This window comes from Halocynthiibacter sp. SDUM655004, from assembly GCF_026015885.1.
GTDB lineage: Bacteria > Pseudomonadota > Alphaproteobacteria > Rhodobacterales > Rhodobacteraceae > Falsihalocynthiibacter > Falsihalocynthiibacter halioticoli.
The window spans coordinates 1,068,802-1,126,472 of sequence record NZ_JAPDUG010000001.1; the positions used below are offsets into that span (position 1 = coordinate 1,068,802).

Consider the following 57,671-nt stretch of genomic DNA (forward strand, 5'->3'; position numbering starts at 1 on the left):
AACCATGCACCACCAAAAGAGTTCACGACAGTTGTGATGAACGCCATGTTGTCACCCCAACCTGGCTTGCCGCGCAAACATGCGCCGTAAACACCTTCGTCCGGGTTGTGAATGGCTGCGGCTGCGGCCTTTACGTTTTCCCAGCTGTCGTTGTCAGCAATGGTAACGCCGGCTGCGTCGGTGAGGTCTTTGCGGTACATCACCATCGAGCTTTCGCCATAGAATGGTGCAGCGTAAAGCTGACCGTCGTGGCTCAGGCCAGCACGAATTGCAGGGAGAATGTCTTCGACATCGTATTCATCGCCGAAGTTCAGAGGCTCAATCCAGCCTGCAGCGCCCCAGATTGGTGCTTCCTGCATGCCGATATTGATAACGTCATACTGACCGCCACCAGTGGCAGTATCCGAGGTCACTTGCTCCCGAAGAACACCTTCCTCCAGCGACACCCAATTCAGCTCAACGCCTGTCTCGGCTGTGTAAGCCTCGGCGACTTTCTGCATGTTAATCATGTGACCGTTGTTAACGATCGCGATAGTGAGGCTGGTTTCGGCACTTGCCACACCGGCCATCAAAGTTAAGGCACTGACTGTACCAAGCGCGTTTCTATAGGACATCCGATCCTCCCTGTGTCTAGAAGTTGCACCAAAAGCGTAACCTCAGAAGTCCCGTTGCGTCAAATATTATTTTTACGCGCGTAAAGTTTTATATTTGCGCATGCAAGATCAATAACTTAGGCAGACCCCCGCATGATGAGTCGGCCTTCAAATAACGTGACGTCTCTTTCTTTCGCGCGGGTTTCTGATTCGATTAGGGCAAGAAGCGTCTCAACGCTGCGCGCGCCAATTGAGTCGTAATCCTGAGAAACGGTCGTGAGGGAAGGGCAGGTGTATTGAGAGAAGGGGTGATTATCATGTCCGGCAACACGAAGCGCGCTTCCTGCGCCCAAGCCCACTCTCAGGCCGTTTTCATAAGCAGCGGACAGAAAGCCGATCGCCAGTCGATCGTTTGAGCAAAGTACCGTGTTTGTCGGCAGTAGACGATTTTCGATCAACCTTGTTCCGCCTTTGAACCCAATCTCTTCAAAGTCCCATCCTTCGCCATCTGTTTGTATCAAGTGGGGTTCTTGATCTAACCGCTCCATCGCCGCGACATATGCGGTCCGACGTTTATAGGCGTTCGGGTTAATCGGGTTCTTCATTTCAAAAAAGGCGGGGGGCTCGCCGGTTCGGCATAGGTATTCAACAATCAATTCAATGCTTTGATCATTGTCAGAGCCGAAAAATGCCTCGCCAACGCCTTCAAGATTGGCGTCAAATAGAACGGTCGGGACTTCTTCTGCAAACTCTGCGACCCGTTCATGATCGGAAGCTCGGCCCAGAGGAGCCAACAACACACCGGCAGGTTTGATTGCGCGCAAGCTCTCCAGATTGGCTAACTCCTGTTCCGGTCCGGCGTGCGAACTTAGCAGAAGCGGGTTAAAGCCAGCCTCTACGATCATGCCTTCAATTGTACGTGCGATGCCGGCAAAAAATGGGTCGGTCAGGTTGGGCACCACAAGGCCGATGTTTTTGGTCTGTCTGCGGTTTTGGTTGATCGCATAGATGTTCGGCCTGTAATCGTGCTTCTCAAGAGCGGCTTCAATCCGCGCTCGGGTTGATTTCCGCACGCTGTCCGGATCGTTGAAGTATTTGGATATTGTCGGCCTGGAGATCCCGCTAACGGCTGCGAAGTCTTCCATGTTCTTTATTTTTGACTCACTCATCGCCCATCCTTTGCGGGCCCGCTGGGCCTCTCTTTGTCTGTGTTAGAAGGATAAGCCAAAATTTCAATTTTGCCACAAAAAACTTTACGCCCGTAAAGATTTTGCGTGATTTTGCTGACAAGTTTCGCTTGCTGAGCGCGTCTGATTATTTTCGCGGCGCTTGGAGCCTGAGTTGGCCTTGTGTGATGACATGTTCCATTATTTCTTTGGCTTCTTGAGCCGCCCCGGTGGAGATCGCTTCGGCCACGCGTCTGTGGTTTTGGGCAATTTCTTCGCGGAGGCTTAGGAACGTTTCATCCTTCTCGATCATGAACAGCGAGTAGAGTGCGGTTTGCACGATATCGCCCAGAGATTGCAAAAACCGGTTGCCGGAGAGGCCAAGCACGCGTTTGTGGAATTCACAGTCGGCAATTGCGAATTCGGCACGGGTTTCGGCATTGGCGAGGGCATCGCAGAGTTCAAACAGTTTGTCACAGTCGATATTGTTCGCGCTTCGCGCGGCTTTTGCGGCGGCGGCGGGTTCAAAGAACAGGCGGATTTCAAACAGCTCATCGTGGAATTGCACCGGATTCTTCAGAGCCGTGTGCCATCGCAGCACATCGTGATCGAACATATTCCATTCGCTCGGCGGGCGCACATGGGTGCCGACCTTGGCTTTGGATTGAATGAGACCTTTTGCAATGAGCGTTTTCTTGGCTTCGCGGATCACGGTGCGCGACACGTTGAACATCTCGCACAGGTCCGGATCGAGCGGGATCATCGTTTTGGCCGGATACTCCCCAGCAATGATGGCCTTCCCGAGGGCATCCACAACGAAATCTGTGTGGTTTGAAGCGCGCGCATCACGTGCGCCAGGAGACACAACAGTCACGAGGGCGTTGCCAAGCCAGTCGATTGTCTTTTGCCGGTTCTCGTTGCCCAAGTCAGCCCTTTCTGAAGCAGGATGAACGCGAAAAGTAGACCACCTATCACAATCTTTGTCCACCAACTCGACAGGGAGCCGTCAAACACAATGTAGGTCTGTATCAACCCCATTATCAGGATGCCGAAGAAGGTACCAGCAACGAAACCGTAACCGCCGGTGAGGAGTGTTCCGCCGATAACAACTGCGGCGATTGCATCAAGTTCAACGCCAACTGTTGCCAGTGAATATCCCGCCGAGGTGTAGAGCGAAAAGACAATACCTGATAACCCGGCAAGGCCACCGGAAATGGCGTAAATACGGATGGTTGTGGATGCCAGCGGTACCCCCATGAGGCGGGCCGTGGCCGCGCCGCCGCCCATGGCAAAAACGTTTTGGCCGAACTTTGTGCGGTGCGCGACGATTGCACCGATGATGAACGTCAGCAGCATCACTCCACCGATCAGGCGAAAACGTCCGCCGGAGGGGGCTTTCCAGTAAATATCCTGAAGCGTGCTGAAGAACTCATGGGTGATCGGCACACTGTCAGTTGAGAGGACATAGGCCGCGCCGCGCGCCAGAAACATCCCCGCAAGTGTGACAATAAACGCGGGCATCTCGAGGTAGTGAATGACCGCACCCATCGCCGCGCCAAACGCAGTTGTGATCACCAAAACCAGCGCAAAAGCGGCGAGGGGGTGAATGTTTGTGTCCCTAAGGATCACGGCAAGGAATACGCCGGTGAACGCAATAACCGAGCCGATCGACAGATCGATGCCTCCAGACAAGATCACGAAGGTCATGCCAACGGCCGCGATGCCGAGAAAGGCGTTGTCCGTTAGCAGGTTCGCGGCAACGCGGGTTGAGAAGATCGCCGGATATTGCCAAGCACAGAGCGCAAAGGCGATGACAAAGGTTCCAAGCGTAACCAGAAGCGGAAGATGCGTGGTGCGGATCATGGTTATTTGTCCTTGTTTGGAACGAGGGGCGAGGCTGCCGGTCGCGTAGGAGAGGCGATGTTGCGTCCGCCAGAAGCCGCGCGGAACATATAGACAAGGTGTCCGATTTTCGGAGACTGGATCACAAGAATAGCAAGGATCAGAAGTGCCTTGATAACGAGGTTGAACTCCGGTGGCATGCCAGACAGTAGAATGACGGAGTTGACCGACTGTATGATCAAAGCCCCTAGCAATGAGGCAACGATTGAGAACCGCCCGCCAAGCAATGAGTTTCCGCCGATCACAACTGCAAGAATTGCGTCAAGCTCAAGCCAGAGGCCGGCGTTGTTTGCATCGGCCCCTTTGATGTCTGCGGCAACGATAACGCCTGCCAATGCCGCGCAAAGCCCAGACATAACGTAAACACAGATCAGAATGACGCGGGAGTTGATGCCCGTTAGCCGCGAAGATGTTTCATTCACTCCGATAGCTTCGATCAGCAGGCCAAGCGCTGTGCGCCTGATGACGAATGTTGCAAGCGCGCCAAGAGCAACCCAAATCACAATGGGCGTCGGTATGCCGGCAACTGTCCCTGCACCCAGGCGGACGAGGCCTTCATTGTTGAATGTAAGGATCGTGCCTTCGGTAATAAGCTGTGCAATGCCGCGGCCCGCGACCATCAAAACAAGCGTAGCAACAATCGGCTGGATGCGAATGACCGCAACAAGAACCCCATTCCACAGCCCGCAAAGGCCGCCAACGGCGAGCGCGCCAAGCAGCGCGGTAAACCAGCCGTGCCCTTCAACCACAAGAGATGCCGCCGTTGCCCCCGCTATCGCCATCACAGCACCGACGGAAAGGTCGATCCCCTTCGTCGCGATAACCAGCGTCATGCCGACACATAAGAGAGCGGTTGGCGCTCCGCGGTTGAGTACGTCAATCAAGCTGCCGAAGAGGCGCCCGTTCTTGAACTCGATCCGAAAGAAATCGGGAAATACAATAAAGTTAAGGAGAAGCACCACGCCCAGAATAACAAGCTGGGGCAGAATGCGCTTGAGAACAGAGCTGTTAGGTCCGGGCATTTGAAGGTCTTTCGAGTGTTTCGTCGGTAATTGCATGCACGATATTCGCGGTTGTGATGTCATCACCGGTCAGTTCGCAGGCTTGCTCGCGATCTTTCAGCACAATGACGCGTGTCGAGTAGGCGACAAGCTCCTCCATTTCAGAGGAGGCAACCAAGAGCGCCATGCCCTTGTCGCGCAGGTCTTCGATAAGCGAGATAATCTCGGAGTGCGCGCCCACATCAATGCCGCGCGTCGGCTCATCAAGGATCAAGAAGTCTGGATCCGTCGCCAGCCAGCGCGCCAGAAGCGCTTTTTGCTGATTGCCGCCCGAAAGCAGACGGATCGGCATATCAAGCGAAGCGAGGCGAATATCCAATGCCTCGACATAATGCTCTGCGATCTCATTGATCTTTGAGCGAGACAGCGGGCGGCTCCAGCCCTGTCGGGCTTGAAGGGCGAGGATAATATTGTCACGGACCGATAGCTCCCCGACGATCCCTTCGGTTTTTCGATCCTCGGGGCAGAGCGCAAACCCGTGAGAGATTGCATCACGCGGGTTACTTAGGCGGATTTTCTTGCCCTTAACTTTTACGTCGCCGTGGTCTGACTGAACCGCGCCAAAGAGGAGATTGGCGGTTTCGGTCCGGCCAGATCCAAGGAGCCCCGCAAGGCCCACGACTTCGCTCTTGTGAATATCAAGCGAGAACGGCTCAATCATCCCGCGCTTACTGAGGGTATCAGCGCTCACGAGAAGCTCTCCGGCGGTGCCGCCGCTTCGCACGTGAATTCGCTCTTCCAATTGGCGCCCAAGCATCAATGTCACGATGTCTTTTTGTGTGACTTCGGCCAAGCGGCGCATTCCGACGTTCTGGCCGTTGCGCAAGACGGTTGCCCGATCAGAGATTTCAAACACCTGATCAAGGAAATGGGTAATGAAAATAATGGCCAACCCGCGATCACGGAGCTTGCGGATAACCGAAAACAGGAGTTGAACCTCTTCTCGATCAAGCGAGGCGGTGGGCTCATCAAGGATCAGGACCTTGCCCGACATTTCGGCAGCGCGCGCGATGGCCACGACCTGTCGCACGGCAACAGAATAGGATGTCAGCGGTTCGGCGGGGTCAATGTCGAGCCCGAACTCGGCCAGTGTCTTGCGGGCAAGGTTTACCATTTTCTTGCGCGAGAGCATGCCAAAGCGGGTCGGTTGTCGCCCCAAAAACAGGTTTTCCGCAACCGTTAGGTTCGGCAGCAGATTTACTTCTTGATAGACCGTGCCAATCCCAAGAGACAGGCTTTCGGCCGTAGAAGCAGGCGAAACGGGTTCGCCTTCGAGTGTGATTGTGCCCTCATCGCGCCGATAAGCGCCGGTCAGGCATTTGATAAGTGTTGATTTCCCCGCGCCGTTCTCGCCAAGCAGGGCGTGAACTTCTCCGCCAAACAGGTCGATATCGACATCGTCCAACGCGATCGTGCCCGGAAAGTATTTCGTGACGCCACGGGCTTGCAACATTGGGGTCGGCTGGTCTGGCATGGAGCTATCTCGTTTGTTTGGCTATAGGGTGTGCCCCCACATCATGAGACACGGGGGCACTTAATCAAGAACAGAGAGAGTGTCTTGATTAGGAAACTTTAGTAACCAAGCTGTTTTTTCTCTTCGTAGATGGCGTTATTGTCGTCCGAAGCGGTGAACAGACGGGATTCTGTCTGGATCCATTTCGGCGGCATTGTGCCATCTGCGAGGTACTTTTCGAGCGCATCATACGCAGGGCCAGCCATATTAGGCGTCAGCTCAATCGTTGCGTTCATTTCGCCATTGGCAATGGCAAGGTGCGCATCCGGCACAGCGTCAATCGCGACAACGAGGATGTCTTCGCCCGGTTTCAGGCCAGCTTCCTTGATCGCTTGGATCGCACCAACGGCCATGTCGTCGTTGTGAGCATAAAGCGCACAGATGTTTTCGCCGCCCTCAGCCTTGAGGAAGCTTTCCATCACAACTTTACCTTGGCTTCGTGTGAAATCGCCCGTTTGCGAACGCACGATTTTTAGGTTGTCGCTGCCTGCAATGCCCTGTTCAAAACCATTCTTACGGTCAATCGCGGGCGAGGAGCCTGTCGTGCCCTGAAGCTCAACGATGTTACACTCCGCGCCGCCAACTGCTTCGGCCAGCCACTCACCGGCAACTTTCCCTTCATAGACGGTGTCGGATGTGACCGAGGTCAGATAGAGATCGTCTGATGCGTCAACCTTACGGTCAAGCAGCAGTACAGGAATGTCGGCGTCTTTTGCTTCTTCGAGCACTTCATCCCAACCTGTTGCAACAACAGGTGCGATAAAGATGCCGTCAACGCCCTGTGCGATGAATGAGCGGATCGCTTTGATCTGGTTCTCTTGCTTCTGCTGAGCATCAGCAAACTTGAGCGTGATGCCGCGTTTCTCGGCCTCCAGTTTTGCAACCGATGTTTCCGCAGCGCGCCAACCGGATTCAGACCCGATCTGCGAGAAACCCACAGTCAAATCCGCCGCAAAAACCGCCGCTGGCATCAGAGCAACAGCGCTCGCCAATAGTAAAGTTCTTCGTTTCATTTCGTCCTCCCTAGTGAATAACAATCTATTCGGGAATCATTAAGTAATACTTTAACACTTATGTCAAATTTTTTTCGGAAACGGACGTGCTGTTTGATATATTATATTGATTTTTAACGTAAATATCCGACTTCGCGGTTGGCTTCGCAATCAAGAGCAGTGCCCTGCAGCTGTCACTTGCGCGCGGAATTCCAGATATTTTCTACTTAAGGAGAACAGGGTGGACCGTCCTCGGATACGAGGACGAGGCGGGAGATGTCGTCGCTAAGGCTTGCTCCGAGCTGTCAGTTGCTCGGAGTCGCGGGGCGCTCAGAATGTCGGTGATGTGGGGTGGTCTGTGCAGAGGTATTTTGGACCGTTAGAACCTCAAACGCTTTCGGCCGGATCTTCTTCCGCACAGAACCTGAGATAGAGGATTTCAATTACGCTCAAGACTGTCGGGTCGGAGATTGAATAGAAGATTTGACGCCCTTCGCGGCGCGCCTGCACGATGCCTTCGTCCTTGAGTTTACCAAGATGTTGCGAAATCGCCGATTGGCTTGCGCCGACCTTCTGCTCAATCGCGGCAACAGATTGCTCTCCCTCCAAGAGGCCGCAGAGGACTTTGAGCCGATCCCGATGCGCAATAGATTTCAGAAACTTCGCGGCCTGGTCAGGCGCGTCTGATCCACCATCGGTGAAGGTCGAAAGGGCGTTCGTATCTATTTCGAGCTGTATGGACATATCGCAATTTCCGTTTCGCTTTGGGTTTCTACATAAGGCAAAACCTGAAATATTCAACTTCTTTAATATTTTTCAGGTCCGGGCGTTGACATATTATAAATCCCTAATATATCGGATGCAGATCGATTGGAGATAGACATGAAACCAGACGTAAAACCTTTTTTCGACGAAACGACCTTCACTGCGTCTTTCGTCGTTATTGATCCAGCAACCCAACATTGTGCGATTGTCGATTCCGTTTTGGACTTCGACTATTCATCTGGACGCACCGATTTTCGCTCTGCGGATGAGATTATCGAGTTCGTTCAGGAAAATGGCCTGACCGTTGACTGGATCCTTGAAACACACGTGCACGCGGATCACCTTAGCGCCGCGCCATATCTTCAGGAAAAACTGGGCGGTAAAATCGGCATTGGGGAAAAAATCACCGTTGTTCAAGATACCTTCGGTAAGGTCTTTAACGCGGGTACCGAGTTCCAGCGTGACGGCAGCCAGTTCGACAAGCTTTTCGAAGAGGGCGATACATTTACAGTTGGAACTATCGAAGCCTCTGTCTTGCACACGCCCGGTCATACACCGGCTTGCCTAACTTACGTAGTTGGCGATGCGGCTTTCGTTGGGGATACGCTCTTCATGCCTGATTTCGGTACGGCGCGCGCCGATTTTCCTGGCGGATCTGCTGAGGCGCTCTACGCGTCGATTCAGAAACTCTTTACGCTTCCCGATGAGACACGAGTCTTTGTCGGGCATGACTACAAAGCACCGGGGCGCGATGAATATGCATGGGAAACCACCATCGGCGCGCAAAAAGAGCTTAACAAGCATGTGGGGCAGGGGCGCGGTGCAGAGGAGTTCGTCGCCATGCGCAACACCCGCGACGCAGAGCTTGCCATGCCCAAGCTGATCATCCCATCGCTTCAGGTGAATATGAGGGCCGGTCAGATGCCGCCCGCCGAAGACGACGGCACCGTCTATTTCAAAGTTCCAGTAAACAGGCTCTGAACCCATGATTGAACAAAGTTATATTTACGGACTCGTTGGCGGGTTGGTCATTGGCTTGGCCGGTGCGATCTACCTGCTTGGAAACGGACGGATTATGGGCGCGAGCGGTATCATTGGCGGTCTCGTCGATGGCTCGGGCTTGAGCGAATGGCGTGATCGAGCGTTGTTTGTCTTCGGCTTGATTGCGGCCCCTTGGATCGCGGTAAAGGTGATGAACCTTGATGCACAAACCAACATTACCTCTGATCCGGTCATCCTTATCGCTGCGGGTTTACTTGTTGGGTTTGGTGCGCGCTTGGCAAATGGCTGCACCAGCGGCCATGGGGTATGCGGTATATCACGGTTGTCTTTGCGTGGCATCGCGGCGACGGGCTTCTACCTCTTTGCCGGTGGTGTGAGCGTCCTTCTCTTTAAACATCTATTGGGAGTGATCTGATGCGTGGACTGTTTTCATTAACCAGCGGCGCCCTGTTCGGTTTGGGGCTTCTGATCTCGGGTATGGTTGATACCAGCCGTGTACAGGGGTGGCTCGATATCTTTGGAGACTGGGATCCGACGCTTGCCTTTGTGCTTGGTGGTGCCATCCTTCCAATGGCGGTTGCGTGGCGTATTGCTGAAAAACGCAAAGCTCCAATCGCTGGGGCTACTTTTCCGGCGCGTCCAAATCAGAAGATTACAAAAGACCTTGCTATTGGTTCGATGATCTTCGGTGCAGGGTGGGGGCTGGCTGGTCTATGTCCTGGTCCTTCGTTTGCGGCGCTGTCGTTCGGTGGTTGGGAAGGGCTGCTCTTTGTTGGGGCGATGATCTTTGGAATGATACTTGCCGTTCCTGCCAAACGTATTCGGTTTGCAACATCATGAGGTGCGAAATGGAAATGACTCAACTTGCACCGAATGTTTTTGTCGGCGCGCAGATATCTGAAGGGGATCTACAACGCCTTGCCTCGCTCGGGTTCACTGACGTGATCTGTAACAGGCCGGATGCAGAACTCCCCGTGGGCCCAACTTCACAAGGCTTGCAAGCTGCCGCCGCGACATTGGGCATTGCTTTCCACTATCTGCCCATTACACCCGGAGAGGCGTTTACGGCTCAAGCTGATAGCCTCCATCGCCTAGCTGCGCAGCCTGATGTTAAGGTGTTCGCCTATTGTCGCTCCGGCGCGCGATCCGCAAACGCATGGTCTTTGGCCCAGAGCAAACAGTCGGCTGCACAGGCCTAGACGTAAACAAAACAGGCGGCGCAAGTTGCGCCGTCATTGTGAAACCGAATTTACGATATTTGAGGTCTTCGATGCTGTCGCGTTATCTACCTATCCTGAACTGGGCGCCATCCTATAGCCGCGAGACCTTTTCGGCGGATGCATCTGCTGCAATTATCGTAACGATCATGCTGATCCCGCAGTCGCTGGCTTATGCTTTGCTTGCTGGATTGCCGCCGGAGGTGGGCCTCTATGCCTCTATCGCGCCTTTAGTGATCTACACATTCTTCGGAACATCGATGACATTGGCAGTCGGCCCAGTAGCCGTGGCATCTTTGATGACCGCTTCGGCGATAGGAGAGCTTACTTCGCGCGGCACCCCTGAATATATCGGCGCAGCGATTGTCCTTGCATTGTTATCAGGAGGGATATTGGTCGCGATGGGGGTTGCACGTATGGGGTTTCTCTCCAACTTCCTGAGCCACCCTGTAATTTCCGGCTTTATCACGGCCAGCGCGATCATCATCGCATTCGGCCAACTTAAACACATCCTTGGCTTTAATATCGAAGGGCACACGCTTTTAGAATTGGGCGCTGGGCTTGCGACCGGTCTATCGACCACCAACATTGCAACTTTAGTTGTTGGGGGAGCTGCCATCGGCTTTCTGGTCTGGTCGCGGCGCAGCCTCGCGCCTTTGCTCGTGCGGCGTGGCCTCTCGACCAACTTGGCAAACAGCCTGTCCAAAGCGGCGCCGGTCTTGGCTGTAATTGTAACCACCTTAACGGTCTGGCTGCTTGAGCTTCAGACCGCAGGCGTTTCAATCGTTGGCGAGGTTCCGCGCGGACTGCCCGCCCCAAAGCTCCCTCCGTTTGACGCCGATCTCTGGGGGTCACTGTTTTTGCCCGCGCTGATTATCGGCGTCGTTGGCTATGTCGAAACAATCTCTGTGGCACAGACCCTTGCCGCGAAACGGCGGGAACGCATCGACCCTGATCAGGAACTCATCGCGCTGGGCGCGTCGAATATCGGGGCCGCGGTTTCTGGCGGGTTTCCTGTGACGGGCGGGTTTTCTCGCTCGGTTGTGAACTTCGACGCTGGCGCGCGGACACCTGCGGCAGGAGCCTTCACTGCTGTTGGCATCGCGCTCGCAACTGTTTTCTTAACCCCTCTGTTGTATTTCTTGCCAAAAGCCACACTTGCCGCGACGATCCTTGTTGCTGTTCTGTCGTTGATTGATCTGCAGGGGATCAAACAGACATGGGCTTATTCAAAATCCGATTTCACCGCGATGATCGGCACAATATTCGGAACGTTGATCTTCGGCGTTGAGGTTGGCATTGCCGTTGGCGTTTTGTCTTCGCTCGTCTTGTTTCTCTGGCGCACATCGCGCCCGCATTTCGCAGTTGTTGGCCGCGTACCGGGGACAGAGCATTATCGAAACATCCAGCGCCACAGCGTCGAGACAACGCCAGGTGTGCTATCAATCCGAGTGGACGAAAGCTTGTATTTCCCGAACGCGCGCTTCCTCGAAGATACAATCAACGACGCAGTGTCGATGGACCCCGAAATCCGAGACGTCGTGCTGATGTGCTCAGCGGTGAACTTTATTGATGCTTCGGCACTTGAGAGTCTGGAACAGATTGATCATCGCCTGAAGGACGCGGGGATCAGGCTGCATCTGAGCGAGGTCAAAGGCCCCGTGCTGGATCGGCTAAACAGGTCGAGCTTTGTCACGGATTTGTCCGGCGAGGTTTTCTTGAGCCAGTTCGAAGCAGACCAATCGCTTGCGCAACGTGCGAAGGCAAAACTGGGGTAGGGGCGCCTCAACCCCAGTCTCTAGCCAAAACGCGACGCGCGCCATCCTTATCGCGCATGTTTCGCGCCGATGCCTCACCCAAGGTAAAGACAGTGCAGGCAAACCCGTGTACCCTTAAGGGGTATTTCCGCGGCTTATGGGCTAGGGTTATTGATGAAGTACCAAGAGCAATCATTACAAGGACGGCGCGGTAGCAGCGATGCATTTGCGGATGTGTTGTTCTCAAGAGCTGCGTGGTTTCGGTTGCATGATAGCGTCAAACCCCGACTCACTGTTGGCTCCGCACAGCTCAGCACCATCACCGGAAGTCTTCACAAAGCCGTATCCACCGGCCATGAAATCGAGGTTGAAGACGACAGCTTCCTGACGATCATGTTGCCCGTCAGGGGCGATCTCGCGGTTAAAGCTGACGATGGCGAACACCGCGCGAATTCAGGCGGGCTTTTGGCGTTCCGCCCCGGAACTCGCACAACGGCGGTTTCTTCACGAGATGACAAACCGTTCGAGGCCTATTTGTTCAAAGCGCCCGCATCGCTTTCTGCGCTCTCTTGGGCAAACTTCGCAGCGCGGGTGCTGGACTCTGATGAGCCATTGATCAAAACGCGTGCAAATGTGGCCGGCTCGCTCCACAATCTTGTGGATTACATCATGTCGGATTTGAATTCTGAAGCGCCCTTCCTCTCAAACCCGTTCGCGTGGGCCTTGGCCGAGACATTGCTACAGGAATGCCTGACGGAGTTGATTGATCTCGACAAGTTTGAGCAGCCCGTGGCGAGCCCCGTCTCCAAGCGCAAACTGGCCGAGGCTGAGGCATTTATCGAAGCGCACTATAACGAGCCACTCAAAGTTGCCGATATCGCGGCATCAATAGGGATTTCGGTGCGCGAATTACAGCGTGCATTCAAGCATTACCGCGGTGAAACCCCGTGGGACAGGCTATCGCGAACCCGCCTGCGCAAGGCGCGGAGCCAGTTGCTGGTTTGTCCGCCTGACACAAAGGTTCAGGATGTCGCGCTTGACTGTGGCTTTACGCATCTTGGCCGTTTCGCAAGTTACTATCACCAAAGTTATAGCGAGTTCCCCTCAGAAACCCTGAAGCGCAGAACGCAAAAGGGCGGCGTGAGGTAAGTCCAAAAAATATTTCAATCAACAGGTTAGGAGCAAGACAATGCGCGAACATTTCTCACCCAACACAAAATTTCTTTCCACGCTTTCAAGAATGTCGGCAGTTGCCTTCGCGCTCGCTCTGGCGGGGTGTGTCGATACAGTTGAGGGCACATCCGACGCTGGCGTAGGCTATGACAGCAAAGATGGCACCGTTTCGGGTCGCGTAAGCCAACGCACCGATGGCAAACATGTCTTTACACTAAGCAGCACGTCCCGTGTGTGCACCGCCGTTTATGACGACATCGCAACCGCAAATGCACGTGAGCTTTCGACCCTGACCTGCACAGATGGTAAATCCGGCAACGCGACGATCGTCTATGGCGCGGACGCACAACCTGACCGCGTCGTTTATTCGGTAACTGGCGGCGGTGGGGGCACAATCAACTTCTAAGGCGTTACCTCATCAATGGTTTTCTGCTATAATTCCTATAAAGCAAAAAGCGCGCGGAAAATGTTCCGCGCGCTTTGGTTTTGTATAGGCGATTCTTAGTTATTTCTTGCCGCCGCGGCCATTTCCTTGGTTGCCATCAGTGGTCTTGGCACCGTTACCGTTGGAATTTCCGGAGTTGCCGTTGGTTGCAGTTGAGTTGCCGTTACCGCGCTTCTCTTTACTGTCGTCATTATCATCATCGTCATTTCCGCCGCCGCCGTCACCGCCGCTTCCGCCACCGTCACCGCCGCTTCCGCCGCCATCACCGCCGCTTCCGCCGCCATCACCGCCGCTTCCGCCACCGTCACCGCCGCTTCCGCCGCCATCACCGCCGCTTCCGCCGCCGTCACCGCCGCTTCCGCCACCGTCACCGCCGCTTCCGCCGCCGTCACCGCCGCTTCCGCCGCCATCACCGCCGCTTCCGCCGCCATCACCGCCGCTTCCACCACCGTCACCACCGCTTCCGCCGCCGTCACCGCCGCTTCCGCCGCCGTCACCACCGCTTCCGCCGCCATCACCGCCGCTTCCGCCACCGTCACCACCGGTTCCGCCGCCGTCAGCTGTCACAAAGATCAGGGCCTCATCGATCTTGAAAACCTCCGCAGCGCTAGGTGCTGAGCCTGCAATAAGCAGTGATGTGGAATTCAGAAGATCGGAACTGTGAAGAAAGTTCTTGCTGCCGATGCCGTCTTTTGTTGGGGAAACCAGTGCGTGCGCGCTACTCGCAGCAAAAGCACCGATAATAGCTGTCGTAATTAAACTTTTGTAATGAGAACTTCTCATACTTGTAACTCCCTTGAACTAAATACTCCGACGTAATTGTCGGTTGTCACAATCGGTCAACGTCGAGCAGATGAACGGACCGAGGGCGCTACTATAGCGCAAAATTGCCAAATAAGGAAGAATTGTGGCGATTTCGTGTTGTTGCAGGCAATCGAGATCTGAGTATTTGATAGTAGGGGCTAGAATGGCCGCGCGAAAAAATCGAGACAAGCTATTGATTTCGGCCTCACTTATTCCGATTGGAAATTCTCATTCTGAAAGCGCATTACGGTATGACTTCGTTCAGCTGTGTCTGGCGTTGTTTTTGCTTCGACTGTGATAACCACCATAAATCCCTGCTCCTTGGCTGAAATAGGAGCGGAATTTCTGGCACGCAACAAAAAACCAGCCTCCAATCGGAGCACGCTGGTTTTGTTTTTAATGTGTTAAATGCTTAACCTTCGCCGACGTAAGATGCTCCTTGAACATTGCCAGCGGCATCAGACAGGCAGGACCAACGGTTCTCCGCGCCAGCGACGATCACATCTACAGAGATACCGGCCTCGGAAGTTAGAACCTGTCCGACGGAATGATCGCTGAGTGGGCGATTGGTCTGCGCGGCAACTGCGCTAAGGCATGCGGCTTCGGCAACAGCCGTAGCGCTTGACGAGTTGGAATAATCATAGTTTGAACCGGTATTTTCCACACAGCCCGCGAGCGCTACAGAGGCGAATGCAAGCGCAAGAGTACTTCGAAACATAATAAGTCTCCGTTTTTGTTAAATAATTGAAATAACAGGTGATTTATAGCACATTTTGTCCATATTTTCCAACGAATTCTGGGCTGGCTGATAGAGTGGACGTAGGCGGAAAATCGCGTCAATCTACCACAATAGGGGCTTATTCAAGCGCGCCTCTAAGCGGATCGGTTGGCACGCCACTGCCGCCCTCTAAGCAGAAAACTCTCTCTTAGGTCAAAATGACAACTTGAGTATATCGATCCGCTTGGTAAAGATGAGAGGGTATTTGACAGGAGAAATTCCATGCATAGCTTTTCCCGATTGTCCGCCTCTCTTATCGCTCTGACATTGCTGCCTTTTTCGGCCGCTGCGCAGGACGGAATGCCGACCCTTATCACCAATGTGAATGTGTTTGACGGGGTGAATGAAACCCTGATCGAGAACGCCAACGTCGTAGTGACCGATAACCTGATTTCCCAAATTTCGACGGAACCGCTTGCGGTTGCTGGCGGCAAGGTGATTGACGGAGGCGGGCGCACGATGATCCCCGGATTGATCGACGTCCACTGGCACACATCTTATTGCTGCACCCCGCAAAACACAGTTGTGACGGGCGACATTCTCGAGGTTGCCATTCGTGGTGCCAAAGGGTCCGAGGCCACGTTGATGCGGGGCTTTACCACCGTGCGCGATCTGGGTGGTAATCCGCTCGCGACGAAAAAGATGATTGATGCAGGGGAGCTTCTGGGCCCGCGTATTCTTCCCTCTGGCCCGCCTATCAGCCAGACCGGTGGGCATTTTGACTATCGACCGTATCAGGCTGTGCCGACAAATCCGGCGGACTCCCAGTGGTATTGGTATTCGGTCGGGCTCTTGGGAATGGCCGATGGCGTGGATGAGGTCATCAAACGCACCCGCGAAGTCATGCGGATGGGAGCAAGCCAGATCAAGATTGCTGGCGGAGGCGGGGTGTCCTCTATCTATGACCCGCTTGATGCCCGCCAGTTTACGATGGCCGAACTTAAGGCTTTTGTAGAAGTAGCAGAGACTTACAACACTTATGTCGCGTCACATCTCTTTACCGATGACGCAATTCAAGCTGCGATTGAAGCAGGCGTGAAATCCATTGAGCATGGTTTCCTGATGAGCCGCGAAACAATGGAAATGATGCGCGACAATGATGTGTGGCTTTCGATCCAGCCGCTTCTGGATGATGAGGACGGATTTACCTTTGATGACCCCTACAGCCAAGCCAAGTGGGTTGCTGTCACCAATGGAACCGACGCGGCCTATAAGATGGCCAAGGAGGTCGGTGTAAAGGTCGCATTCGGAACGGATATCCTCTTTGACCCCGCGCTCGCAGAGCGGCAGGGCGCGTTTCTTGCCAAGCTTCAAAATTGGTATTCGCCTTATGAAATCTTGAAAATGGCAACATCCACGAATGCAGAGCTGCTTGCCTTATCCGGACCCCGCCACCCTTATCAGGATGGTGCGCTTGGTGTGATCGAAGAAGGGGCCTATGCCGATTTGATCCTTGTGGACGGAAATCCGCTCGAAGATATTGATCTTGTCGCTGACCCCCATGCAAATTTTGATCTGATTATGAAAGACGGCAAAGTTTATAAAAACGAGATCGAATAGTCTGATCTTTACTTAAATCTGAATGGCGGGCGTTCCTTACGGAGCGCCCGTTTGCGTTTATTCAAGGTCGAGAGCAGGTGACAACGCCTTTGGATCAAGCTTTAGATGCAACAGAGCAGGAGCGTTGGCGGCGAGTGCTTCGCGTAGCGCTGGTGCAAACTCTGCGTTGTTATTCACCGTAGCGCCAAAGCCGCCGTGCGCGCGGGCAAGAGCAGCGAAATCAGGGTTCTTGAGTGCCGTGCCGGAGGGGCGGTGAGGATAGGTTTTCTGTTGGTGCATTCGGATCGTGCCGTATTTCTCGTTGTCACACACAAGAACTACGATGTTTGCGCCTTCGGCAGCCGCGGTGCCGAATTCCTGACTGACCATCTGAAAGCACCCATCTCCGGCGAGGCAGATCACATCGCGGGTTGGGTCGGTAAATTTGGCGGCAATTGCGGCGGGAAGACCATATCCCATGGAGCCGGAGGTTGGCGCCAACTGTGTTCGCCACGCGCGGTAGCGGTAGTATCGGTGTAGCCAAGCCGCGTAATTTCCTGCGCCGTTGGAAAGGATCGCCGTATCATCCAGCACCTCGTTTAGGTGTGTGATGACATATTCCATCTGAACAGAAGGCGCATCCGGATCGATGGCGCGGGCAGGAACTTGCCACGCTTCATAGTCTGCGCGTGCTTCGGTGCGGGCGGCACGTCGCGGGGCTTTGGACGCGGCGCGCGCAAGTTGGATTGCGGCGGAAGCTGGCGTGGCCACAACCGCCAAATCGGGTCGATAGACGCGGCCAAGTTCGTTTGGGTCTGCGTGAATGTGAATGAGGGATTGTTGCGGAACAGGCGCGGAAAACAGCGTGTACGCAGAGGTCGTCATCTCTCCGAGGCGCGGGCCGAGCGCGAGTACGACATCTGCTTCTTTTATACGGCGCGCCAAGGCGGGGTTGATGCCAATGCCCACGTCGCCCGCAAAATTCGGATGACGGTTGTCCAGATAGTCCTGACATCGGAACGACGTCCCAACGGGTAAGTCGAGCGCCATGGCAAACTGCCCAAGTGCGAGGGCCGCGTCTTTGGTCCACCCGCCGCCGCCAGCGATTACGATTGGCCGCTCCGCGGATTTCAAGCGGCTGATCACCTCTGCGATGTCCGCATCCGCCGCGCGTCCGGATGGCAAAACCGCCGCAGGGGCAGGTGCGCCGATTGCAGGGCCAGAGAGCATGTCTTCGGGCAGGGCAAGCACAACGGGGCCGGGCCGTCCGGATTGCGCAACGTGAAACGCGTGGCTGATATACTCGGGGATGCGATCCGCGCGGTCGATCTCGGCCACCCATTTGGCAAGCGGGCCAAACATGGCGCGGTAGTCGACCTCTTGAAACGCTTCGCGGTCGCGCTGGTCGCTGGCGACTTGGCCGATAAACAGCACCATCGGCGTTGAATCCTGAAATGCGATATGCACGCCCGCACTGGCGTTTGTTGCACCTGGGCCGCGGGTCACAAAGGCAACGCCGGGTTTGCCCGTAAGCTTGCCCGTTGCTTCCGCCATGATCGCAGCTCCGCCTTCTTGTCGGGCGGTTATGATCTGGATGTCTGTATCCAGCATGCCATCAAGTGCTGCGAGAAAACTCTCGCCAGGCACGGAAAACACCCGCTCCACCCCCTGAGCCACAAGGCAATCTGCGAGCAACGCGCCGCCGTGTTTATGGGTTGGTTTGGTCATCTTCGTCTGCCTGATCCCGTTTCTGGATGTGCGATGGTTGGCCAATCAATCACGGGTTGTCAATTTTTCCATAAGATTTGCGTGTAAACAGGCTGTTTCCAACGTGTTTTTGCTTTTGGGTGGGGCAGGAAAATTGCCGCTATCCAATTTGCGTTCTTGCAATGATCGGGCGTTATGCGCCACTATCCAACCAACCTAAAAAACAACGCCAAATTGGAACAGGAGGCAGCATAAATGCCCCGAACACTTCACCCTTTCGCAACTCTCTCGCGCGCGGCAACTGTTGCCGCCGTTTTTGCATTTGTTGCATCAAGTTCAAGTGCCCAAGAGGAGCCTCCTGCGCCGAAAGTCGGCGTTGCGGCGGCTTATACTGAAGAAATCCGTGACGAGCATGAGTTTATCGGACGTGGTGAGGCCGTTGATAAAATCAACATCGTGACACGGGTCGAAGGGTTTGTTGAAGAGATCCATGTCGAAGCAGGGGCCTTTGTGAAGGCTGGGGATGTCTTGTTTAGCATCGAAAAAGATAATCTTGCAGCCACGCTTGAAGCACGGAAAGCTGATTTCGAACGTGCTGAAGCTGATCTAGAGCTTGCCCGAATTGAGCTTGATCGGAAACAGACCCTTTTGGATCGCGATGCCGGAACAGTGGCCGATCGTGATATTGCGCTTGCCAATGAAAAGGTCGCAGAGGCCAATGTCGCCTCCGCACAAGCCGCGATCCGAATTGCGGAGCTTAACCTGAGCTATACCGATATCGTCGCTCCGTTTGATGGTCGTATCGGGCGGATCGAGCCGAGTATTGGTGATCTTGTTAGCCCTAGCACGGGGCCGCTGACTTCGCTCGTGCGGCAGGCACCGATCTATGTGACGTTCTCCGTTAGCGAGAAGCAGTTGATCACCGTTGTTGATGATGACGGCATGGAGCGCGGCGAAAACGATGTTCCCGTGGGGCTTCCGAATGTGCTCTTGAAGCTTCAGAACGGTCGAATTCTCGAAGAAACCGGCGATATCACGTTTATAGATAACGTTATTGATCCGCTCACCGGCACCATCGCGTTGCGTGCCATCTTCGATAATGCGGAGCGGATGATCATTGATGGCGGGTTCGTGACTGTTCTTCTTGAGGCCGTAGAGCCCGAAAGCCAGTTGCTTATTCCAATGGCCTCGGTGCAGCGCGATCAGCGTGGGCCATTTGTTCTTGTCGTGACCGATCAATCATTGGTCGAACAACGCTACGTTACCCTCGGGCGACAAATCGGTGCGGCCATTATCGTCGAAGACGGTATGCGCGAAGGGGAGGTTGTGATTATCGAGGGGCTGCAACGTGTTCGCCCTGGCGCGCCTGTAGAAGCGGTGCTTGCTGCTTCGCCGGAGGAATAATCGATGTTTTCCTCAATCTTTATCGCACGGCCGAAGACGGCCATTGTGATCTCGCTTTTGCTGACCATCATGGGCGCGATTGGCTTTAGGGTCCTGCCAGTAGAGCAGTTCCCCGACATCACCCCACCCGTGGTGAACGTCAGTGCCAACTATACTGGCGCCAACTCCGAGACGGTGGAAAACACCGTGGCCGCGCCGATCGAGGCGCAGGTAAACGGCGTGGACGGGATGATGTATATGTCATCCAACTCCACAGACACGGGCAACTATAGCCTTTCGGTTACTTTCGAAATCGGAACAGACCCCGATATTGCTTCGGTCAACGTGCAAAACCGCGTCGCACAGGCAACGTCGCAGCTTCCAACCGAGGTAACCAACACTGGTGTCGTGACGGAGAAAGCCTCGACCAACATGTTGCTTGTGGCCACGCTGGTGTCCCCAGACTCAACGTATGACGAGCTGTTTTTGTCGAACTATGCCTCGATCAACCTCAAGGACGCGCTGGCGCGGATCGATGGTGTGGGTAAGGCCGATGTTCTGACCAACTTCGAATATGCGATGCGTATGTGGATGGATCCGGAACGGATGGCGTCGCTGTCGATCTCGCCGATTGATATTATCAGCGCGATCCGCGAACAGAATATCGAAGTTTCAGCGGGTTCTGTTGGTGCGCCGCCTGTTCCAGAGGGGCAGCAGTTTCAATACACCATCACGGCGCAAGGACGTCTTGATAATGTAAAAGACTTCGAAAATATCGTCGTCCGTACCGGCGACTCCGGTAGCATCGTGCGCATCAAGGATGTCGCGCGGATTGAACTCGGTTCAAACTACTACAACGCTTCGGGTTTGTATCTCGGCAAACCGGCGACTGTTCTGGCGGTTTATCAGACTCCGGGCGCCAACGCGCTGGCGGTGTCTGACCGGGTGCTCGCAGAGCTTGAGCGGTTGTCCAAGGCATTTCCCGATGATGTGGAATATGCCGTGCCGTTCAACAGTACACGCTTTGTCGAGCAGTCGTTGCAGGATGTTGTCTCGACCCTCATTCTGACTTTTGTGCTTGTGATGACGGTTGTGTTCATCTTCCTTGGGAACTGGCGCGCGACGGTTATTCCGATGGTCGCTATTCCGGTCTCTTTGATCGGGACATTTGCGTTCCTTCTGGCCTTCGGAATGTCGCTCAATACGATCTCGCTTTTTGCGCTCGTGCTGGCCATCGGGATTGTGGTGGATGACGCGATTGTTGTTGTTGAAAACGTCGAACGCATCATGGCGGACGAGGGTTTGCCCCCCGCCGAAGCAACGCGCAAAGCGATGGGCCAGATTACCGGCCCTGTGATTGCCACAACACTTGTGCTGCTTGCGGTTTTCGTTCCCGTGACCTTTATGCCGGGAATTACAGGCAGGCTCTATTCACAGTTTGCGGTGACGATTTCGGTCGCGGTGTTGATCTCTTCGGTCAACGCTCTAACGCTTTCTCCGGCGCTTTGTTCGATTGTGCTGAAGCCACGAAAAGGTGGTCCGAAAGGGCTGCTCGCGGTGTTTGAGGGCGGGATCGACAAGTTGCGCGGCGGTTATGTTGGTATTGTGTCGCGTTTTGTGCGGGTGGCATTGATGAGCCTTCTCGTGCTTGGCGCGGTGTTCATTGGGTCCGGCGGCTTGCTCAAGACTGTTCCGGCGGGCTTCCTTCCGACCGAGGATACCGGCAACCTCTTTGTTGATGTACAGCTTCCAGATGCGTCCTCCATCGAGCGTACAGAGGCGCTGACCGCTGATTTCAACGCCAAGCTCACAGAGATACCGGGCGTGGAATCCACCATTATCGTGAACGGCTTTAGCCTCTTGAACGGTTCTGGCGGTAACGGCGCCATGATCATCGTTAACCTTGATCCGTGGGACGATCGCCAAACGGACGAACTGTCAGCGGACGGCGTGTTGGAACGTATTCTCGGATTGGCCTATCAGGAGGTCGGCGCGAGCATCATCGCCTTTAATCCACCACCCATTCCTGGGCTTGGGATGAGCGCGGGCGTTGAGATGAAGGTCCAGCAAACCGGTGGCGGAACCGCTCAAGATCTGTCGGCCGCTGTTGGCTCGCTCGTCTATGCCGCGAACCAGCGCCCCGAATTGGCGCAGGCTTACTCAACTTTCCGCGCCAACGTGCCAAAAGTTTTCGTCGATCTTGATCGGGAAAAGGCCAAGTCGCTGAACGTGCAGATCAATGATGTGTTCACGACACTTCAAGCCTATATGGGCTCGATCTATGTGAACGACTTCAACCTATTTGGTCGCGTTTATAAAGTGATGGTGCAGGCCGATGGGTCTTACCGAAACCAGATCGAGGACATCGCCGCGCTCTATGTGCGTTCGGTGGACGGCGAGATGGTGCCGTTGGGGACGCTGATCGATGTTGAGAACGTGCTAGGGCCGGTTCTTATGAACCGCTACAACATGTTCCGCGCGGCAACGATTACAGGTGTTCCAACACCGGGAATGTCGACAGGCGATGCAATCCGCGTCCTTGAAGAAGTCGCTGCAGAGGCCTTGCCTCCGGGGTATGGCTTTGAGTGGACGGGCACCGCGCAGCAGCAGCAATCCTCTGCGGGGATGGTTCAGGTCATTCTTATCATGTCGATCCTCTTTGGTTATCTGTTCCTCGTGGCGCAATACGAAAGCTGGACAATGCCAGTTGCGATTTTGCTCTCGGTGACAGTGGCCCTGTTCGGGGCGTTGGTCGCGGTCTGGGTGACGGGAGGCGATATTAACCTCTACACCCAAATCGGGATGATTATGCTTGTGGGGCTCGGGGCCAAGAACGCCATTCTCATTGTAGAATTTGCCATGGAGCAGCGCGCAGGAGGGGCCACCATCAGAGAGGCCGCAACCGAAGCGGCGCGTCAGCGTTTCCGTGCTGTGATGATGACGGCGCTGTCGTTCCTGCTCGGTGTGGTTCCGCTTCTGGTGGCATCTGGTGCGGGGGCCGCAAGCCAGAAAGCCATTGGTGTTGCCGTGTTTGGCGGCATGCTGGCGGCAACTGTAATCGGCGTTATTCTGGTACCTGTGCTTTACGTGGTGATGCAGTCCCTGCGGGAGTGGATCAAAGGCGAAAACCGCAAACCCAAGGCGGACCCAGAACAAGCCTCAGCGACCGAATAACCGCAGCCACGCTGCAAAACGAAACGGGAGGGGCGCGCAGATTGTGCGCCCTTTTCTGATTTTGAGGGACAAATAGCAGCTAGATTAATTGTCGTCTGATTGGCCGGCAAATGCCCAGTTGCGGCTCAGGATATAGGTCGAGGCCGCAGCGCATGCTGTCGAAACCAGCAGTGCGATCTGAGGAGCCAGAGGGGATATCCAGAGTAGCAGCGCCAAGAGGCTTTCATTGATCGCAAACCCGATGAGCGCCACCAGCGCAAACCTCAGAAACGCACGCCGCGGATTGCGGCCATTCGCGGCGAACGTGATCTTGTGATGCCCCAGAAAGCTCACCCCGAACGCCACCAGAAACGCGCCAATATTGGCCAGTAGGGGCGCCACGCCAATCGTGATCAGCCCGGTTCCAACGGCCATATGCACCAGCGTCGCTATGCCACCAACACCACCAAACCGTAGGATTTCGCCGATGTTCATGCGTCTTTGGCCGCCTCGTGGTCACCCGCGAGGATTTCCTCGGCCACGATATACCCTGGGCGGCCTTTCACCTCTGTAAAGATGCGGCCAAGGTATTCGCCAAGTACGCCGATGGAAATAAGCTGTATCCCCCCAAGGAAGAACACCGCCACCGTCAGCGTTGACCAACCCGGCACATCCGCACCCCAAATCAGCGTTCGGATGGTGATCCATACCGCATAGAGAATTGAGAACAGCGCAAGGATACCGCCGATCAACGTCCAGACCCGTAAAGGCCAGCTTGTAAAGCTCGTGAGGCCCGTAAACGCGTGGCTAAACAACCCTCGGAAGCCAAACTTCGTTTCCCCTTCTTTGCGTTTCTCAAGCACAACGGGAATGGCAATGGAACGAAACCCGACCCAACCATAAAGCCCCTTCATAAACCGATTGCGCTCGGGCAGGTCGAGCAGGGCCTCAACCACAGCACGGTCCATCAAGCGAAAATCGCGGGCGTCTTCCGGAACGGTGAATTTGCTGCCCACTGACATCATCCGATAAAAGGCTTTGGTCAGGTTGCGCTTTGCAAAACTCTCGTCTTCTCGGTTTTCCCGCACCGCATAGACCATCTCATAGCCGTCGCGGTAATGCTCCATCATCGTGTCCACATAGCGCAGCGGCTCTTGCAGGTCGGCGTCAAGGATTACAACGGCTTGCCCTGTGGCGCGCTCAAGCCCCGCCATGATCGCCTGTTCCTTGCCGAAATTCCGCGACAGGCGCAGCAAGACAACGGGGGTTGGCACATCCGCAGATTTTACCTTGGCAACGGTTTCATCCGCGCTGCCATCATCAACTACGATGATCTCGGCGGTGGTTACCAATTCCTGCGCTTTGGCCGACACACGCTTGAGGGTTTCGAGGATGTTGCCCTCTTCGTTATGCGCCGGAATGACGAAAGACAGCTCAGGTCTATCGGTGCCGAGCGCCGTTAGCGTGGTATCTCCGCGTTGTGTCGTCACTCGGTTTCCCCTGCGATTGCATTCGTTTCACTCGGCCCTAACAACAGCGTGTAGCGGCCCTCTGTGTCAATGCGTTTGAGAGTTGCTTTCGCTTCGGGCGACAGCCGCTTGAAGTTTTTGGTCGCGATTATATAGGCCGCATTGGGGCGGGTTGGGTCGATATCGTCAACCGAGATATGCTCAACTTGGCCACGGGTATAGAACTCCACAGAGAAGCTGCGCGGCCCAACAGAATAGGCGTCGGCATCAGGCGCGTAGTCCTCAAGTGCGGTCACAACGCTTTTGTGTGATCGCAGGTTCAATACTCCGGGCGCTTGCCATTCAACCAGCGTAACAACCGCAAAGAGTGCAAAGCTCGCCGCTGTTAACGTGGAAAATCCGATGCGCTCAAGCCGCCCGATATGAAAGCCGCGAATATGGCCCGCAAGCGTGACCAAAAGGATCGCTGCGGCGGGAAGGCCGGGGAGGACATAAGAGGGGAGGATATTGGCCGCAGGGGTAAACAGGATCATCGGGCCGATCATCCACAAGAACAGATAAAGTAACCACGCGCCGCGTTCCGACCGGAAGGCCCGCCAGATACGGCGCGGGAAGGCCAAAAGCGCGAGGAAGGCGATCGTCCACGGAAAGACCGTTCCGAGCCAGAACAGCCAGATCATCCCTTTGGGGCGCCCATGGCCACTGCCGTACAGATCACCTTCCCAGCCGTGAACAACAAAGCGTTCGTAATGCTCGCCGATGATGAAATACCGCAGGAAACCGGGCGTTTCGTATTCCGCAAGCGCATACCACGGCACCGTTAGAAGCAGCATCAGCGCCAGCCCCCTGAACCAAGGCAGGCGGATAAAGCAAACAAACCGCCGCGTCGCCAGTAGCCATAACACCGTTGGAATTCCGCAAAGAACAATTGCAACGGGCCCCTTCGCCATGAGCCCGATGGCAAAGCCAAGGAACACAAGCATGCCCCAGCGATTGTCTTGTTCATCCTGACACGCGCCGAACCAGAAGCCGACCATCACGAGCGTAGTGCCGAGCGCCATAGGCATATCTGTCATTACGTAAGCAGAGGCCCCGAAGAACATGGCCCCACTTGCAAGAACAACCGAGGAGAGGAGGGCGGTCCCTTGGCCAACCATCCGCCGCGCAAACAGATAAGTGAGCGCCAGAACGCCAATACCCGTCAGCAAAATCGGAAGGCGGGCGGCAAATTCGCTTATGCCAAGCCCCGCCAATCCAAGCGCGGAAAGCCAAGTGTGCAGTGGCGGCTTGCCCCAGAACGGCACGCCGTAATCAAACAACGGCGTGATCCAATTGCCTGTCTCCAGCATCTTGCGCGCCATCTCGCCATAGCGGGCTTCTGTGGTGTCCGTGAATGGGATCACGGCCATCGCCCAAAGGCGTAGGAGCAAAAACGCAAACAGCGTTGCGATGAGCGCCCGTGCATAAGACGGGCGCAGGGGCCAATCGCTTAGCGTCGCATCGACAGTGTCTGCGCCTGATGTGGAGGTTTTTGTGGTGGATGTCTTGGTCATGGTTGGCCCGCAATTCTTGCTTTTGCCCCGCCCATAGCACGACAAGTGGCTGATAGGATAGGGGCTTGCCTAAAGCTGTCCTTCCACGGGAAGCCAGCTTGTAATTCGGGCAACAGCTCTACGGATTGCGCTTGCGCCAGGTTCCGAGAAAGAAACCTGCGGGGGCGACACTCCGTTATAAATCCACATCAGCTCGCCCTCCGATGTGAGTTCGAGCTTATAGGCGTGGCTCTCAACATAGTTGTCAACGCCAAGGGCAAGGTCGCGCGCAAACTGTGGGCTATTCACAAAGACACCAAGCTCTGAATTGATTTCGATTGAGCGAGGGTCGTAGTTGAGCGAGCCGATGAACACCTTCTCTTGTCCAAGAATGGCGGCCTTTGTGTGCATCGTAAGGCCAATGTCGCTGTCGGCCGGAAGCTCGCCAAGGGCCTGTAGCGCATCGGTCTTGATCTCGTAAATCTCGACGCCTGCCGCAAGCAGCTCCTTGCGGTACTTCATGTATCCGCCATGAACATAGGAATGGTTGGTGGCAGCAAGCGAGTTTGTCACGATCCGCACGTCAATGCCGCGCCGCTCCATTTCCTTAAACAAGGTGGCCCCATAAGGACGCGGCACAAAGTAAGGCGTTAGCAAAGTGACCTCATCGACCGAAGTCCACATCTCGCGGTTCAGAAAATCGGCGAGCGTGCGTTCTGCAACGTGGACAGGTACTTTGAGCTTTTGTGGCGTATCGCTAACCACTTCGGCCTCAGCGACATAGGGTTTTATCACACCGTTACGAATGTCGTTGATAAAATCCGAATTCGAAGCACGTTTATAGATGTCTGCGGCGGCGGTGCGCTGGAAATCTTCGAGAGCGCCAAGAAGTTCGTCGCTGCTGCGCGCGGTTGCCTGATGCCGATATGCTTTGGCCGGAATGGCGTGGCTGTCATTCCAGAATGTGTCGAAGGTTTGGGCCACTTCTGCGGCGATCGGCCCTGTGGCCAGCAAATCGAAATCTGCGAATTCGGCGTGGCTGTTGATCTGGAAATACTCGTCGGCAATGTTGCGCCCGCCGATGATCGTGGTCGCGTTATCAACCGTCAGGGATTTGTTGTGCATGCGCCGGTTCACACGATCGAAATCCAGAAGGAAGTTGAACGCTTTGGGCGCGTTACGTGACAGGGGATTAAACAGGCGAATTTCGATGTTTTCATGCTCGTTGAGCAATACCAACTGATCGTCTGTTGTGGTTGTGAACACGTCATCAATCAGAAACCGGATGCGCACACCGCGCTCTGCGGCCTGAATGAGCGCCCAAGAAAACACAGCGCCCGCGAGGTCAGGCTTGATCAGGAAGTACTGGATGTCGAGCGTGGATTCCGCTGCATCAATCAAACGGAGCCGTGCCCCAAGAGAGTCTTGCCCGTGAACAAGCGGGTAAAAGAGGCTCTTGCCGCCATGCCGCGCGCTCAGAGCTTTCATCTCGGCCGCATAGCTTGAGCGCCCCTGAAGGTCGAGCGATGTTGTTACAGAACGCGTGGCGTCATAGGGCACATAGGTACACCCCGTTACAGCCGCCGCTATAAAGAGCGCAGCTGCGCCGCGTTTCATGGATCCGAGCCAGTGTTTTGGGCCCGAAAGCAAAGAGGAAACACGCATTCTTAAACCTTATGTATTTATGAAACCTGCGCACCAGAATGGGCGCATGTTGGATAAAGTCAAACCAAAGGGTGCTCTTCGGGGTGCGATTGGTCGGCGCTTGTGGGAAATGTACCATTCCCCGACATCAGGATGGCGATCCACCGCACGCGCGGAACATGCGAAAGAAGCAGCATGATGCACACCGTGATGGGCACACTTAAAAGCGCCCCCATGACGCCCCAGATCGTTCCCCAGAATGTCAGCGAAAAGATAACCATCAGTGGCGACAGATTGAGCGATTTGCCCATGAGCGCAGGCTCGAGCACGTTGCCGATTAGGAACTGAATACCGCCACATCCGAAAACGATAATGAGGAAAGGCGTAATTGAATCAAACTGCACGATAGCCACAATCGCCGGCATCACCACGCTGATGATCGAGCCGATTGAGGGGATGAAGTTCAGAAGGAACGTCATGATCGCCCATGTTTCGGCGAAATCCACGCCAAGCGGCTTCATCACAGCATAGCTGAACGCGCCAGTGAGCAAACTCACGAGGGTTTTCACTCCGATATAGCGTTGAAGCGAGTGCGAGGCGTCATTCATGACATTCAGTATCTGGGTGCCGACTTCCGGCGATACGGCGGCAAGCTTGACCTTGGCGCGCATCTGGACCCGCTCGGCGAGCATGAACGGCAAGAACAGCACGATCAGAAACAGCATCTTCAGCACCGACGTAGCAGAGCCAAGCGCTCCGAGGGCCCAGCCTCTAAAATCAAGTGACTGCAGAGTCGAAATGATAAAGCGTGTGTTGTCTTCGCCGATAAAGTCTCCGAACCCCGAAATCCATATTGCGAACCGTGCCTCGTATTTGGGGAAGGCGGCAAAGACTGCGGCGTCTTGTTGAGTCAGAATCCAAAGCACAGAGAGCATGCCGAACAGCACGAGAATGATCGACACCACATAGGCAAGCCAAATTGGTATTCCGAAACTGCCGAAGCGGAAGCGGATGATCCGGTCAGCAAGCGCCGTCAGCAAGACAAAGAGAAATATCGCCGCCGCCAACGGGATAAGAAGCGAACGGGCGAAATAGAGGCACGAAATGATCACAGCCGCAATTAGAAGGATGTCTCGCCAGTAACTTAGGCCACCGATCCGCTCTTCGTTTGCAAATTTGCCGTCCAAACCTGTTCTCCTGAAATCACAGCACAAGGGCACTGCGTTTCGTCTAGTTGTAGGGCCAAGGAAAGCTGTGTCCAACCCAAACCCACCTAATTTTCGCACCAAGCCAAATATTTAAGCTGTTTTTGTGTGGTGGCTCCTCACGTAGGGGCGCGACTGTTAAATTGTTGCGAATGGTTCGCAATCTCATTGACAGTTGCGAATGGTTCTCATATTGCAACAGAGACGCCAGAGTTTGGCACGCAATCAGCAGGAGAGGGCAGATCGCTATGCGACGTTTCGGACTAATTTCATCACTGGTTTTCAGCGCCTTTGTTGCGGCGCCCGCCGTTGCTGACACGTTCAAGGCTGTAACGACTTTCACCGTGATTGCGGATATGGCCGCGAATGTTGCCGGTGATGCTGCAAAGGTACAATCGATCACCAAGTTCGGCTCTGAAATCCACGGCTACCAGCCAACGCCCAAAGATGTGCTGCGGGCGCAGGATGCGGATCTTGTTTTGTGGAACGGCATGAACCTTGAGCTATGGTTCGAACAGTTTTTTGGCAACCTGCATGATGTGCCTGCGGCTGTGATTAGTGAGGGCATCGAGCCGATGAGCATCGGCGAGGGCTCTTACGAAGGTAAACCGAACCCGCATGCATGGATGTCGCTCGATAACGCGATGATCTACATTGATAATATCCGCGATGCCTTCGTAGAGCATGATCCCGAAAATGCCGAAACGTATAAGGCCAACGCCGAGGCCTATAAGGTGCGGCTGACCGAAGAGATCGCGCCCCTTCGGGAGCGGATCAAAGAAGTTCCAGAAGAGAAGCGCTGGCTTGTGAGTTGTGAGGGTGCGTTTAGCTATCTGATCCGTGATTTCGGCCTCAAAGAGCTGTATCTCTGGCCAATCAACGCCGATCAGACCGGCACTCCACAACAGGTCCGCAAGGTTATCGACGGGGTTCGCGAAAATGATATTGATGTGGTGTTCTGCGAAAGCACGGTGAGTTCTGATCCCGCCAAACAGGTGGCCCGCGAGACAGGTGCCCGTTTCGGCGGCGTTCTTTATGTTGATAGTTTGACCAATGCGCGCGGCCCCGTGCCAACCTATTTGGACCTTCTGCGCGTGACATCCGAGACCGTGGTGAACGGGCTTCTTGCCAATGACAACTAGCCCCACAACAGGCATCTCGGCCAGCAACGTTACCGTCACTTATCGCAACGGGACGACGGCCCTACGCGATGCGAGCTTTGAAATTCCAACCGGTACCATCACCGCGCTTGTCGGCGTGAATGGTGCCGGAAAATCTACCCTTTTCAAAGCGTTGATGGGGTTTCTTCCTGTTGCGCGAGGCGAGATATCGATCCTTGGGCAATCCGTTAAAACCGCACTGCGCGAAAACACGGTGGCCTATGTTCCGCAGGCCGAAGAGGTTGATTGGTCCTTTCCGGTATTGGTCGAGGATGTCGTGATGATGGGGCGATATGGCAAGATGGGCTTCTTCCGTAGGGCCTCCGCTGCAGACCATGCGGCGGTTGATACCGCGCTGGAGCGTGTCGGCATGAGTGGCTTTCGTCACCGCCAGATCGGCGAACTTTCAGGCGGGCAACGCAAGCGGGTGTTCCTTGCGCGCGCGCTGGCGCAGGATGGCCGCGTGATCTTGTTGGATGAACCGTTCACTGGTGTTGATGTCCAAACCGAGGAGGCGATCATCGCTCTTTTGCGCGATCTACGCGAGGAGGGGCGCGTGATGCTTGTCTCGACCCATAACCTCGGGTCGGTGCCGGAATTCTGTGACAGGACCGTCCTCGTCAAGGGCACCGTGCTGGGTTATGGCCTCACACAAGATACCTTCACGCACGAAAACCTAGAGCGCGCCTTTGGCGGTGTGCTGCGCCATTTTGTGCTTCAGGGCCAAGACCTACACGACGATGACGACGCGCGCAGCGTAACCATCTTTACGGATGATGAACGTCCGCTCGTAACCTATGACAACCGCGTGCGGACCGCCGCGGAGGATCAGGCGACCGAAACCGAAAGCGATGACGACGAAGCAGCAGACACGGAGAAAACCCCGTGATCGAAACGCTGCTCCTGCCGTTTTCCTATGGTTACATGACCAACGCCATGTGGGTCTCCGCCCTTGTGGGAGCGGTTTGCGCGTTTCTGTCGGCCTATCTCATGCTCAAGGGGTGGTCGCTCATTGGCGACGCGCTTAGCCATGCGATCGTGCCTGGCGTTGCGGGGGCCTATATGCTGGGACTTCCTTTCGCATTGGGCGCGTTTCTGTCGGGCGGATTGGCAGCAGGGGCGATGCTCTTTCTCAACCAGCGTTCGGGCCTCAAAGAAGACGCAATCATCGGGATCATCTTTACGTCCTTCTTCGGGTTGGGATTGTTCATGGTGTCGATCTCGCCCACGTCCGTGGATATCCAGACGATCACGCTTGGCAATATCCTCGCCATCACACCCGCAGATACCCTGCAATTGGCGATCATCGGCGGGGTGACGATGGTGGCGCTTTTGGCGAAATGGAAAGACCTGATGGTGACCTTCTTTGACGAGAGCCACGCGAAATCCATCGGACTAAACACGGGCGCGCTAAAGCTCTTGTTCTTTACGCTTTTGTCGGCCAGTTGCGTTGCGGCGCTTCAAACGGTTGGCGCGTTTTTGGTCATTGCTATGGTCGTAACACCAGGGGCGACGGCTTATTTGCTGACGGATCGTTTCGGGCGGCTTCTCTGGATCAGCGTGAGCATCGGCGCCCTCACGGCGTTTTTCGGCGCCTACCTCAGCTTCTTTGTCGATGGGGCAACAGGCGGGATTATCATCACGCTGCAAACAATTGTTTTCCTTCTTGTTTTCTTCTTTGCGCCCAAACACGGAATGCGCGCCGCACGCCGCCGTGCCGCAGAAGCGCTGGAGGGCAACCCATGATGGAAACACTGCTGCTGCCCTTTCAATTCGCCTTTATGCAGAACGCGTTTTTGATCGCGCTGATCGTTGCGGTTCCGTGCTCGCTCTTGTCGTGTTTCCTCGTGCTCAAGGGGTGGTCGCTGATGGGAGACGCGGTAAGCCATGCCGTTTTACCGGGCATCGTTCTGGCCTATGTCGCGGGTATCCCGTTGTTGATCGGGGCGTTTGGCGCAGGGATGTTCTGTGCGCTCGCGACGGGCTTCCTCAAGGACAATTCCCGCATCAAGCAAGACACGATGATGGGCGTTGTTTTTTCCGGAATGTTCGGCTTTGGCATCGTGCTCTACACAAAGATCGAAAGCGACGTGCATCTTGATCACATCCTCTTTGGCAATGTGCTTGGCGTTGGTGCAGCAGACCTTTGGACGGCGGGGATTATCTCGTTCTTCGTCACCGCGATACTTACCCTGAAATGGAAGGATTTTCTGCTTCACGCCTTTGATCCGGCGCAGGCACGCGCGGTTGGGCTGCGCGTTAACCTTTTGCACTATGGGCTGCTTGCCATTCTGTCGCTGACCATCGTGGCAACGCTCAAGGCGTCGGGCATCATTCTGGCGATTGCGCTGCTGATTTCACCGGGGGCGATTGCGTTTCTGATTACCCGGACATTCTCGCGGATGCTCTGGGTTTCTGTGCTGGTGACAAGCCTGTCGATGGTGACGGGGATCTATGCCAGTTTCTTTATCGACAGCGCCCCTGCGCCAACGATTGTACTGGTTCTGACGATTGTATTTATTGCGGTTTTCGTGATTTCTCAGGTGCGCGCGCGCCGAATTGCCAACACGGTTTAACCGTCGATGATGGCCTGAAGGCTCGTCGCAAGAAGCGGTGTTGCTGTGTCTGAGTGATCAAGGCCCAACCCATCGATGCGGAAGATGCGGCGGGTCATGTCAAAGCCAAGAATTGTCGAGAGGAGCAGGGCGGCTTTTTCGTCGCAATTTGCGTAGCCTTCTTCGCGGAGTTTGTCGGCCAAAACCTTAACAAACAAGTCGCTCAGCGCCTCTGTGATAACCGATACTGACTCTTCGGAGGAGGCTGATCTCAGCATCGCAAGTGTCGGGTCAAACCCTTCTTTCTTGAGCGGGTGACCCATGAGAACAGCTGCCATATGTGCGCCGAATGTGCTCATATCGTTGCCGAAGAACTCATCCGCATTCACCGTTGCAACCACCGCCTTATAGAGCCCATGTTTCGAGCCGTAATAGCGGTTGATCAGGGCGACGTTTATGCCTGCTTCGGCGGCGATTTCGCGCATTCCGGCGCCATCGAACCCTTTGGCCGTAAACAGTTTTTGCGCCGCTGTCAGGATGTCTTCGCGGGTCGCGTCTGCATTGCGTTTGCGTTTTACTGCCGGCACTAAAGCGCGTCCCCTATGTAAACAGTTGTTGACTTGCGGTTGGTTAGATGTAATCGTGTGTTTACTTAATGGATTGCTCACGCAATTGACAAGCAAAAACCAAGGAGGGGTTCCGTGGAATTAACAGTTAACGGCGTTTCGCGCGAGATTGATGTCGAAGAAGACATGCCGCTTTTGTGGGCGCTGCGCGACGAGCTCGGGATCAAGGGGCCGAAATACGGCTGTGGCGTTGGGCAATGCGGAGCTTGTTCCGTGTTGATTGATGGCGAATTGGCGCGGTCCTGTCAGGTGGCAGCGGTTGATGTTTGGGGCGAGGTCACAACGATTGAGGGGCTTGGTACCCCCGATAGCCGCCATGCGGTTCAGGAGGCGTGGATCGCGCATCAGGTTGCACAATGCGGTTACTGCCAATCAGGCCAGATTGTCGCTGCGACGGCCTTATTGGCTGAGAACCCCGCGCCGACCGACGAAGAGATCGACGACGCCATGTCGGGCAACCTTTGTCGCTGCGGGACGTATCCGCGCATTCGTGAGGCTGTGAAAACTGCCGCGAAATCCCTTCAGGAGACTTGATATGAGCCGCATTGGAAAAATTGCCCGCCGTACATTCCTGATTGGGTCGGTCGCCGTGGTTGGCGGCGTGGCTTTTGGATATTACACCTATAAAAAGCCGATCAAAAACCCGCTGTTGGATGATCTGGCCGAAGGGGATGCCGCGCTGACGCCGTATGTGCGTATCGACCAATCCGGGGTTACGATCATCACGCCGCGTGCCGATTTGGGGCAGGGGGCGTATTCGATACAGGCTGCGCTTGTTGCCGAAGAACTGGATGTAGATCCGAGCGCGGTTAACGTTGATCCCGGCCCGCCGAGTGCCGCCTACTACAACAGCAAGATTGCTGGCGAGGGGCTGCCGTTCTCTGCGCTTGACGAGAGCACGCTGGCGAGCTCCGCGCGTGACTTCGGCGAAGGCGTGGCCAAGGTTTTGGGAATTCAGATCACGGGTGGCTCCTCGACCGTACCAGACGCTTATGAAAAGCTGCGCATCGCTGGCGCGGTGGCACGCGAAACGCTCAAGGCGGCAGCGGCCAAGGAAACGGGCGTTGCTGTTTCTGAACTTCAGACACGCGATGGTCATGTAATCCTGCCCGATGGCACCGAGATAGCCTATGCTGATTTGGCGGCCACTGCTGCGTCGATCGAGCCGATTGAGAAAGTACAACTCCGTGATGCTGCGTCGTGGGAGCGTCTTGGTAAGAGCCATGAGCGCCTTGATATCGTTGCAAAATCTACTGGAACATTGCCCTTCGGCATTGATCTGGAGATGGACGGAATGCTCTATGCTTCGGTGCGGACCAATCCGCGCATGGGTGGCGAGGTTCTGGGCTTTGACGCGACAGAGGCCGAGGGGATGCGTGGCGTTCTTAAGGTTGTGCCGATCAAGGGCGGCGCGGGCGTGATTGCCGACAATACGTGGCGCGCCATACAGGCCGTGAACGCAATCGAGTTTGACTGGGGTGAGGCGCCGTATCCGGCAGAGCAGGACGCGCTCTGGGAGGCCACACGCGCGGCGATCAACTCCGATCAGCAAGACAGCCGCTTCAAGGATGAAGGCAATGTGGAGCCTGTTCTGGCCGAAGGCGGTGTGCTTGAGGCCGAGTACCGCATACCCTATCTCGCGCACGCGCCACTTGAACCGATGAACGCCGTGGTGCAACTCAAAGACGGGCGGCTTGATATCTGGACCGGAACCCAAATCTCGCGTTTCCTTGTGGCCAAGGCCGCGAAAACGGCGGGGATTGAGGCGGAGAATGTCCACCTCCACAACCAATATATGGGTGGTAGCTTCGGGCGGCGGCTTGAGGATGAATATGTCCAACAGGCTGTGGAACTAGCGGTGGCCCATCAGGGCGCACCGATCAAGATGACGTGGTCCCGCGAAGAGGACATGACACATGATTTTCCGCGACCGATGCAGGTTTCCCGCGCACGGGGTAAGGTACAGGACGGCAAAGTTCATGCCTATGACCTCGCAATTGCCGCGAGTTCGACCTCGGAGTCACAAATCGGGCGGCTTGGTTTTCCCGCAGCAGGGCCGGACATTGCGATTGTTCAGGGCGCTTGGGACCAACCGTTTGCGATCCCCAACTACCGCGTTACCGGATACCGTGCGCCTGCGATGGTGCCGGTAAGCTCGTGGCGGTCCGTCGGCGCGTCGGGCAATGGGTTCTTGCATGGCGGTTTCCTTGACGAGTTGTTTCAGGAAGCGGGCGCTGATCCGCTCGCGGAAATGCTGCGCCTATGCAACCACGACGCCAGCCGTAAGGTGATCGAAACCGTTGGCGAGATGGCCAACTGGGGCAGCGATCTTGGCGCAAACCGTGGGCGAGGCTTGGCGTTTTGCGTGAGTTTCGGTGTGCCGACCGCGGAAGTTGTCGAAATCACCCAGACAGAGAGCGGCATCAAGATCGACAAAGTCTTTGTGGCGCTTGACGTGGGGAAGGTGCTGGACCCCGTCAACTTTGACAATCAGGTCAAAGGCGGCGTGATCTGGGGGCTTGGCCATGCGATGCTGAGTGAACTGACCTATTCAGATGGGCGTACGGAGCAGGAAAACTATGATTGGTACGAAGCCATGCGGCTTTATCAGGCGCCTGAGATTTTCGTCCAAGCTGTTGATAACGGATCACAAATTCGTGGCGTAGGGGAGCCTGCGGTGCCGCCTGCTGCACCGGCTTTGGCCAATGCGATTTTTGATGCCACTGGGCAGCGCATTCGCGAACTGCCATTGTCGAAACATATCGATTTTGTCTGACGCTGTTAGATGCACAAACGAAAGCGGCCCGCGTGGTGATCACGCGGGCCGTTGTTTTTTTGGGTTAGGATGCGGCGCGTTTACTGCCACCAGAGCGCCTGCGGTTGCCGCCCTTTGGTGCGCCCTGTTTCTGGCCACCTGATTTTGGTGCGCCACGCTTTTGGCCGCGCGGTTTACCGCCTTGGTTGCTGCCGCCGCCAGCGCCGAACCGACGTTTCCCGCCACCGCCAGCACCGCCGCGTTTGCCGCCACGGCCCCCGCGGTTTGGCGCGGTTTCAACTTCCCAGATACGGCCGCTGGCCACATCGAGTTCGTTGCCGATTACCTTTTGGATGGCGCGAAGTTCGCCCATTTCAGAGGAGGAACAAAAGGCAATCGCTTGGCCCGAAGCACCCGCCCGCGCGGTTCGGCCAATACGGTGAACATAGTTTTCCGGTACGTTCGGTAGGTCGTAGTTATAGACATAGGCGACGCCCTGAATATCAATGCCGCGCGCAGCAACATCAGTTGCCACAAGAACGGTAATCTCGCCCTCTTTGAAGGCTTTGATCGCGCGGTCGCGCTGGCCTTGGCTCTTGTTGCCGTGGATCGACCCAGCAGCAAACCCAGCGGCGCGAAGGCTTTTCATCAGCTTCTCTGCACCATGTTTGGTCCGCAGGAACACAAGCGACATCTCGTCTTTATGCTTGGCCAGTAGCTCGACCAAAAGGCTCTGTTTGGCAGGCTGTGCCACGAAATGCACGCTTTGCGTGATCTTCTCGGCGGTCTGGCCGGAGCGCGCAACCTCGACCCGCACAGGGTTGGTCAGATAGGAGTTGGAGAGCTCCTGCATTTGCTTGGGCATCGTGGCCGAGAACAGCAGCGTTTGCCGCTCTTTTGGAAGCAGGGGAGCGATCTGGCGCAGGGCGTGGATAAAACCGAGATCCAGCATCTGATCCGCTTCGTCGAGCACAAGATAGCGCGTTTCAGACAGGCTCACTGCGTTACGATCGAGAAGGTCAATCAACCGGCCTGGTGTCGCGATCAATAGGTGCGTTCCACGGCGCAGGAATTCGATCTGGCGGTTGATGCCAACGCCACCAACAACAAGGCCCACACGAAGGTGGCTGCCTTTGGTGAAGGCTTCGAGGCTATCGGCAATCTGTTTCGCGAGCTCGCGCGTCGGAGCGAGGATCAGGCCTGCAACGTGCTTTGGCTTGGGTTTGCCGCCGTCTTTTGACAGCGCGTGGATGAGCGGGAGGCCAAATGCGGCAGTTTTACCCGTACCGGTCTGGGCAAGGCCCAGCACATCGCGGCCATTCATGGCGTGCGGGATGGCTTGGGTCTGGATTGGGGTCGGTTCGGTGATCCCAAGTTCTTCGAGTTTATTTACAAGGCGGGGTGTCAGCCCCAGCATATCAAAATCCATTGCGGATTATCCTTTCACAGGCGCAGCCAATGCAATGACAGCAACCTGAAAGCGCGCCCACAGATATGCAGGAACGCAATACAAATTCCCCCGCCGTTGATGGCAGGGTGTGGCGTTAGGGTTGCGCGATAAATCCGGTTCGAGCCGAATTGCCCGATGGCCGTTTAGGCGCTGCCCCCCCGCGTGATGTGGGAAACAAATAAGGTGAGGCCGCATCAGTTGCCGAATAGGGCAACGGTCTGCTCACGCGACAGAGTGCTGGCTTCGGGTGCTATGTGGTTGATTGGCGGCGTAAAGTCAAGCGGCGCAGGCGAAAGCGCGCCTAGAGTGTGTTTATTGGCACCTTGAGGTAGCGCGTGCCGTTGTCTTCGGGCTCGGGCATTTGGCCTGCGCGCATGTTCACTTGAATTGACGGAAGGATCAGGCGGGGCATCCCCAGCGTTGCATCGCGGGCCTCGCGCATATCGACAAAGCTTTCGAGCGTTGCGCCCTTTCCCACATGGACATTGAGCGCCTTTTGCTCGCCGATTGTGGTTTCCCAAGCGAAATCATCCCGCCCCGGCGCTTTGTAATCATGGCCAACAAAAACACGTGTTTCATCTGGAAGTGTGAGGATTCTTTGGATCGACTGAAAGAGCCGCTCCGCCGAACCACCAGGAAAATCGCACCGTGCCGTGCCGAAATCGGGCATGAACAACGTATCGCCGACAAATGCACAATCTTCGATGACATAGGTGAGGCACGCAGGCGTATGGCCCGGTGTGTGCATGACCCGCCCTTTGAGCGCACCAATTTCGAATGTATCGCCCTCAGAGAACAGCGCATCAAACTGGCGACCGTCACGTTGGAACTCGGTGCCTTCGTTGAAAATCTTGCCGAATACATCCTGAACAACGGTGATGTTCTCGCCGATGCCGATTTTGCCGCCCAAAGCTTCCTGCAGGTAAGGGGCGGCGGAGAGGTGATCAGCGTGGACATGGGTTTCGAGGACCCACACAACATCCAGCCCCTCGCGTTTCACATAGTCGATGATCGCATCGGCAGATTGAGTGGAGGTGCGCCCGGCGGCTGGATCGTAGTCTAGCACGGAATCAATGATTGCGCAGGATGGTCCTTCCGGATCCTTGACCACATATGAAATGGTATTTGTATCCGTATCAAAGAAGCTTTCGACGCTAGGATTTCTCATGGTGCTCTCCCAGATGCTATTATTAGAATATAGTGGTTTTGTTCCCGTTTAGAAGAAGAATGTGGGCCTGTTTTTCAAATGAAGGCGTTAAATCGGGATGGTGTTCTGTCTGTGCGGCTTTGACGGCGCAGGGCGTGACGTGGCGCATCGACTTGTCAAGGAAACCCAACCTTTCTATACGAAGTATTCTTTTGCTTGGACGAGGCGCGGATCATGCCAGAGATTACAACGCCATATTACCAAATGGACTTGGTCGCTTTACGCCGGAACATGAAAATCATGGCCCGTTTGCGCGCGCTTTCGGGCGCGAAAACGCTGCTGGCGCTCAAGTGTTTCGCCACGTGGTCGGTGTTTGACGAAATGCGCCCCTATATGGATGGGACGACGTCATCCTCGCTCTTTGAGGTCCGGTTGGGCCGTGAGGAGTTTGGCGGCGAAACCCATGCTTATTCTGTGGCCTATGCGGATGACGAGATTGACGAGGTCGTCAGCCATGCTGACAAGATCATTTTCAACTCCATCAGCCAGTTGGAGCGGTTCGAAGCGCAATCCGAAGGGCTTGCGCGGGGACTGCGGATCAACCCGCGGATCAGCACATCAGATTTTGACCTTGCCGATCCTGCGCGCCCCTTTAGCCGCCTTGGTGAATGGGATATGGCGCGGATTGAAACCGTTGCCGACAAGATCTCGGGCGTAATGATCCACAACAATTGCGAAAACGGCGACTTTGCGTTGTTTGACCGCATGCTTGCACAGATCGAGGGCGAGTTCGGCGCGCTCTTGCATAAACTGGAGTGGGTGAGCCTTGGAGGCGGTATCCACTTTACGGGCGATGATTACCCGCTTGAGGCGTTCGCCGCGCGGCTCAAATCCTTCGCCGAAACCTATGGCGTGCAGGTGTATCTTGAGCCTGGAGAAGCCGCGATCACCAATGCCGCGAGCCTTGAGGTGACGGTGCTGGACGTGCTCAACAATGGCAAAGACCTTGCGATTGTCGATAGCTCTATCGAAGCGCATATGCTCGACCTGCTGATCTATCGCGAAACAGCCAAAGTGGCGCCCAATGAAGGGCCGCATTCTTATATGATCTGTGGAAAATCCTGTCTCGCGGGCGATGTGTTTGGCGAGTTTGCCTTTCCTGCGCCGCTAAAGGTCGGTGACAGGATTTCGATACAAGATGCCGCCGGTTACACCATGGTCAAGAAAAACTGGTTTAACGGGGTAAAGATGCCTTCGATCGTGCTAAAGGGCGATGATGGCGAACTGCGGCTTGTCCGCCAATTCGGGTTTGAGGATTTCAAATCCAATCTGTCGTGATTAGACGAGAAAGGCACAACATGAAACGAAATGTTCTCATTATCGGCGCCGGTGGCGTTGCTCAGGTTGTGGCGCATAAATGTGCGCAGAATAACGACCTTCTTGGTGATCTTCATATCGCATCGCGGACGGTGTCGAAGTGCCATGATATCCTCGCGTCGGTCGAGGAAAAGGGCGCGATGAAGCAAGAGGGCGTGTTTGAAGCGCACGCGCTTGACGCGCTCGATATTCCGGCAACGGTTGCGCTTATCCGTAAAGTGGATGCGCAGATTGTGATCAATGTCGGCTCTGCGTTTCTGAACATGTCGGTGATGTCGGCCTGTATCGAAGCGGGCGTTGCCTATATCGATACGGCGATCCACGAAGAGCCCGACAAGATTTGCGAAAACCCACCGTGGTACGCCAACTATGAGTGGAAGCGCCGCGAGGAATGTGCCGCCGCTGGTGTGACCGCAATTCTGGGTGCTGGGTTTGATCCGGGTGTGGTGAACGCCTATGCCAAGCTCGCAGTAGATGAGTATTTTGATGACGTGCAAGAGCTTGATATCGTTGATATTAACGCAGGGTCGCACGGCAAATGGTTTTCAACCAACTTTGATCCGGAAATCAACTTCCGCGAGTTCACCGGTGTTGTCTATAGCTGGCAGGACTCCGAATGGAAGGTGAACCAGATGTTCGAGATCGGCAAGGAGTATGACCTGCCGGTGGTGGGCAAGCAAAAAGCCTATATGTCGGGCCATGACGAAATCCACTCGATCTCGCAAAACCTCAAAATCCCGAATGTGCGGTTCTGGATGGGTTTTGGCGAGCGTTATATCACCGTTTTCACCGTTCTGAAGAACCTCGGGCTGCTGTCTGAGCAGCCGGTGACAACCGCCGAAGGGCTTGAGGTTGTGCCGCTCAAGGTCGTGAAAGCTGTGTTGCCTGATCCGGCCTCGCTCGCACCTGATTATACAGGAAAAACCTGTATCGGTGATTTCGTCAAAGGCACGAAAGACGGCAAAGAGCGCGAGATTTTTCTCTATAATGTTGCCGATCACGAAGAGGCATACGCTGAAGTTGGCTCGCAAGGGATTTCCTTTACAGCGGGCGTGCCGGCGGTTGCTGCGGCGATCCTTGTGGCCTCGGGCGAGTGGGACACGGGCGATATGCGCAACATCGAGCAACTCCCGCCCAAGCCATTCCTCGGCGTTCTGGACCGTATCGGCTTGCCAACCTATATCCGCGACGAAGACGGCGAACGCCGCCTGACCGACTGGAGCTGAGGGCATCAAATTCTAGGAAAGAGGGGGCTTCGGCCCTCTTTTTTTGTTCTGGTTATGGAGTGATCGGGTTTGACAAGATAGATCAATCATTGAGGCGATGCTAAAGGTCCAAAGATCGACACCTCTGTGATTGGGGCCGCTCGAAACGGCTTGGGCTATGAGGATCAACTGCCTTCACAAAATCGTGCAACTCGCCGCGAGAGAAGAGATTTCTTGAACGCGGGACGCTTCTGTGCTGTCCTGATGGTGAAGGAGATTTTATTAATGCATTCCAGACGCAGATTTTTGTCTACTGCGGGATCAGCGATTGCCGCGTCGGCAATGACGGGGATTGCCGCTCCGGCGTGGGCCGCTTCCCGCCCGCACGGCAGTATCGCTTGGCTTGAGTTGAGTTCGGATGATCCTGCCGCATCCCGTTCGTTCTATAAAACCATGTTTGGCTGGACCTTCCGATCCGGCGGTGGTGGTATTGATGTCATCAAATCCTCGGGAACGGATGTGGGCATCATGGTGCCCTCTAAGGGGCGTGCAGTTACCAATCGCGCAAGTTCACAATGGGCGCCTGTCTTTTCGGTTACAGATGCCCTCAAAACGGCCAACACCGCGCGCTCTTACGGGGCGGAGCTCGTTGGGAATCCGAAGCGGATGGATGACAGCACTTATGTCACGATGCGCGACAACCTCGGCGCGTTCATTTCGTTTTATGATGGTGAAAAAGGCATAAGTTACAACAAGGTCGGCACCCCGAACTATTGGGGCTGGATTGATTTGTTTAGCAACAGCACCGCGCGTTCGGAGCAATTCTATCGTGGCGTGCTTGGCTTCTCAGTATCGCTCGAAGATCCAAACCATAGGTTGTTTTCCGGCACTGACGGGCGGGTGAAAGGCGGCCTTGTTCCCATACCCGGATCGCAGATCTTAACCAACTGGCTGCCCTATGTACGCGTTACGAGCCTTGAAACTGCAATCGACAAGGCAAAGTCCGCCGGAGGACGCATCCTGATGTCGACAAATCAAGCCGCTGTTGTGGTTGATCCTACAAATGCGGCCATTGGGCTTACGGCCAAGAAAGGGGGCAGCTGATGCGGAAATCTATGCGATACTGCCTTGCGAGCGCTATTGGTGCCTCCATGTTCCTTGCGGCCTGTGAGCCTTATGGCTATGCCTCTCCCGGCTATTATTCCGGCGGCATCTACTACAATAGCCCATATTACCGCTATCCGCCGCCTATCATCGTGCCAGGAAAGCCAAACAAACCTGGTAAACCTAACAAGCCAGGTAAACCGGATAAACCTGGGAAGCCAGACAGGCCCGGCAAACCGGATCGGCCAATTGTAAAACCTGTACCGCCGATCGGAACTGTTCCGACCAACCCGATTGCACCGCCGCGTCCAAATCGGCCAAAGCCGGGGATTGGCGCGCCTGGTTCACGGCCATTGCCAGGTCCGAAACCCGGAGGCGGATTTGGCGGGGGAGGCCGCAGTTTGGGCGGACGCCGCTAAATACATGACAAAAGGATTTGCGGCTCAACCACGAACCGCAAATTCGCGAAAGACATAAGACGAAAAGGAGGAGGAAATTGTAACCGGCCGAATTTCAGCTGTGGGGGCGGAACTCGGCGAATAAAAGGAGATAAGCGATGCAATTAGGTACGTTTTCCCTCAGCCTGTCCGTACAGGATTTGGCAAAGTCCCGCGCTTTTTATGAGAAGCTCGGGTTTGAAATATTCCATGGCGCTGCCGATCAGGGGTGGCTGATCCTCAAAAACGGCGACGTGACGCTTGGCCTGTTCCAAGGCATGTTCGAGCGCAATATGCTGACGTTCAATCCCGGTTGGGCCGCAGACGCCAGTCCGCTTGAAAAGTTCACCGACGTGCGCGAACTTCAAAAATCACTTTTAGATCAAGGCATTAATGTTGAAACCTCAGCCGGAGACGGATCTGGGCCAGCGAGCTTTATTGTTCATGATCCCGACGGTAATCCGATCCTCTTTGATCAGCATGTGGATGCGCCGGAATAATTGGAAATGCGCACGCGCGGCTTAATCTGAGTCTGCAAGCAGCACGCGGGTGTCCCATGCGCGGCATTTCTCGACAAACTCTGGCGCGACAGGTTGGTCGGTGATGAGCGCGTCAATCTCCTTGAGTGAGGCGATTTTCGCTGGCGCTGTGCGTTGGAATTTCGAGTGGTCGGCAACAAGGAAGGTTTTGCGGCTTTGGCGGACAATTGTTTTACTTACGCCAACCTCTAACACGTCGAAATCAAGCAAATCCCCATCTCCATCCACACCGGAGCAGCTGATGACGGCGAAATCCACTTTAAACTGCTGAACAGCTTCGATGGTTAAGTCGCCTACCAGCCCACCATCAGAACGGCGCAGCATCCCGCCCGCGATCACCACCTGACAATCGGCGTTGGCGGCCAGAATATTCCCGACGTTGAGGTTGTTGGTCACCACCATGATATTCTTGTGGTGGAGCAGGGCGCGCGCCACGGCTTCGGTGCTGGTTCCGATGTTCAGAAAAAGCGATGCCCCTTCAGGGATCTCGGCGGCGCAACGACGGGCGATGGCTTCTTTGGCTTGATCGTTTAGGCCGCGCCGGTCTTCATAGCCGATATTCGCAACGCCAGAGGGCAAAACCGCGCCGCCATGGACACGTTCGAGCTTGCCTTCGTCGGCAAGGTCGCTGAGGTCGCGGCGAATGGTCTGGACAGTCACGCCAAAGCGCGCGGCAAGATCCTCAACCGTAACCTTGCCCTCTTTACGGGCGATTTCGAGAATGTCGGGTTCGCGAAAATTATGTGCCATGCTCTGCCTCGGCTGTTTGTTCGTTTATGTTCGTTTTGGAAGTATGCATCAAGGGAATTCTCTGGATTGTCGCGTATGCCCCTTTAAATGCACCGTATTATTACGGGTTCGCTGTCTGATTTCGCGAAAGCGGTGCGTGGGCGCTGCCTAATTATTGGGCAGGTCGCATTGCAATTTCATCTAGTTTCGCGGCCAAACGAACATAAATGTTGACCGCAGATGTTCGTTTGGTTAGTTGACCTTACGCAACCGATCGTTTGCGAACATTTGTACCGCTTCAATGGGCCAGAGGTAGGACAAGTTCGCAAACGATCGGTGGCGAATTCTTCTTTCATCATCGTTTCTGCGCGTTTTTCGCTGCATTTTTGTTGTCCAATACGAGCGATACAGGGCGCTCGAAAGGGCTTGCACCGCGTTGCTGCTTCTCGCAAGCTGGAAGAACACGACCCCATTTGACGTGATTTTCTGAGTGGGGTGATAGGGCGGGGAGGAAGCAAATGCGTTATGTTCTAGCAATCGATCAGGGCACGACCTCAAGTCGGGCGATCCTGTTTGACCGTGACCTTAAGGTCGTGGCAACCGCGCAAGAGGAGTTCCCGCAGATTTTCCCGCAATCGGGCTGGGTAGAGCATGATCCGGCCGATATCTGGGCGACGACAGCAGCGACCTGCCGGATGGTGATGGAACGGGCCGAGGTGGCCTCTGCTGATGTTGTGTCGATTGGTATCACCAACCAGCGCGAAACAACGTTGGTCTGGGATCGTAAAACCGGCAAGCCAGTCTACAACGCGATTGTTTGGCAAGATCGCCGCACTGCTGATATGTGCCACGCGCTGCGCGATGCGGACCATGAAGACATGGTGCGTGAGAAAACTGGCTTGCTGCTGGACCCTTATTTCTCGGGAACCAAATTGCGCTGGATTCTCGACAATGTAGAGGGCGCGCGGGCGCGGGCCGAAGCGGGCGAGTTGGTGTTTGGCACCGTCGACACCTATCTGATCTGGAAGCTGACGGGCGGCACGTCTCATGTCACCGATGCCACCAACGCCGCGCGCACGCTGCTTTACGACATCCGCAACGGGCGGTGGAGCAAGAGCATGTGCGAGCTGCTTGATATCCCAATGGAAATGTTACCAGAGGTTAAGGATTGCGCCGCCGAGTTCGGCACAACAACTGGTGAGGTTTTCGGCGCAGATGTTCCGATCCTTGGCGTTGCAGGCGATCAGCAGGCCGCGACAGTTGGGCAAGCCTGCTTTGAGGCGGGAATGATGAAATCAACCTATGGCACGGGCTGTTTTGCCTTGCTGAATACGGGCGACACGCCGGTTGTGTCTGAAAATCGCTTGCTCACTACGATTGCCTATCAGCTTGACGGCAAACCGACCTATGCCCTTGAAGGCTCTATTTTTATTGCGGGCGCCGTGGTGCAGTGGTTGCGTGATGGGCTACAGATCATACGGGATGCGAAGGAAACCCAGCCCTTGGCCGAAAAAGCCGACGAGAGCCAGCCGCTTGTGCTTGTTCCGGCTTTCACAGGGCTTGGCGCGCCTTATTGGAATGCGGAGTGTCGTGGCGCGGTATTCGGGCTGACGCGGGGTTCTGGCCCCGCAGAATTTGCCCGCGCGGCGCTTGAGAGCGTGGGATACCAAACGCGCGACCTGCTTGAGGCCATGCAATCGGACTGGAGCGGCTCGGGTGAAGAGGGCGTTTTACGCGTCGATGGCGGCATGAGCGCGAGTGATTGGGCGATGCAGTTTCTGGCCGATATCATCAATGCTCCCGTTGACCGCCCAGAAGTGGTTGAGACAACCGCTGTGGGGGTTGCATGGCTCGCTGGGATGCGTGCTGGGTTCTATCCGCAAAAGGACGAGTTTGCCGCCACATGGCGCCGTGACTGTCAGTTTACCCCCTCGATGGAAGAGGACACCCGCGCGCGCAAATACGCCGCGTGGAAGCGCGCTGTTGAAGCGACGATGGCTGTTTGAGGGGATTGGGGCCGCATTGAAACAAAAAGGGCCAGCCCGTGCGCTGCGCAGGCTGGCCCTTTTTCGTTGTATCAGAAACCTTTAGAGGAAGTCCTCGCGGCGCGGTGTGAAGCAATCCACAAGCGTGCCTGGCTCCAAGCAGACGCAGCCGTGCGTTTGGCCCGACGGGATCACAAAGCTGTCGCCCGGACCGAATTCCTGCTCTTTGTCGCCAAGCGTGAAGCGATAGCGTCCGCTTTCCACATATGTCGATTGCACATGGGGGTGATTATGCAGCGCGCCGACCGCGCCTTCCGCCTCAAAGCGGAAAGCCACGACCATGAGCTCCGGAGCTTCTGACAAGACCTGACGGGTTACGTTTTCGCCCATCGAAACAACTGGAAAGTCGCTCATTGTTGCGTTCCTTTTGTTGGCTTAGCTAAAGAGCATGCCGCCGTTGATGTCGATGTTTGTACCGGTCAGATAGGCCGAGTCATCGCATGCAAGGAACAGCACGAGGTTCGCTGTGTCTTCGGGCGAGCCCTGACGCTTGAGCGGCGCAGCAGCTTCAAGACCACGACGGCCAGCATCCGGTGTGTGGATGTTGTGGAAGTCGGTGTCGATCATGCCGGGGCAAAGCGCGTTCACGCGGATATCTGGGCCGAGCTCTTTGGCCAGACTACGAGTAAGCGTCATTACAGCGCCTTTGGATGTCGCGTAAGCGGCGGCACCTGGTCCACCACCGTCGCGGCCGGCCTGGCTTGCGAGGTTAACGATAGTACCTTTTTTCATGTGCGCAATCGTAGCTTTGGTCATCAGGAAGATGCTTGTGAGGTTCAGGTCCATCACAGCGTTCCAGTGATCAAGCGACATTTCAGAGATCGTCTTGCGCGAGATCAGGCCGCCTGCGTTGTTCACCAGAATATCGATGCCGCCGAATTCCTCGACGGTTTTGGAAACCAGCGCGTCAACGTCTTCTGGCTTGGTCAGGTCGCCCTGAAGTGCAAAGGCTTTGCCGCCGTTTGCGATGATTTCGGCAACGGCTTTGTCTGCGCCTTCGCTGCTGGCGAAATAGTTGATCGCAACATTCGCGCCTTCAGCAGCGAGTTTCAAAGCGGCACCCGCGCCAATATCGCGGCCACCACCTGTGACGATGGCTGTTTTCCCTTGGAGTTTCATTTGACTTCCTTCCTGTTCAATAGGTTTTCCGGCCCTACATGGCGCGGAGATTAAGTATTTGCCAGCTTTTTCAGAACAACTTTGAAAGTGTTCTCGTCGGCGTCGGAGAAATAGAGATCAGCGTCATAGCCCTGATCGTCCATAAAGTTGAAGATGCGTTTGGGCGCATCGAGGCGATAGGGCACCAGAAGCGTTGCGATCCGGTGGCGTGTGGCGGCGGGATAGCGCGCGGTCAGGAACGTGCTGACAGGCAGTCCTTCGTAATCGGCGGGGTCCACATCAGGGAAATCGGTTTCCTGTGTGATCTCGGGTTTTCCGGCTTCGGACCAGACAACTTGACCATAAAAACCAGCGCGTTCACCCGTGTTGCGGAACGAAGATTTGCCCAGCTCGAACGGGTTGTTCGCGTGCAGGAGCCAATCCACGGTGACAGGCGTTTCGGCATCGACCTTGTCGATAATCACGAAATAGCTGTTGCGCACAAAATAGATTTCGCGCTCCGCCAATGTCACCTCTGGAGAGAGGCTTTGATAGGCGGGGGTTGCATCGCCTTTGATAAAGATATGATCGTCATGCTCCTCCGCAGCCAGAATTTTGCCTGTGGCGCGCATGGCTTTGGATTTGTCTTTCTCGGCGTATTGGCCCTTGCCGTTGATGAGGATCGCGTTCTTGGAACGCGTTTGACGCCGCCAGTTGCGGTGCATCGACGAGTTAAAGGCAACGTAGTGGCCGGACTGGATCGCAAGATCTTCGCCATAGGCCGACATGCAGAAAGCGTTCTGGTCGCCGTGGCTGTGGCTGATCGAGCCGAATTGCGAGGATTTGAACACGAATTGGATGTGGTTGTCAGGATCCGCCATCGCGTGTTGTACGCCGACCCAGCCGATGCCTTTGAAATGGCGTAGGCCGTCTTCGGGCGGTGTCGCTTCGACGACTGGGAAATCGGTTTGAAACACCATCTCGTCAAAGTTGGTGTCCCACCAGCCCCAGTTGTAGAAGGCCATCTCTGTGCCTGGATTGAGGCGCAGGTTTTCTTCGCAATACCATTGGTAGGCGCCTTTGCCTGTAACGCCAGCGAACTGGCGCATGTTCAGGCCGGTCTTGATGCCGGGGAGGTCGCCTTGGGTGCTGTCATCGCCAAATGTACCGCGACGAGTGTTCGGCGCTTTGCAATAGAGCGGGAAATCGCCCGTGGCCTGAAGGAAGGGGCGTTGATAAAGGTCAATGCCCGTGTAGGATTTGAGCCGGTTCGCCGCGTCGATAAGATAGGCCATGCCCATCATCCAGTAATTCGTACCCTCGGCCCAGCCGCCGTCATTGTCTGCCCATGGCGAATAGACGGTGAACAGGAACTCAACGCAGTAGTGAAGCCATTCGCGCGCCTCGTCCTCTTCGTCATCGCCCAAGAGCGCGATACAGGCCGGAATAAGCGTGAGTGATACAGAGCGCACAGCGTGGCTGTCATAGGGGAAGAGGTGGATTTTTGCGTTGCTGATCGCATGTTCGGCAATGTCACGCGTGCGTTCGAGCAGGGCCGCGCGCACGGTTTGGCGCTCTTCTTCGGAAAGCACGTCATAGAGCCAGTCATAGCCCCATGCGAGCGCGTTCGTGACGCGGTAAGCCCATTCATCCGTATAAGCGCGCGACGTGACGCCCATCGGATCCCAAGATGCGACCTCGAGCAGCCATTCTTTGGCGCGTTCGGTTTGTTCGGCATTGCCGGTGACTTTACCGCCAATTGCGAGGTGGCGGATGGCGTACCACGCTTCTTGCAGGTCGATATAGGTTTGACGCCAGACAGGCGCGACGCGCTTGTGGTTCGGATAGCCTGCTGGCTCCTTCATCACTTCGCGGTCCATCCATGGCAGAACAGATTTTTCATAGAAGGTGGACCATGCGCAATGGTTGGAGTCTGCCTTGACCGCTTTCGTGAAATCCTTCAGGCGATCTGGCGTCATCCAGAGGCGCGGGTGTTCGCTGGTGACGTTCGCAAACCGTTCTTTGCGGTTGGGCAGGGGTGTTTCGGGCAGTCCTTCGGCAACTGTAAAGCTGCGGGTCGTGCTCCATGTCGTGGTCGGTGCGCCCTTGGCATCACACACTGCGTATGACCAGTAATGGGTGCCAGCGGCAAGCGGGGCGTCGGGCGTCAGGAAATTCAGAGGTACATTGGCGTAAACTTGCGTTGATTTGGCAGGGAACTCCGGATCGGTGGAGATACGTAGCACATAGTGCGCCTCATCTTCGATCACGGGAAGCCAAGTGAAACGCGGCGGGTTTTCGACGATATCTGTCGTTTCATCCGGCGCATATGCGATTGTGAGGCGGCCCGCTTTGGGTTCGTCGAGGGTTGGAAGCTTGGATGCGGGCATTGTAGGGCCTTATCTCTTGATATTGCAGAATAAAGAGGCGTGGCCAGCCGTTGCCGGCCACGCTGTTTTCACTGTCTGGATTACCCGTACTGACGGGCGTAAGCGGAGTTTAGAACTTCAATTACGTCCTCGTAGCCCATCTTGTTGAGCGTCGCGACGTAGTCATCCCATTCCGCGGTTATGTCGCCTGTACCAAGTACCCAAGCCTGCTGGCGCTCCAGCATATAGGTGCGCAGGGATGGCCAGTACTTGTCATAGACTTCCTGCTCTTCCTTGGTGAATGCCACACCGAGGAACTGGTCGGTCAAGATATCGTGCTGGTCATAAAGCTCGATACCTTTGCGGGCGGCCTCTGCCGTCCACTGCCACTCGTAGCGGTAGTCCTGCCAGTAGCCGCGCTGGATTTGCGATCCAACGGCCCACATCTGAGCGTTTACAGGCTCGCCTTTGTTCAGAACTTCGTCCTTATAGATCGGCTCGCCGTCGACCATGTCGTAAGTTTCACCTTCGATACCGAAGTTAGAAAGAAGACGACCTTCCTCGGTGAACCAGAAGTCGAAGTATTTGATTGTTTCGACAGGGTTCTCGTTCTGGTGGCTGATTGCCCAACCGTCAGGTTTGATCGGAATACGGCGGTGCTCTTCGAGGCGACGTCCGCTTGGGCTTTCTGGTGGCAGGAACGGGATGAAGTTGAAGCCTTCAACCTTGTCGGCCAGAGCAGCGTTATAGCCCGATGTAGAAGCAAACCAGTCGTGTGTGAAACCACCGAGGTCTTCGGACAGAAGATATTCACGTGCAGAGGATCCGCGCGTAAAGACTTCTGGGTCAATCAGACCTTCTTCGTACCATTTGGCGACCATTGCGAGACCATCACGATAAGCTTCTTGCGCATAAGGATGCTCAAGCTTGCCTTCGTCGTTCACAAGGAAATCGTGATATGTGTCGGAACCGGAGGAGCGACCGTCCCAGAGAACAACGAGGCGGATAACTTCTTCCCAATCGCGGAAGAAGGCCGGAACCTCGTCTTTCATACCGTTGCCGTTTGGATCCTGATCGCGGAAAGCAACAAGAACGTCATAAAGCTCGTCAACGGTGTTTGGCTGCTCAAGGCCGAGCTTGTCGAGCCAGTCCTGACGGATGAAGTACGCCCGACCGTATTTGCCGTCTGGAAGGTACGGGATGTAGTAGTAGTTGCCATCGTAAGCAGAGATCGCCTCTTTCAGGCCAGGGTGGCTATCCCAGAACGCCTTGATGTTTGGCGCGTGCTCTTCAACCAGATCGTTCAGCGGAACGAATGCGCCCTGTGGGCCAAATTCGTTAACCGGCTGTTTGATCAAGTGGCCGCCCACGATGTCTGGCATGTCGCCGGATGCAATCAGCAGGTTCATGGATTCGGCGGAGTCTTTTGTATTTTTGCCGAATGTCTGGTCAACAAGATGAATACCGGTCATCTCGCGCGCGGCTTCCTCTACGGGGTAGATCTGGCTTGCGTCACCACCAACGCCATAGCCCTGTGCGCGGGGCCAGTGCATGTGAATTGTCAGTTCCAGCGGTTCGTCAACGATCTTCAGGTGATCGTCGGCAAAAGCCGGTGCCGTGAGGGCCGTTGTGGCCAGCATGGCGAGGGGTAAAGACAGTTTTCGCATAAGTTCCTCCCTTTGGTGCGATAGTCGGTTTTGGTGTCCCGCGGGCCGGTTCAGCGGCCCGAGGGTATTTGTTTGGCGGTGCCGCCTATTCCTTCACTCCACCCAGCAAGATGCCCTTGCTGAAGTACTTCTGGAGGAAGGGGTAGATGAGCAAGATCGGGATGATCGAGCAGACGATGATCGCGGCGCTAACGGTTTCCACGGAGTAGGGCGCATTGATCAGCTCGGCACCAAAGCTCTCGTCGTCTGTGAGTTCGGTGATGACGTGGCGCAGGTAAACTTGCAGCGGGATCTTGTCTTCATCCTGCAAGAGCACCATTGCCCAGAAAAAGCCGTTCCAGCGCGAGACGATGCAAAAGAGCGAGACCGTTGCGATGGCAGGCTTGGAGAGCGGCATATAGACCTTCCACAAGACCTGAAACTCATTGGCGCCATCCATGCGCGCAGCTTCCTCGAAACTCTGCGGGATTCCTTCAAAGAAGTTGCGCAGCAGGATGATGTTAAAGCCGTTGACCGCGAAGCCGATGATGATACCGAAGTAGCTGTCGAGCAGGCCCAGATCACGCATGTTCAGGAAGAAGGGGATAAGCCCTGCGTTGAACCACATGGTAAAGGCCACCACGAGGTTCCAGAACCGACGCCCGAAGAGTTGCGGGCGCGACAGAGCGTATGCTCCCGGAATGATGAACGCGAGGCTCATCAAGGTTCCGCCGATCGTATAGATGAACGTGTTCTTGTAGCTGGTCCAGAACTGTGGCTCGATCAGCACCCGTTTGTAGGCTTCGATTGTGAAGTCTATCGGCGTCAGAACGATGTTCCCCGCTCGGGCCTCAAAGCCGCTGCTGAGCGACAGTGAGGTGATATAGATGAACGGGTACAACGTGGAGATCGCAAAGAGCGTGATCAGCACCATGTTGACGATAACGAAGAGCTTATCGCCGCGAGAGTAGAGGTTCATGTTTGCCATGGTCTTTTCCTCCTACCAGAGCGATGTGCGCGAATAGCGCTTCGAGATCGTGTTCGCGGTCATCACGAGGATGAAAGCAACCACAGCGTTAAAGAGACCAGCAGCAGCGGCAAAGTCGTACTGACCGCCCTGAAGACCCTGACGATAGATGAAGGTGTTCACCACATCGGCAGTCTCATAGGTCGCTGGCTGATAGAGCAGGATGATCATCTCGAACGAGATTTCGAGGATGTTACCAATGCGGATAATCAGCATGATGATGATGGTCGGAAGGATCGACGGAACCGTGATCTTCCACATCATTTGCCAGCGGCTTGCGCCATCCACCACAGCGGACTCATAGAGCGTCGGAGAGACACCAGCGATCGCAGCGAGATAGACGATCGACTGGAAGCCAGCCTCTTGCCAGATGCCCGTACCGATAAAGATCGGGCGGAACCATTCAGGCTTTGTCAGGAAGTAGATCGGCTCTATACCAAACCAGCCAATGATCGTGTTGACGATCCCCGCCGACGGCGAGAAGGCCGTCATCACAATCCCTGCGATAATCACCGAAGAGATGAAGTGTGGCAGGTAAACGATTGTTTGGGCTGACTTTTTGAAGGTCTGGTTCAACACTTCGTTGAACATCAGCGCCAGCAGGATCGGAACAGGGAACCCGAACAAAAGCCCATAGGCACTCATGATGATCGTATTGCGCAGCGCGCGCAGGAACTGGTCGTTTTCAAAGAGCGTGTGGAAATGCTCCAACCCGACCCAAGGGCTTCCGGCAATGCCGCGGAATACAGAGTAATCCTTGAAGGCGATCTGTAGCCCGTACATCGGCTTATAAAGGAAGACCATCAACCAGATGATTGTGGGCAACAGCAACGCATAGAGCTGCCACTCCCGCTTGAGGTGGTCTCCCACCTTCTGGATGCGTGTGCGTTTGCGGCGACGTTGGGATTCAGTGGCATCAAAGACCAATTGCTCGGTCGTTGGGCCTGAGAAATTGGGATCGTTTGTCATTGCTCCAACACCTGTCCGGGCAGGGCCTGTCCGGTTGCCTTGTCAAAGACACGGATCAGGTGCGGTTCGATGTTGAAACCAGAGATGCCGTCAAGAATATCCATCTGTCCGACAGTCTCGGTCCGAATGACAAATGGTGCGCCCTGAAGGCTGGCGTGAATGAGCGCCTCGGACCCAAGCGTTTCGATCAGATCCACATCAACGGGCACGTTGCCACCTTCGTCTTTCGCGGCAACGGTGACGAATTCGGGGCGGATGCCAAGGATAACCTCGGTGCCCACGGCGTTTTCCAGCGACGGTAGCTTGGCGAGCTGAAGGCGGTTGCCGTCAAACTCGGCGATTGGCCCGGTTTCACCAGCGACGATCTTTGCATCCACCATGTTCATGGGGGGAGAGCCGAGGAAGCCCGCAACAAAGGTATTTGCAGGGTTCAGGAACAGGTCCATCGGCGTCCCGACCTGCTCGATACGGCCGTCATGCATAACAACGATACGGTCAGCGAGCGTCATGGCCTCGACCTGATCATGCGTCACATAGATCGACGTCACGCCAAGACGCTTGTGGAGGCGCTTGATTTCGGCGCGCATCTGCGTGCGCAGCTTGGCATCGAGGTTGGAGAGGGGTTCGTCAAAAAGGAACACTTTAGGCTGGCGCACAATGGCGCGCCCCATGGCCACACGCTGGCGTTGTCCACCGGACAAATCAGCAGGGCGGCGTTCCAGATATTCGGTCAGGCCGAGGATGCCGCCAACTTCTTTGACTTGGCTTTCAATCTCGGCTTTTGGGGTTCTGCGGATACGCAGACCGAAGGCAATATTATCCGCAACATTCAGGTGGGGATAGAGCGCGTAGTTCTGGAATACCATCGCCACGTCGCGGTCTTTTGGTGCAACTTGGTTAACGTATCTTCCATCGATAGAGAGGTCGCCGTCGGTGATCTCTTCCAGGCCGGCGATCATGCGCAATGTCGTCGATTTTCCGCATCCGGACGGGCCGACAAGGACAACAAATTCCTTCTCTTGCACTTCCAGATCAATTCCATGCACGACCTCTAGTTGGCCGTAAGCCTTGGTAATGCCATTCAAGCTAACGCCAGACATAGCTCCTCCTCTTGATGCGCCAAATCGAGGCGCTCCCCCAGCGGTCGATTCGCCGCCAACTCAATTCTGGTATACTAGTAAAAGTTCTGGTATACTAGTAAAAATTGTTATAGCTTGTTTAATGAGTTAATGCTGCTATCTAGTGGTCCTGCTAAGATTAGTGGCAAGAATTGAGAGGAGAAACTGCAGATGGTCCAAGCGAGTCCAAGAAGCGAGAGACGGACGAGTGTCGACGAGGTTTTCGAGTTTCTGCAGGAAGAGATATCTTCAATGCGGCTCAGACCCGGCGACAAGATTTCCGAGGCAGATGTTGCGAACCGCTTTGGCGTTTCACGCCAGCCCGTACGCGATGCGTTTAGCCGCCTTGCCAACCTTGATCTGCTTTTGATCCGTCCGCAGCGCGCAACCGAAGTCAAACGCTTCTCTATGCGTGAAATCGAAAAATCCCGCTTTGTGCGGACTGCCGTTGAGAAAGAAGCCTTGCGTCGTGCTTCAGAATTTTGCGACGAGGTCGGCGCTGCGCAATTGGACGCGGAGCTTGCTCAACAGAAGGTTGCTCTGAAGAAGCAAGACCTCGAAGAGTTTGGCCGCTTGGATTACGCTTTCCACCAAACGCTTTGCAAGATTGCCAAGGCGGAATTTGCATTCGATGTTATTATGGCCGAGAAATCCAAGGTTGATCGTCTTTGCATGTTGAGCCTCGCGAAAGCTGACCGGATGGTAGATCTCGTTGAGGATCACACCGAAATCGCGGAGGCCGTCAAAAACCATGATGCAGATAGCGCGCTTGCCGCTGCGCAAAAGCACCTGAGCCGCCTCGATAAAACGATTGAGCGTATCACGGAAACAAATGCGCATTACTTCGAGCCGGAACTTGTATGAGGCTCTTCTTTAGCATCGATCTGAAAGGCGCCGGACCTCTCGCTCAATGACGTCTACGCCAGCGACCCCGAATACTGCGCCCAATGGGCCGACCGCCCGAAATGTCATGCGGCTTGCATGGCCGATGGCCCTCAAGGCGATCATCCTCCACGGAACAGTTGTTATTGACGCCTATCTCGTGTCCGCGCTTGGGGAAACCTCGCTCGCGGCCATGGGGCTTGCTGCTGCGATTGCCGGCTTCGTGCTTGGCTCCATCCTTGCTTTTTCCAACGCCATGCAAATCCGCACCGCGCAGGCATTCGGAACATCCGATCCTGTGTTTCTCAAGTCGACACTTGCTTCCGGCATGGCCGTAAGTGTCGCCGTCGGTGCGTTTGGCCTGCTGGTGATTTCGATTTTTGGCGGTCCTATCATTGGTGTGATGGCGCCCTCCGCCGAAGTGGGAGCGCTGGCAAAGGATTACCTGTCGATATTCTCGCTTGTTATTTTGGGCGAGGCAGTTGGTCAGTGTCTCTCTAGCTATTTCAACGGATGTGGTCGCACCAAGCTGCCGCTCTATAGTTTCTGCCTGTCTTTGCCCGTCAACGTCGCAAGCAGCATCGTCCTGATCCACGGGTATTTCGGGCTTCCGGCTTACGGCGTAAAGGGCGCGGCGATGGGAAGCGCGATTGCTGTTTGCTTGCAAGTTGGCTTCCTGATCTGGCGGCTCATCGTCCTTGATGGCCACCTTCGTCATGTGAAGGGTTGGAGGCAGGTTACCTTTTTTCCGACGCTCAAGCGCCATCTGGCTTTTGCTCTGCCGATTGCGGCCACGTTCTTTAGTGCCACCTTCGCATCTCATGTCTGTACGTTGATCTATGCCAAGATGAGCCTGAACGAATTCGCGGCCATGACGATCATCGCGCCGTGGATCATGGTTGCAGGAACAATCGGGATGCAATGGGCGCAGGCGACAGGAATTATCGTGGCGCAGCTCCTTGGGCAGGAAAGTTCTGAAGCTGTGCTTGACCGGTTCCTGAGTAGCGCGTGGCGCGGTGCGTTCGTTGCGGCAACCTGTGTTGCGAGCATTTACGGCATCGTCTGTTTGTCGGCGAGCCATCTCTATGGCGATCTAAGCGAAGAGACCCGTGCGGTGCTGCTTGGCTTCTTGCCGATCCTGCTGGTGCTTCCGTTTCCGAAAGGGTCCAACGCGATTTGCGGCAACACGCTACGGGCAAGTGGCGACACAATCTATGTGATGCATATTTTCATTTGGTCACAATGGCTTGTGCGAGTTCCGGCTACGGCTCTTGCTGTCTTGTATTTTCAGGTTCCGGCCTTTTGGGTCTTGGCAATTCTGTTGCTTGAAGAGTTCGTCAAGTTCCCGGCGTTTCACCGCCGGCTCTTTCGCGGTGACTGGAAACGCGCGACACTGGTGGAATAACCAGAGCGCCGCGCGTTTGAAATAATTCGGCAATCATGAGGTGGGGAAGGCGACGCGCCGGCCCACTAGCGCGCGCTTGCCACGCTCATGATTGCCTTTGAAGAGAGCAGGGCGGCGGCGATGTGCCACCTGCCATGCTCTCAACCTCAGTAGTTCCACATTGTTCCGTCCTGAAGGCGCACAACAGGGTGGCTTCCGGGCTGGTATTCATATCGTGCGGCTTCGGTCTCGTCGAAATCTACGCCCAAGCCAGGTGCGTCGCTGACAAACACCATGCCGTCTTCCATCCGGTGTTCGGAGGGGAAGAGGGCGTCACATTCAGGCGTTCCAAGTACGAGGTACTCTTGCACCCCGAAGTTCGGTGCCCATGCGTTTACGTGGTGCTGTGCGGCCATCGAGATCGGAGAATGGCTCGGCGCGCCGTGGAAACCCGTGCGCACGTGGTGAAGCCCAGCAAGATCAACGATCCGACGCAGAGGGGTGATGCCCCCAACATAAGTTGCCGCGACACGGATAAAGTCGATCAGCTCGTTTTCGATCAGCTTGTTACAATCAAAAACAGAGTTGAAAACCTCGCCAATGGCCACAGGCGTTGTGGAGTGCTGGCGGATAAGCTTCAAAGCGTCTTGGTCTTCGGCAGGCGTTGGGTCTTCCATCCAGAAAAGGTTGACCGGCTCCACCGCTTTGGCAAATGCTGCCGCTTCACGTGGCAGGAGGCGGTGATGCACATCATGCAAGATATGCAAATCCGGCCCGAAGCGCGCACGGATTTCCGCCAAGGCATCCGGCATAAACCGCATGTATTTCTCGGTGTCCCAAATCTCTAGATTCGGGCGTATGCCGCTGTAATCTGTGATATAATTCTTAGTGTCGCCCTTCTTCTCGGGAACGGCATAGCTTGCGGTCGGCATGCCCGGAATGCCGCATTGTACGCGCACGGCCTTATAGCCATCCTCGACATAATGGGCGATGGACTCCATCAAGTCTTCAAGATCGGATCCGGTGGCGTGGGCATAGACCATCGCGCCTTCGCGGCTCTTGCCGCCGAGCAGTTGATAGACCGGCATTCCCGCCAGTTTGCCTTTAATATCCCAAAGCGCCATATCGATCGCGCCATAGGCCGCCATGGCAATTGGGCCGCGGCGGAAATAAGCGCCGCGATAGAAAAACTGCCAGATATCTTCGATATTCCGCGGGTCTTTTCCAAGCAGATTCGGAATGAGGTAAT

At 55.4% G+C, this 57,671-nt stretch carries 52 protein-coding genes (2 of these 52 only partly in view); 24 read left to right on the forward strand and 28 right to left on the reverse strand.

Going from position 1 to position 57,671, the window contains the following annotated elements:
- From N9C89_RS05280 to N9C89_RS05315, 8 genes are all read right to left on the reverse strand, one after another.
- A protein-coding gene (locus N9C89_RS05280) for an ABC transporter substrate-binding protein (protein WP_394358473.1) crosses the window boundary here: on the reverse strand, positions 1–614 show its 5' portion. It extends 670 nt beyond the left edge of the window; the window shows 614 of its 1,284 coding nt (coding positions 1–614); it begins with the start codon at positions 612–614; its stop codon lies off the left edge, out of view.
- Between the two features lie 116 nt (positions 615–730).
- The gene (locus N9C89_RS05285; protein WP_263952790.1) at positions 731–1,762 is read right to left on the reverse strand and encodes a LacI family DNA-binding transcriptional regulator; all 1,032 of its coding nucleotides are present in this window, start codon (positions 1,760–1,762) and stop codon (positions 731–733) included.
- Between the two features lie 145 nt (positions 1,763–1,907).
- Positions 1,908–2,684, reverse strand: a complete 777-nt coding sequence (locus N9C89_RS05290; protein ID WP_263952791.1) for a FadR/GntR family transcriptional regulator — start codon at positions 2,682–2,684, stop codon at positions 1,908–1,910.
- On the reverse strand, positions 2,630–3,622 hold the full coding sequence (gene yjfF / locus N9C89_RS05295; protein ID WP_263952792.1) for a galactofuranose ABC transporter, permease protein YjfF: 993 nt from the start codon (positions 3,620–3,622) through the stop codon (positions 2,630–2,632). The genes N9C89_RS05290 and yjfF overlap by 55 nt, the downstream gene beginning before the upstream one ends.
- A 2-nt stretch (positions 3,623–3,624) precedes the next feature.
- Entirely contained in the window at positions 3,625–4,683 is a 1,059-nt protein-coding gene (locus N9C89_RS05300; RefSeq protein WP_263952793.1) for an ABC transporter permease, read from the reverse strand.
- Positions 4,670–6,196, reverse strand: coding sequence for a sugar ABC transporter ATP-binding protein (locus N9C89_RS05305; RefSeq protein WP_263952794.1), 1,527 nt, complete (start codon positions 6,194–6,196; stop codon positions 4,670–4,672). The genes N9C89_RS05300 and N9C89_RS05305 overlap by 14 nt, the downstream gene beginning before the upstream one ends.
- Positions 6,197–6,294: 98 nt before the next feature.
- The gene (gene ytfQ, locus N9C89_RS05310) at positions 6,295–7,248 is read right to left on the reverse strand and encodes a galactofuranose ABC transporter, galactofuranose-binding protein YtfQ (protein WP_263952795.1); all 954 of its coding nucleotides are present in this window, start codon (positions 7,246–7,248) and stop codon (positions 6,295–6,297) included.
- A 366-nt stretch (positions 7,249–7,614) separates the two neighbouring features.
- The gene (locus tag N9C89_RS05315; protein ID WP_263952796.1) at positions 7,615–7,971 is read right to left on the reverse strand and encodes an ArsR/SmtB family transcription factor; all 357 of its coding nucleotides are present in this window, start codon (positions 7,969–7,971) and stop codon (positions 7,615–7,617) included.
- A 138-nt stretch (positions 7,972–8,109) separates the two neighbouring features.
- Between N9C89_RS05315 and N9C89_RS05320 the strand changes: the two genes are divergently transcribed.
- From N9C89_RS05320 to N9C89_RS05350, 7 genes are all read left to right on the forward strand, one after another.
- A complete protein-coding gene (locus tag N9C89_RS05320; RefSeq protein ID WP_263952797.1) occupies positions 8,110–8,973 on the forward strand; it encodes an MBL fold metallo-hydrolase in 864 nt (287 codons plus the stop codon).
- A gap of 7 nt (positions 8,974–8,980) precedes the next feature.
- Complete coding sequence (locus N9C89_RS05325) at positions 8,981–9,409, forward strand: YeeE/YedE family protein (RefSeq protein ID WP_263953287.1); 429 nt, start codon at positions 8,981–8,983, stop codon at positions 9,407–9,409.
- Positions 9,409–9,834: a DUF6691 family protein gene (locus tag N9C89_RS05330; protein WP_263952798.1), complete on the forward strand. Its 426-nt coding sequence runs from the start codon at positions 9,409–9,411 to the stop codon at positions 9,832–9,834. Before N9C89_RS05325 ends, N9C89_RS05330 begins: the two co-directional genes overlap by 1 nt.
- An 8-nt stretch (positions 9,835–9,842) precedes the next feature.
- The gene (locus tag N9C89_RS05335) at positions 9,843–10,193 is read left to right on the forward strand and encodes a TIGR01244 family sulfur transferase (RefSeq protein WP_263952799.1); all 351 of its coding nucleotides are present in this window, start codon (positions 9,843–9,845) and stop codon (positions 10,191–10,193) included.
- 71 nt (positions 10,194–10,264) lie between these two features.
- Complete coding sequence (locus N9C89_RS05340; RefSeq protein ID WP_263952800.1) at positions 10,265–11,989, forward strand: SulP family inorganic anion transporter; 1,725 nt, start codon at positions 10,265–10,267, stop codon at positions 11,987–11,989.
- 153 nt (positions 11,990–12,142) lie between these two features.
- A complete protein-coding gene (locus N9C89_RS05345; protein ID WP_263952801.1) occupies positions 12,143–13,117 on the forward strand; it encodes an AraC family transcriptional regulator in 975 nt (324 codons plus the stop codon).
- A 40-nt stretch (positions 13,118–13,157) separates the two neighbouring features.
- Positions 13,158–13,547 (forward strand): hypothetical protein, encoded by a 390-nt coding sequence (locus N9C89_RS05350; RefSeq protein ID WP_263952802.1) that lies wholly within the window; start codon positions 13,158–13,160, stop codon positions 13,545–13,547.
- A 99-nt stretch (positions 13,548–13,646) separates the two neighbouring features.
- On the opposite strand, the gene N9C89_RS05355 is transcribed toward N9C89_RS05350, so the two are convergent.
- Positions 13,647–14,369 (reverse strand): hypothetical protein, encoded by a 723-nt coding sequence (locus tag N9C89_RS05355; RefSeq protein ID WP_263952803.1) that lies wholly within the window; start codon positions 14,367–14,369, stop codon positions 13,647–13,649.
- A gap of 433 nt (positions 14,370–14,802) precedes the next feature.
- Positions 14,803–15,108: a hypothetical protein gene (locus N9C89_RS05360; RefSeq protein WP_263952804.1), complete on the reverse strand. Its 306-nt coding sequence runs from the start codon at positions 15,106–15,108 to the stop codon at positions 14,803–14,805.
- 282 nt (positions 15,109–15,390) lie between these two features.
- On the opposite strand from N9C89_RS05360, the gene N9C89_RS05365 reads away from it, so the two are divergent.
- On the forward strand, positions 15,391–16,728 hold the full coding sequence (locus N9C89_RS05365; protein WP_263952805.1) for a metal-dependent hydrolase family protein: 1,338 nt from the start codon (positions 15,391–15,393) through the stop codon (positions 16,726–16,728).
- A 57-nt stretch (positions 16,729–16,785) separates the two neighbouring features.
- Here the strand turns inward: N9C89_RS05365 and N9C89_RS05370 are convergent, their stop codons facing one another.
- On the reverse strand, positions 16,786–18,435 hold the full coding sequence (locus tag N9C89_RS05370) for a thiamine pyrophosphate-binding protein (RefSeq protein WP_263952806.1): 1,650 nt from the start codon (positions 18,433–18,435) through the stop codon (positions 16,786–16,788).
- Positions 18,436–18,669: 234 nt separating this feature from the next.
- Between N9C89_RS05370 and N9C89_RS05375 the strand changes: the two genes are divergently transcribed.
- Complete coding sequence (locus N9C89_RS05375) at positions 18,670–19,818, forward strand: efflux RND transporter periplasmic adaptor subunit (RefSeq protein ID WP_263952807.1); 1,149 nt, start codon at positions 18,670–18,672, stop codon at positions 19,816–19,818.
- A 3-nt stretch (positions 19,819–19,821) separates the two neighbouring features.
- A complete protein-coding gene (locus tag N9C89_RS05380) occupies positions 19,822–22,971 on the forward strand; it encodes an efflux RND transporter permease subunit (protein WP_263952808.1) in 3,150 nt (1,049 codons plus the stop codon).
- Between the two features lie 84 nt (positions 22,972–23,055).
- Here the strand turns inward: N9C89_RS05380 and N9C89_RS05385 are convergent, their stop codons facing one another.
- From N9C89_RS05385 to N9C89_RS05405, 5 genes are all read right to left on the reverse strand, one after another.
- Positions 23,056–23,445 carry a GtrA family protein gene (locus tag N9C89_RS05385; RefSeq protein WP_263952809.1) on the reverse strand — a complete coding sequence of 130 codons (390 nt, stop codon included), beginning with the start codon at positions 23,443–23,445 and terminating at the stop codon, positions 23,056–23,058.
- Entirely contained in the window at positions 23,442–24,440 is a 999-nt protein-coding gene (locus tag N9C89_RS05390; protein ID WP_263952810.1) for a glycosyltransferase family 2 protein, read from the reverse strand. The genes N9C89_RS05385 and N9C89_RS05390 overlap by 4 nt, the downstream gene beginning before the upstream one ends.
- Positions 24,437–25,972, reverse strand: a complete 1,536-nt coding sequence (locus N9C89_RS05395; RefSeq protein WP_263952811.1) for an ArnT family glycosyltransferase — start codon at positions 25,970–25,972, stop codon at positions 24,437–24,439. Before N9C89_RS05395 ends, N9C89_RS05390 begins: the two co-directional genes overlap by 4 nt.
- A 69-nt stretch (positions 25,973–26,041) precedes the next feature.
- Positions 26,042–27,568: a phospholipase D family protein gene (locus N9C89_RS05400; protein WP_263952812.1), complete on the reverse strand. Its 1,527-nt coding sequence runs from the start codon at positions 27,566–27,568 to the stop codon at positions 26,042–26,044.
- A gap of 107 nt (positions 27,569–27,675) precedes the next feature.
- Entirely contained in the window at positions 27,676–28,782 is a 1,107-nt protein-coding gene (locus N9C89_RS05405; RefSeq protein ID WP_263952813.1) for an AI-2E family transporter, read from the reverse strand.
- A 260-nt stretch (positions 28,783–29,042) separates the two neighbouring features.
- Between N9C89_RS05405 and N9C89_RS05410 the strand changes: the two genes are divergently transcribed.
- From N9C89_RS05410 to N9C89_RS05425, 4 genes are read left to right on the forward strand one after another with little or no spacing between them, the layout of a single operon-like run.
- Positions 29,043–29,942: a metal ABC transporter substrate-binding protein gene (locus N9C89_RS05410; protein ID WP_394358482.1), complete on the forward strand. Its 900-nt coding sequence runs from the start codon at positions 29,043–29,045 to the stop codon at positions 29,940–29,942.
- Positions 29,932–30,849 (forward strand): manganese/iron ABC transporter ATP-binding protein, encoded by a 918-nt coding sequence (locus tag N9C89_RS05415; RefSeq protein ID WP_263952815.1) that lies wholly within the window; start codon positions 29,932–29,934, stop codon positions 30,847–30,849. The genes N9C89_RS05410 and N9C89_RS05415 overlap by 11 nt, the downstream gene beginning before the upstream one ends.
- On the forward strand, positions 30,846–31,706 hold the full coding sequence (locus tag N9C89_RS05420) for a metal ABC transporter permease (RefSeq protein ID WP_274655073.1): 861 nt from the start codon (positions 30,846–30,848) through the stop codon (positions 31,704–31,706). Before N9C89_RS05415 ends, N9C89_RS05420 begins: the two co-directional genes overlap by 4 nt.
- The gene (locus N9C89_RS05425) at positions 31,703–32,536 is read left to right on the forward strand and encodes a metal ABC transporter permease (RefSeq protein ID WP_263952816.1); all 834 of its coding nucleotides are present in this window, start codon (positions 31,703–31,705) and stop codon (positions 32,534–32,536) included. Before N9C89_RS05420 ends, N9C89_RS05425 begins: the two co-directional genes overlap by 4 nt.
- Here the strand turns inward: N9C89_RS05425 and N9C89_RS05430 are convergent.
- Complete coding sequence (locus tag N9C89_RS05430) at positions 32,533–33,102, reverse strand: TetR/AcrR family transcriptional regulator (protein ID WP_263952817.1); 570 nt, start codon at positions 33,100–33,102, stop codon at positions 32,533–32,535. The genes N9C89_RS05425 and N9C89_RS05430 overlap by 4 nt on opposite strands.
- A gap of 114 nt (positions 33,103–33,216) precedes the next feature.
- On the opposite strand from N9C89_RS05430, the gene N9C89_RS05435 reads away from it, so the two are divergent.
- Both N9C89_RS05435 and N9C89_RS05440 read left to right on the forward strand, forming a co-directional pair.
- A complete protein-coding gene (locus N9C89_RS05435) occupies positions 33,217–33,675 on the forward strand; it encodes a (2Fe-2S)-binding protein (RefSeq protein WP_263952818.1) in 459 nt (152 codons plus the stop codon).
- A gap of 1 nt (position 33,676) precedes the next feature.
- Positions 33,677–35,917 carry a xanthine dehydrogenase family protein molybdopterin-binding subunit gene (locus N9C89_RS05440; protein WP_263952819.1) on the forward strand — a complete coding sequence of 747 codons (2,241 nt, stop codon included), beginning with the start codon at positions 33,677–33,679 and terminating at the stop codon, positions 35,915–35,917.
- A gap of 64 nt (positions 35,918–35,981) precedes the next feature.
- On the opposite strand, the gene N9C89_RS05445 is transcribed toward N9C89_RS05440, so the two are convergent.
- The gene (locus N9C89_RS05445; protein WP_263952820.1) at positions 35,982–37,325 is read right to left on the reverse strand and encodes a DEAD/DEAH box helicase; all 1,344 of its coding nucleotides are present in this window, start codon (positions 37,323–37,325) and stop codon (positions 35,982–35,984) included.
- Between the two features lie 322 nt (positions 37,326–37,647).
- Positions 37,648–38,514 carry an MBL fold metallo-hydrolase gene (locus N9C89_RS05450; protein ID WP_263952821.1) on the reverse strand — a complete coding sequence of 289 codons (867 nt, stop codon included), beginning with the start codon at positions 38,512–38,514 and terminating at the stop codon, positions 37,648–37,650.
- 213 nt (positions 38,515–38,727) lie between these two features.
- Here N9C89_RS05450 and nspC point away from each other — a divergent pair, with 213 nt between their 5' ends.
- The 5 genes from nspC (at position 38,728) to N9C89_RS05475 (ending at position 43,116) form a co-directional block, all read left to right on the forward strand.
- Complete coding sequence (gene nspC / locus N9C89_RS05455) at positions 38,728–39,831, forward strand: carboxynorspermidine decarboxylase (RefSeq protein WP_263952822.1); 1,104 nt, start codon at positions 38,728–38,730, stop codon at positions 39,829–39,831.
- A gap of 20 nt (positions 39,832–39,851) precedes the next feature.
- The gene (locus tag N9C89_RS05460) at positions 39,852–41,096 is read left to right on the forward strand and encodes a saccharopine dehydrogenase family protein (RefSeq protein ID WP_263952823.1); all 1,245 of its coding nucleotides are present in this window, start codon (positions 39,852–39,854) and stop codon (positions 41,094–41,096) included.
- A gap of 264 nt (positions 41,097–41,360) precedes the next feature.
- Positions 41,361–42,179, forward strand: coding sequence for a VOC family protein (locus N9C89_RS05465; protein ID WP_263952824.1), 819 nt, complete (start codon positions 41,361–41,363; stop codon positions 42,177–42,179).
- A complete protein-coding gene (locus tag N9C89_RS05470) occupies positions 42,179–42,598 on the forward strand; it encodes a hypothetical protein (RefSeq protein WP_263952825.1) in 420 nt (139 codons plus the stop codon). The genes N9C89_RS05465 and N9C89_RS05470 overlap by 1 nt, the downstream gene beginning before the upstream one ends.
- 137 nt (positions 42,599–42,735) lie before the next feature.
- Complete coding sequence (locus tag N9C89_RS05475; protein WP_263952826.1) at positions 42,736–43,116, forward strand: VOC family protein; 381 nt, start codon at positions 42,736–42,738, stop codon at positions 43,114–43,116.
- Positions 43,117–43,137: 21 nt separating this feature from the next.
- On the opposite strand, the gene N9C89_RS05480 is transcribed toward N9C89_RS05475, so the two are convergent.
- A complete protein-coding gene (locus N9C89_RS05480; protein WP_263952827.1) occupies positions 43,138–43,905 on the reverse strand; it encodes a DeoR/GlpR family DNA-binding transcription regulator in 768 nt (255 codons plus the stop codon).
- 497 nt (positions 43,906–44,402) lie between these two features.
- On the opposite strand from N9C89_RS05480, the gene glpK reads away from it, so the two are divergent.
- Positions 44,403–45,890, forward strand: a complete 1,488-nt coding sequence (gene glpK / locus N9C89_RS05485; RefSeq protein WP_263952828.1) for a glycerol kinase GlpK — start codon at positions 44,403–44,405, stop codon at positions 45,888–45,890.
- An 81-nt stretch (positions 45,891–45,971) separates the two neighbouring features.
- Here glpK and N9C89_RS05490 read toward each other — a convergent pair whose 3' ends face one another.
- The 7 genes from N9C89_RS05490 to N9C89_RS05520 all read right to left on the reverse strand — a co-directional run bounded on the left by N9C89_RS05490 (position 45,972) and on the right by N9C89_RS05520 (position 54,138).
- Positions 45,972–46,283 (reverse strand): cupin domain-containing protein, encoded by a 312-nt coding sequence (locus N9C89_RS05490; protein ID WP_263952829.1) that lies wholly within the window; start codon positions 46,281–46,283, stop codon positions 45,972–45,974.
- A gap of 21 nt (positions 46,284–46,304) precedes the next feature.
- Positions 46,305–47,048: an SDR family NAD(P)-dependent oxidoreductase gene (locus N9C89_RS05495; RefSeq protein ID WP_263952830.1), complete on the reverse strand. Its 744-nt coding sequence runs from the start codon at positions 47,046–47,048 to the stop codon at positions 46,305–46,307.
- Positions 47,049–47,098: 50 nt separating this feature from the next.
- The gene (locus N9C89_RS05500; RefSeq protein ID WP_263952831.1) at positions 47,099–49,417 is read right to left on the reverse strand and encodes a DUF4962 domain-containing protein; all 2,319 of its coding nucleotides are present in this window, start codon (positions 49,415–49,417) and stop codon (positions 47,099–47,101) included.
- Between the two features lie 80 nt (positions 49,418–49,497).
- Positions 49,498–51,063, reverse strand: coding sequence for an extracellular solute-binding protein (locus N9C89_RS05505; protein ID WP_263952832.1), 1,566 nt, complete (start codon positions 51,061–51,063; stop codon positions 49,498–49,500).
- A gap of 85 nt (positions 51,064–51,148) precedes the next feature.
- Entirely contained in the window at positions 51,149–52,030 is an 882-nt protein-coding gene (locus N9C89_RS05510; protein WP_263952833.1) for a carbohydrate ABC transporter permease, read from the reverse strand.
- Between the two features lie 12 nt (positions 52,031–52,042).
- A complete protein-coding gene (locus N9C89_RS05515; RefSeq protein ID WP_263952834.1) occupies positions 52,043–53,038 on the reverse strand; it encodes an ABC transporter permease in 996 nt (331 codons plus the stop codon).
- Positions 53,035–54,138: an ABC transporter ATP-binding protein gene (locus N9C89_RS05520; protein WP_263952835.1), complete on the reverse strand. Its 1,104-nt coding sequence runs from the start codon at positions 54,136–54,138 to the stop codon at positions 53,035–53,037. Before N9C89_RS05520 ends, N9C89_RS05515 begins: the two co-directional genes overlap by 4 nt.
- A 189-nt stretch (positions 54,139–54,327) precedes the next feature.
- Between N9C89_RS05520 and N9C89_RS05525 the strand changes: the two genes are divergently transcribed.
- On the forward strand, positions 54,328–55,020 hold the full coding sequence (locus N9C89_RS05525; RefSeq protein WP_263952836.1) for a GntR family transcriptional regulator: 693 nt from the start codon (positions 54,328–54,330) through the stop codon (positions 55,018–55,020).
- 46 nt (positions 55,021–55,066) lie between these two features.
- Entirely contained in the window at positions 55,067–56,443 is a 1,377-nt protein-coding gene (locus tag N9C89_RS05530) for an MATE family efflux transporter (protein WP_263952837.1), read from the forward strand.
- 146 nt (positions 56,444–56,589) lie between these two features.
- Here the strand turns inward: N9C89_RS05530 and manD are convergent, their stop codons facing one another.
- On the reverse strand, positions 56,590–57,671 hold the 3' portion of the coding sequence (manD, locus tag N9C89_RS05535) for a D-mannonate dehydratase ManD (protein ID WP_263952838.1). The gene runs 145 nt beyond the window's last position; only the last 1,082 of its 1,227 coding nucleotides appear in the window; the start codon falls outside the window, past its right edge; it ends in the stop codon at positions 56,590–56,592.

Coding starts and splice junctions, on each gene's coding strand:
- N9C89_RS05530 (WP_263952837.1), top strand. CDS start 55,067: ATGACGTCTACGCCAGCGACCCCGAATACTGCGCCCAATGGGCCGACC.
- ytfQ (WP_263952795.1), bottom strand. CDS start 7,248: ATGAAACGAAGAACTTTACTATTGGCGAGCGCTGTTGCTCTGATGCCA.
- N9C89_RS05345 (WP_263952801.1), top strand. CDS start 12,143: ATGAAGTACCAAGAGCAATCATTACAAGGACGGCGCGGTAGCAGCGAT.
- N9C89_RS05300 (WP_263952793.1), bottom strand. CDS start 4,683: ATGCCCGGACCTAACAGCTCTGTTCTCAAGCGCATTCTGCCCCAGCTT.
- N9C89_RS05330 (WP_263952798.1), top strand. CDS start 9,409: ATGCGTGGACTGTTTTCATTAACCAGCGGCGCCCTGTTCGGTTTGGGG.
- N9C89_RS05335 (WP_263952799.1), top strand. CDS start 9,843: ATGGAAATGACTCAACTTGCACCGAATGTTTTTGTCGGCGCGCAGATA.
- N9C89_RS05475 (WP_263952826.1), top strand. CDS start 42,736: ATGCAATTAGGTACGTTTTCCCTCAGCCTGTCCGTACAGGATTTGGCA.
- N9C89_RS05465 (WP_263952824.1), top strand. CDS start 41,361: ATGCATTCCAGACGCAGATTTTTGTCTACTGCGGGATCAGCGATTGCC.
- N9C89_RS05500 (WP_263952831.1), bottom strand. CDS start 49,417: ATGCCCGCATCCAAGCTTCCAACCCTCGACGAACCCAAAGCGGGCCGC.
- N9C89_RS05440 (WP_263952819.1), top strand. CDS start 33,677: ATGAGCCGCATTGGAAAAATTGCCCGCCGTACATTCCTGATTGGGTCG.
- N9C89_RS05450 (WP_263952821.1), bottom strand. CDS start 38,514: ATGAGAAATCCTAGCGTCGAAAGCTTCTTTGATACGGATACAAATACC.
- N9C89_RS05415 (WP_263952815.1), top strand. CDS start 29,932: ATGACAACTAGCCCCACAACAGGCATCTCGGCCAGCAACGTTACCGTC.
- nspC (WP_263952822.1), top strand. CDS start 38,728: ATGCCAGAGATTACAACGCCATATTACCAAATGGACTTGGTCGCTTTA.
- N9C89_RS05355 (WP_263952803.1), bottom strand. CDS start 14,369: ATGAGAAGTTCTCATTACAAAAGTTTAATTACGACAGCTATTATCGGT.
- N9C89_RS05445 (WP_263952820.1), bottom strand. CDS start 37,325: ATGGATTTTGATATGCTGGGGCTGACACCCCGCCTTGTAAATAAACTC.
- N9C89_RS05340 (WP_263952800.1), top strand. CDS start 10,265: ATGCTGTCGCGTTATCTACCTATCCTGAACTGGGCGCCATCCTATAGC.
- yjfF (WP_263952792.1), bottom strand. CDS start 3,622: ATGATCCGCACCACGCATCTTCCGCTTCTGGTTACGCTTGGAACCTTT.
- N9C89_RS05305 (WP_263952794.1), bottom strand. CDS start 6,196: ATGCCAGACCAGCCGACCCCAATGTTGCAAGCCCGTGGCGTCACGAAA.
- N9C89_RS05320 (WP_263952797.1), top strand. CDS start 8,110: ATGAAACCAGACGTAAAACCTTTTTTCGACGAAACGACCTTCACTGCG.
- N9C89_RS05360 (WP_263952804.1), bottom strand. CDS start 15,108: ATGTTTCGAAGTACTCTTGCGCTTGCATTCGCCTCTGTAGCGCTCGCG.
- N9C89_RS05520 (WP_263952835.1), bottom strand. CDS start 54,138: ATGTCTGGCGTTAGCTTGAATGGCATTACCAAGGCTTACGGCCAACTA.
- N9C89_RS05480 (WP_263952827.1), bottom strand. CDS start 43,905: ATGGCACATAATTTTCGCGAACCCGACATTCTCGAAATCGCCCGTAAA.
- N9C89_RS05505 (WP_263952832.1), bottom strand. CDS start 51,063: ATGCGAAAACTGTCTTTACCCCTCGCCATGCTGGCCACAACGGCCCTC.
- N9C89_RS05400 (WP_263952812.1), bottom strand. CDS start 27,568: ATGAAACGCGGCGCAGCTGCGCTCTTTATAGCGGCGGCTGTAACGGGG.
- N9C89_RS05380 (WP_263952808.1), top strand. CDS start 19,822: ATGTTTTCCTCAATCTTTATCGCACGGCCGAAGACGGCCATTGTGATC.
- N9C89_RS05510 (WP_263952833.1), bottom strand. CDS start 52,030: ATGGCAAACATGAACCTCTACTCTCGCGGCGATAAGCTCTTCGTTATC.
- N9C89_RS05425 (WP_263952816.1), top strand. CDS start 31,703: ATGATGGAAACACTGCTGCTGCCCTTTCAATTCGCCTTTATGCAGAAC.
- N9C89_RS05285 (WP_263952790.1), bottom strand. CDS start 1,762: ATGAGTGAGTCAAAAATAAAGAACATGGAAGACTTCGCAGCCGTTAGC.
- N9C89_RS05395 (WP_263952811.1), bottom strand. CDS start 25,972: ATGACCAAGACATCCACCACAAAAACCTCCACATCAGGCGCAGACACT.
- N9C89_RS05515 (WP_263952834.1), bottom strand. CDS start 53,038: ATGACAAACGATCCCAATTTCTCAGGCCCAACGACCGAGCAATTGGTC.
- N9C89_RS05525 (WP_263952836.1), top strand. CDS start 54,328: ATGGTCCAAGCGAGTCCAAGAAGCGAGAGACGGACGAGTGTCGACGAG.
- N9C89_RS05460 (WP_263952823.1), top strand. CDS start 39,852: ATGAAACGAAATGTTCTCATTATCGGCGCCGGTGGCGTTGCTCAGGTT.
- N9C89_RS05470 (WP_263952825.1), top strand. CDS start 42,179: ATGCGGAAATCTATGCGATACTGCCTTGCGAGCGCTATTGGTGCCTCC.
- N9C89_RS05375 (WP_263952807.1), top strand. CDS start 18,670: ATGCCCCGAACACTTCACCCTTTCGCAACTCTCTCGCGCGCGGCAACT.
- N9C89_RS05315 (WP_263952796.1), bottom strand. CDS start 7,971: ATGTCCATACAGCTCGAAATAGATACGAACGCCCTTTCGACCTTCACC.
- N9C89_RS05495 (WP_263952830.1), bottom strand. CDS start 47,048: ATGAAACTCCAAGGGAAAACAGCCATCGTCACAGGTGGTGGCCGCGAT.
- N9C89_RS05370 (WP_263952806.1), bottom strand. CDS start 18,435: ATGACCAAACCAACCCATAAACACGGCGGCGCGTTGCTCGCAGATTGC.
- N9C89_RS05365 (WP_263952805.1), top strand. CDS start 15,391: ATGCATAGCTTTTCCCGATTGTCCGCCTCTCTTATCGCTCTGACATTG.
- N9C89_RS05350 (WP_263952802.1), top strand. CDS start 13,158: ATGCGCGAACATTTCTCACCCAACACAAAATTTCTTTCCACGCTTTCA.
- N9C89_RS05490 (WP_263952829.1), bottom strand. CDS start 46,283: ATGAGCGACTTTCCAGTTGTTTCGATGGGCGAAAACGTAACCCGTCAG.
- glpK (WP_263952828.1), top strand. CDS start 44,403: ATGCGTTATGTTCTAGCAATCGATCAGGGCACGACCTCAAGTCGGGCG.
- N9C89_RS05385 (WP_263952809.1), bottom strand. CDS start 23,445: ATGAACATCGGCGAAATCCTACGGTTTGGTGGTGTTGGTGGCATAGCG.